The sequence below is a fragment of the Streptomyces sp. NPDC046203 genome (genome assembly GCF_040646255.1).
Lineage (GTDB): Bacteria > Actinomycetota > Actinomycetes > Streptomycetales > Streptomycetaceae > Streptomyces.
Window position 1 is genome coordinate 1 of the sequence record NZ_JBEYZX010000016.1, and the last position, 57,671, is coordinate 57,671.

The 57,671-nt window shown below is 72.6% G+C and carries 49 protein-coding genes and 2 tRNA genes (1 of these 51 running past the window's edge); 30 read left to right on the forward strand and 21 right to left on the reverse strand.

The window, feature by feature from the left end:
• Positions 1-63: 63 nt before the first annotated feature.
• Positions 64-276, reverse strand: coding sequence for a hypothetical protein (locus tag ABZ990_RS15005; protein ID WP_361230832.1), 213 nt, complete (start codon positions 274-276; stop codon positions 64-66).
• On the reverse strand, positions 273-530 hold the full coding sequence (locus tag ABZ990_RS15010; protein ID WP_361230834.1) for a hypothetical protein: 258 nt from the start codon (positions 528-530) through the stop codon (positions 273-275). Before ABZ990_RS15010 ends, ABZ990_RS15005 begins: the two co-directional genes overlap by 4 nt.
• Positions 531-624: 94 nt before the next feature.
• On the opposite strand from ABZ990_RS15010, the gene ABZ990_RS15015 reads away from it, so the two are divergent.
• From ABZ990_RS15015 to ABZ990_RS15035, 5 genes are all read left to right on the forward strand, one after another.
• Positions 625-1,464: a helix-turn-helix transcriptional regulator gene (locus ABZ990_RS15015; RefSeq protein ID WP_361230836.1), complete on the forward strand. Its 840-nt coding sequence runs from the start codon at positions 625-627 to the stop codon at positions 1,462-1,464.
• Positions 1,461-1,670: a DUF397 domain-containing protein gene (locus ABZ990_RS15020; RefSeq protein WP_361230838.1), complete on the forward strand. Its 210-nt coding sequence runs from the start codon at positions 1,461-1,463 to the stop codon at positions 1,668-1,670. The genes ABZ990_RS15015 and ABZ990_RS15020 overlap by 4 nt, the downstream gene beginning before the upstream one ends.
• 147 nt (positions 1,671-1,817) lie before the next feature.
• Positions 1,818-2,024 carry a DUF397 domain-containing protein gene (locus tag ABZ990_RS15025; protein WP_361230840.1) on the forward strand — a complete coding sequence of 69 codons (207 nt, stop codon included), beginning with the start codon at positions 1,818-1,820 and terminating at the stop codon, positions 2,022-2,024.
• Positions 2,025-2,048: 24 nt separating this feature from the next.
• A complete protein-coding gene (locus ABZ990_RS15030; RefSeq protein ID WP_361230842.1) occupies positions 2,049-2,255 on the forward strand; it encodes a DUF397 domain-containing protein in 207 nt (68 codons plus the stop codon).
• 24 nt (positions 2,256-2,279) lie between these two features.
• Positions 2,280-2,486 (forward strand): DUF397 domain-containing protein, encoded by a 207-nt coding sequence (locus ABZ990_RS15035; protein ID WP_361230844.1) that lies wholly within the window; start codon positions 2,280-2,282, stop codon positions 2,484-2,486.
• A gap of 15 nt (positions 2,487-2,501) precedes the next feature.
• Here the strand turns inward: ABZ990_RS15035 and ABZ990_RS15040 are convergent, their stop codons facing one another.
• The 5 genes from ABZ990_RS15040 to ABZ990_RS15060 all read right to left on the reverse strand — a co-directional run bounded on the left by ABZ990_RS15040 (position 2,502) and on the right by ABZ990_RS15060 (position 11,057).
• Positions 2,502-4,082 (reverse strand): alpha/beta hydrolase, encoded by a 1,581-nt coding sequence (locus tag ABZ990_RS15040; RefSeq protein WP_361230845.1) that lies wholly within the window; start codon positions 4,080-4,082, stop codon positions 2,502-2,504.
• A gap of 123 nt (positions 4,083-4,205) precedes the next feature.
• Entirely contained in the window at positions 4,206-4,931 is a 726-nt protein-coding gene (gene narI / locus ABZ990_RS15045; RefSeq protein WP_361230847.1) for a respiratory nitrate reductase subunit gamma, read from the reverse strand.
• Position 4,932: 1 nt separating this feature from the next.
• Positions 4,933-5,790, reverse strand: coding sequence for a nitrate reductase molybdenum cofactor assembly chaperone (narJ, locus tag ABZ990_RS15050; RefSeq protein ID WP_361230849.1), 858 nt, complete (start codon positions 5,788-5,790; stop codon positions 4,933-4,935).
• A complete protein-coding gene (gene narH, locus ABZ990_RS15055) occupies positions 5,787-7,331 on the reverse strand; it encodes a nitrate reductase subunit beta (protein WP_361230851.1) in 1,545 nt (514 codons plus the stop codon). Before narH ends, narJ begins: the two co-directional genes overlap by 4 nt.
• Positions 7,332-7,334: 3 nt before the next feature.
• Complete coding sequence (locus tag ABZ990_RS15060) at positions 7,335-11,057, reverse strand: nitrate reductase subunit alpha (protein ID WP_361230853.1); 3,723 nt, start codon at positions 11,055-11,057, stop codon at positions 7,335-7,337.
• 142 nt (positions 11,058-11,199) lie between these two features.
• On the opposite strand from ABZ990_RS15060, the gene ABZ990_RS15065 reads away from it, so the two are divergent.
• Positions 11,200-11,946: a YwiC-like family protein gene (locus ABZ990_RS15065; RefSeq protein WP_361230855.1), complete on the forward strand. Its 747-nt coding sequence runs from the start codon at positions 11,200-11,202 to the stop codon at positions 11,944-11,946.
• 94 nt (positions 11,947-12,040) lie between these two features.
• On the opposite strand, the gene ABZ990_RS15070 is transcribed toward ABZ990_RS15065, so the two are convergent.
• Positions 12,041-12,874 carry a hypothetical protein gene (locus ABZ990_RS15070; RefSeq protein ID WP_361230857.1) on the reverse strand — a complete coding sequence of 278 codons (834 nt, stop codon included), beginning with the start codon at positions 12,872-12,874 and terminating at the stop codon, positions 12,041-12,043.
• Between the two features lie 109 nt (positions 12,875-12,983).
• Positions 12,984-15,605 (reverse strand): lysylphosphatidylglycerol synthase transmembrane domain-containing protein, encoded by a 2,622-nt coding sequence (locus ABZ990_RS15075; protein ID WP_361231031.1) that lies wholly within the window; start codon positions 15,603-15,605, stop codon positions 12,984-12,986.
• Positions 15,606-15,802: 197 nt separating this feature from the next.
• Between ABZ990_RS15075 and ABZ990_RS15080 the strand changes: the two genes are divergently transcribed.
• The 6 genes from ABZ990_RS15080 (at position 15,803) to nudC (ending at position 28,104) form a co-directional block, all read left to right on the forward strand.
• Positions 15,803-16,165 (forward strand): MGMT family protein, encoded by a 363-nt coding sequence (locus ABZ990_RS15080; protein WP_361230859.1) that lies wholly within the window; start codon positions 15,803-15,805, stop codon positions 16,163-16,165.
• A gap of 468 nt (positions 16,166-16,633) precedes the next feature.
• On the forward strand, positions 16,634-20,188 hold the full coding sequence (locus ABZ990_RS15085; protein WP_361230861.1) for an ATP-dependent DNA helicase: 3,555 nt from the start codon (positions 16,634-16,636) through the stop codon (positions 20,186-20,188).
• Positions 20,189-20,698: 510 nt separating this feature from the next.
• Complete coding sequence (locus tag ABZ990_RS15090; protein ID WP_361230862.1) at positions 20,699-21,544, forward strand: hypothetical protein; 846 nt, start codon at positions 20,699-20,701, stop codon at positions 21,542-21,544.
• Between the two features lie 173 nt (positions 21,545-21,717).
• A complete protein-coding gene (locus ABZ990_RS15095; RefSeq protein ID WP_361230864.1) occupies positions 21,718-25,518 on the forward strand; it encodes a UvrD-helicase domain-containing protein in 3,801 nt (1,266 codons plus the stop codon).
• 10 nt (positions 25,519-25,528) lie between these two features.
• Complete coding sequence (locus ABZ990_RS15100) at positions 25,529-27,037, forward strand: dipeptidase (RefSeq protein ID WP_361230866.1); 1,509 nt, start codon at positions 25,529-25,531, stop codon at positions 27,035-27,037.
• Positions 27,038-27,153: 116 nt separating this feature from the next.
• Positions 27,154-28,104 (forward strand): NAD(+) diphosphatase, encoded by a 951-nt coding sequence (gene nudC, locus ABZ990_RS15105; protein ID WP_361230868.1) that lies wholly within the window; start codon positions 27,154-27,156, stop codon positions 28,102-28,104.
• A gap of 276 nt (positions 28,105-28,380) precedes the next feature.
• On the opposite strand, the gene ABZ990_RS15110 is transcribed toward nudC, so the two are convergent.
• Positions 28,381-28,638, reverse strand: a complete 258-nt coding sequence (locus tag ABZ990_RS15110; protein ID WP_361230870.1) for a mycoredoxin — start codon at positions 28,636-28,638, stop codon at positions 28,381-28,383.
• Between the two features lie 171 nt (positions 28,639-28,809).
• Here ABZ990_RS15110 and ABZ990_RS15115 point away from each other — a divergent pair, with 171 nt between their 5' ends.
• The 5 genes from ABZ990_RS15115 to ABZ990_RS15135 all read left to right on the forward strand — a co-directional run bounded on the left by ABZ990_RS15115 (position 28,810) and on the right by ABZ990_RS15135 (position 32,681).
• Positions 28,810-30,990 (forward strand): ATP-dependent DNA helicase UvrD2, encoded by a 2,181-nt coding sequence (locus tag ABZ990_RS15115; protein WP_361230872.1) that lies wholly within the window; start codon positions 28,810-28,812, stop codon positions 30,988-30,990.
• Positions 30,991-31,161: 171 nt separating this feature from the next.
• Positions 31,162-31,509, forward strand: coding sequence for a hypothetical protein (locus ABZ990_RS15120; protein WP_361230874.1), 348 nt, complete (start codon positions 31,162-31,164; stop codon positions 31,507-31,509).
• A gap of 172 nt (positions 31,510-31,681) precedes the next feature.
• On the forward strand, positions 31,682-32,050 hold the full coding sequence (locus ABZ990_RS15125) for a WhiB family transcriptional regulator (RefSeq protein WP_361230876.1): 369 nt from the start codon (positions 31,682-31,684) through the stop codon (positions 32,048-32,050).
• Complete coding sequence (locus ABZ990_RS15130; RefSeq protein WP_361230878.1) at positions 32,047-32,367, forward strand: hypothetical protein; 321 nt, start codon at positions 32,047-32,049, stop codon at positions 32,365-32,367. Before ABZ990_RS15125 ends, ABZ990_RS15130 begins: the two co-directional genes overlap by 4 nt.
• A 131-nt stretch (positions 32,368-32,498) precedes the next feature.
• Positions 32,499-32,681: a hypothetical protein gene (locus ABZ990_RS15135; RefSeq protein ID WP_361230880.1), complete on the forward strand. Its 183-nt coding sequence runs from the start codon at positions 32,499-32,501 to the stop codon at positions 32,679-32,681.
• 63 nt (positions 32,682-32,744) lie between these two features.
• On the opposite strand, the gene ABZ990_RS15140 is transcribed toward ABZ990_RS15135, so the two are convergent.
• The gene (locus ABZ990_RS15140) at positions 32,745-34,190 is read right to left on the reverse strand and encodes an AarF/ABC1/UbiB kinase family protein (protein ID WP_361230882.1); all 1,446 of its coding nucleotides are present in this window, start codon (positions 34,188-34,190) and stop codon (positions 32,745-32,747) included.
• 62 nt (positions 34,191-34,252) lie between these two features.
• The gene (locus ABZ990_RS15145) at positions 34,253-35,461 is read right to left on the reverse strand and encodes a ThiF family adenylyltransferase (protein WP_361230884.1); all 1,209 of its coding nucleotides are present in this window, start codon (positions 35,459-35,461) and stop codon (positions 34,253-34,255) included.
• Between the two features lie 171 nt (positions 35,462-35,632).
• On the opposite strand from ABZ990_RS15145, the gene ABZ990_RS15150 reads away from it, so the two are divergent.
• From ABZ990_RS15150 to ABZ990_RS15165, 4 genes are all read left to right on the forward strand, one after another.
• Positions 35,633-36,208, forward strand: coding sequence for a M48 family metallopeptidase (locus ABZ990_RS15150; RefSeq protein ID WP_361230886.1), 576 nt, complete (start codon positions 35,633-35,635; stop codon positions 36,206-36,208).
• A gap of 178 nt (positions 36,209-36,386) precedes the next feature.
• Positions 36,387-38,144, forward strand: a complete 1,758-nt coding sequence (locus tag ABZ990_RS15155; protein ID WP_361230888.1) for a TerD family protein — start codon at positions 36,387-36,389, stop codon at positions 38,142-38,144.
• Between the two features lie 15 nt (positions 38,145-38,159).
• A complete protein-coding gene (locus ABZ990_RS15160) occupies positions 38,160-38,840 on the forward strand; it encodes an AIM24 family protein (protein WP_361230890.1) in 681 nt (226 codons plus the stop codon).
• 19 nt (positions 38,841-38,859) lie between these two features.
• Positions 38,860-39,615 (forward strand): AIM24 family protein, encoded by a 756-nt coding sequence (locus ABZ990_RS15165; RefSeq protein ID WP_361230892.1) that lies wholly within the window; start codon positions 38,860-38,862, stop codon positions 39,613-39,615.
• A 110-nt stretch (positions 39,616-39,725) separates the two neighbouring features.
• Here ABZ990_RS15165 and ABZ990_RS15170 read toward each other — a convergent pair whose 3' ends face one another.
• Both ABZ990_RS15170 and ABZ990_RS15175 read right to left on the reverse strand, forming a co-directional pair.
• Entirely contained in the window at positions 39,726-40,250 is a 525-nt protein-coding gene (locus tag ABZ990_RS15170; protein WP_361230894.1) for an NUDIX hydrolase, read from the reverse strand.
• Positions 40,247-41,752, reverse strand: a complete 1,506-nt coding sequence (locus ABZ990_RS15175) for a zinc-dependent metalloprotease (protein WP_361230895.1) — start codon at positions 41,750-41,752, stop codon at positions 40,247-40,249. The genes ABZ990_RS15170 and ABZ990_RS15175 overlap by 4 nt, the downstream gene beginning before the upstream one ends.
• Positions 41,753-42,019: 267 nt before the next feature.
• On the opposite strand from ABZ990_RS15175, the gene ABZ990_RS15180 reads away from it, so the two are divergent.
• From ABZ990_RS15180 to ABZ990_RS15195, 4 genes are all read left to right on the forward strand, one after another.
• Positions 42,020-43,129 (forward strand): SDR family oxidoreductase, encoded by a 1,110-nt coding sequence (locus tag ABZ990_RS15180; RefSeq protein WP_361230897.1) that lies wholly within the window; start codon positions 42,020-42,022, stop codon positions 43,127-43,129.
• Positions 43,130-43,263: 134 nt separating this feature from the next.
• Positions 43,264-43,725, forward strand: coding sequence for a molybdenum cofactor biosynthesis protein MoaE (locus ABZ990_RS15185; protein WP_361230899.1), 462 nt, complete (start codon positions 43,264-43,266; stop codon positions 43,723-43,725).
• Positions 43,726-43,988: 263 nt separating this feature from the next.
• Positions 43,989-44,234, forward strand: coding sequence for a hypothetical protein (locus tag ABZ990_RS15190; protein ID WP_361231041.1), 246 nt, complete (start codon positions 43,989-43,991; stop codon positions 44,232-44,234).
• Between the two features lie 57 nt (positions 44,235-44,291).
• Complete coding sequence (locus ABZ990_RS15195) at positions 44,292-45,383, forward strand: PDZ domain-containing protein (RefSeq protein ID WP_361230900.1); 1,092 nt, start codon at positions 44,292-44,294, stop codon at positions 45,381-45,383.
• Between the two features lie 94 nt (positions 45,384-45,477).
• Here ABZ990_RS15195 and ABZ990_RS15200 read toward each other — a convergent pair whose 3' ends face one another.
• Positions 45,478-46,038, reverse strand: coding sequence for a PPA1309 family protein (locus ABZ990_RS15200; RefSeq protein WP_361230902.1), 561 nt, complete (start codon positions 46,036-46,038; stop codon positions 45,478-45,480).
• 157 nt (positions 46,039-46,195) lie between these two features.
• On the opposite strand from ABZ990_RS15200, the gene ABZ990_RS15205 reads away from it, so the two are divergent.
• The 4 genes from ABZ990_RS15205 (at position 46,196) to ABZ990_RS15220 (ending at position 51,843) form a co-directional block, all read left to right on the forward strand.
• Positions 46,196-49,282 carry a UPF0182 family protein gene (locus tag ABZ990_RS15205; protein ID WP_361230904.1) on the forward strand — a complete coding sequence of 1,029 codons (3,087 nt, stop codon included), beginning with the start codon at positions 46,196-46,198 and terminating at the stop codon, positions 49,280-49,282.
• Between the two features lie 47 nt (positions 49,283-49,329).
• A tRNA-Met gene (locus ABZ990_RS15210) sits at positions 49,330-49,403 on the forward strand.
• 204 nt (positions 49,404-49,607) lie between these two features.
• Positions 49,608-51,656 (forward strand): tetratricopeptide repeat protein, encoded by a 2,049-nt coding sequence (locus ABZ990_RS15215; RefSeq protein ID WP_361230906.1) that lies wholly within the window; start codon positions 49,608-49,610, stop codon positions 51,654-51,656.
• 113 nt (positions 51,657-51,769) lie between these two features.
• A tRNA-Met gene (locus tag ABZ990_RS15220) sits at positions 51,770-51,843 on the forward strand.
• Positions 51,844-51,997: 154 nt separating this feature from the next.
• Here the strand turns inward: ABZ990_RS15220 and ABZ990_RS15225 are convergent.
• The 3 genes from ABZ990_RS15225 to hisN all read right to left on the reverse strand — a co-directional run bounded on the left by ABZ990_RS15225 (position 51,998) and on the right by hisN (position 54,179).
• Positions 51,998-52,420 (reverse strand): Fur family transcriptional regulator, encoded by a 423-nt coding sequence (locus ABZ990_RS15225; RefSeq protein WP_361230908.1) that lies wholly within the window; start codon positions 52,418-52,420, stop codon positions 51,998-52,000.
• 259 nt (positions 52,421-52,679) lie between these two features.
• A complete protein-coding gene (locus tag ABZ990_RS15230) occupies positions 52,680-53,066 on the reverse strand; it encodes a CBS domain-containing protein (protein WP_361230910.1) in 387 nt (128 codons plus the stop codon).
• A gap of 291 nt (positions 53,067-53,357) precedes the next feature.
• The gene (gene hisN / locus ABZ990_RS15235) at positions 53,358-54,179 is read right to left on the reverse strand and encodes a histidinol-phosphatase (RefSeq protein WP_361230912.1); all 822 of its coding nucleotides are present in this window, start codon (positions 54,177-54,179) and stop codon (positions 53,358-53,360) included.
• A 131-nt stretch (positions 54,180-54,310) separates the two neighbouring features.
• Here hisN and ABZ990_RS15240 point away from each other — a divergent pair, with 131 nt between their 5' ends.
• Positions 54,311-55,060 carry a TetR/AcrR family transcriptional regulator gene (locus tag ABZ990_RS15240; protein ID WP_361230914.1) on the forward strand — a complete coding sequence of 250 codons (750 nt, stop codon included), beginning with the start codon at positions 54,311-54,313 and terminating at the stop codon, positions 55,058-55,060.
• Here ABZ990_RS15240 and ABZ990_RS15245 read toward each other — a convergent pair.
• The 3 genes from ABZ990_RS15245 to aroA form a co-directional block, all read right to left on the reverse strand.
• Positions 54,952-55,275: a multidrug efflux SMR transporter gene (locus ABZ990_RS15245; RefSeq protein WP_361230916.1), complete on the reverse strand. Its 324-nt coding sequence runs from the start codon at positions 55,273-55,275 to the stop codon at positions 54,952-54,954. The two genes, ABZ990_RS15240 and ABZ990_RS15245, sit on opposite strands and share 109 nt — an antisense overlap.
• Positions 55,276-55,533: 258 nt before the next feature.
• Positions 55,534-56,544 carry a ribosome small subunit-dependent GTPase A gene (rsgA, locus tag ABZ990_RS15250; RefSeq protein ID WP_361230918.1) on the reverse strand — a complete coding sequence of 337 codons (1,011 nt, stop codon included), beginning with the start codon at positions 56,542-56,544 and terminating at the stop codon, positions 55,534-55,536.
• Between the two features lie 3 nt (positions 56,545-56,547).
• Positions 56,548-57,671, reverse strand: the 3' portion of a protein-coding gene (gene aroA / locus ABZ990_RS15255; RefSeq protein ID WP_361230920.1) for a 3-phosphoshikimate 1-carboxyvinyltransferase. Its footprint extends 205 nt past the window's final position; 1,124 of the gene's 1,329 nt are visible here — the last part of the coding sequence; the start codon falls outside the window, past its right edge — the gene reads right to left on this strand; it ends in the stop codon at positions 56,548-56,550.

The window sequence follows — 57,671 nt, forward strand, 5'->3', positions numbered from 1 at the left end:
GTCGACCTGGTCGACGACGTACGGCTCTACCGGGCCGATCCGGTGACCGGGCAGCACCCCGACTCACACGGGCCTGATCATCATCTTCGGCGGGTCGTGCGGGTGGTTGCGGATCTCGACCACGCAGTCCACGGCCGCGGACTCGTCCCGCCGCGGGCCGGGCGCCATGCAGCGCTCGAACCGCTGCGCCAGCAGCTCGCACACCGTGCAGCCGGCGACCGGCTCGGGGCGCGGGCGCGAGGGAAAGCCCACGGCGCGCTCTATTCGGCTGGTCACGGTTTCACTACCGGGGGGACGGGGGTGGTGAGGACGCGGATGCGTTCGGCTTCGGTGTCGGTGGGCGGGCGGAGATCGGTGGTGGGGGCGGTCCATTCGGTTCCGCCGGTCACAGGGCGCAGGACGACGAGGCCGTTTTCGTAATCCATCACCCGGCCGGGGCGAGTTGTCGCCATGCGGGTATCGACCATGTACGAGCCGACGGGGGGCATCGGTGCAGGTGCCGGGCCCGGGCAGGCATTGTTTTCGAACACAGCAATTCCTCTCTGTTGCGTCTTCGCTACCGAGTGCAGTCAGCGTGGCCTACTCTGCAGAGGTCTTCAACGTGCGAGTCAGGAAGGGGGAGTTGTGGTCAACATCAAGGCGCTCAACCCGGAAGGCGGCCCCGAGGCCGCGTACGGCGCGCGTATCCGCGGGGTACGTGAGGAGCGGGGATGGCGGCAGGATGACCTGGCTACCCAGACGGGATATTCCAGCAAGCATATTTCTGCGGTCGAAACTGGCCGGAGGTCTTCAACTCTCGCTTTTTCGAAGTCTCTTGACGTGGCCTTCGGGCTGGCCGACACGGTTGAGTCGTTCGAGCGGGAATGGCGGAAGCTGAGGCACGGAAATCTGCTGGAAGGGTTCCCGGAGTTCCTGGGGTACGAGGGGCGGGCGTCGGAAATCCGTCTCTACGAGGTCGGGGTGATCCCTGGCCTGCTCCAGACGCCGGCGTACGCGGCGGCGCTCGCCGACAGCGCCGTACGACGTGGCGCGGCAACGCCCGAGCAGGCAAGTGAACGCGTGGCGCTTGTCGCCAAGCGGCAGGCCGCACTCGATCGGACTCCACCACCGGTCGTGATGGTGGTCTTGGACGAGGGCTGCATCCGACGGCCCCTCGGGGGCGCGGATGTCATGAGCGAACAGTTCGCACATCTGGCGGAGTTCGCCGAGCGGCCGAACACGGTGCTCCAGGTCGCTCCGTTCCGCATGGGCGGGCGGCGGCCGTTCAATCTCCCTATAACGGTGCTGACCCTGCCCGATCGGTCGGTGATGTGCTACGCGGAGTCGGCTCAGCGAGGTCATCTCGAACGGGAAAGCTCGGTAGTCCTCCCCCTGTTGGGGGATTACCATCAGCTCCAGGCCGAAGCGCCATCCCAGAAGGAATCCGTGGCCATGATCGAGCAGGTACGAAAGGGTACGTCGTGACGACCGAATCCCCCCGCTGGTTCAAGTCCTCCTACAGCGACAACGGCGGTCAGTGCGTCGAGATCGCCACGAACCTCGCCGCCTCGCGCGGTGTCGTTCCCGTCCGTGACTCGAAGGACACCACTGGACCCGCCCTTGGCGTCTCCGCGTCGGCGTTCGCGTCCTTCGTGGCGGGTGTCAAGACCGATGGGTTCGACATCGCCTGAGGTCCGCTGACACGCGAAGAGCCCCGCCCCATCCCTTGGCAGCTCGGGATCAAGGCGGGGCTTCGTCATGCGGTCTGGCTGAGGGCGCCGTCGCGGCGTACCGTGCGCGAAGGACCCCCTTCGATTTTTCGCACGAAAGGGCACCAGATGACGACCGAGTCTCCCTGCTGGTTCACGTCCTCGTACAGCAGTAACGGCGGCAGCTGCGTCGAGGTGGCCACGAATCTCGTCGCCTCCCGTGGCGCTGTCCCCGTCCGTGACTCCAAGGTCGTCGGCGGGCCGTCGCTCGATCTCTCCGCTTCCGCGTTCGCGTCGTTTCTTGACGGCGTGAAGCACGGCCGGTTCGGCGCCTGAATCCCTGCCGCGAAAGGGTGTGTCGTGATGACCGAATCTCCCTGCTGGTTCAAGTCCTCGTACAGCGGCAACGGCGGTCAGTGCGTCGAGGTGGCCACGAACCTCGCCGCCTCGCGCGGTGTCGTGCCCGTCCGTGACTCCAAGGCTGCCGACGGCCCGTCTCTCAGCCTCTCCGCCGCCGCGTTCGCGTCGTTTCTTGACGGCGTGAAGCGCGACCGGCTCAGCGCCTGAATCACCGCCACGAAAGGGCATGTCGTGACGACCGAATCCCCTCGCTGGTTCACGTCCTCCTACAGCAACAACGGCGGTCAGTGCGTCGAGGTGGCCACGAATCTCGCTGCCTCCCGTGGCACCGTCCCCGTCCGTGACTCCAAGGCCACCGACAGGCCGTCGCTCAGCCTCTCCGCCGCCGCGTTCGCGTCGTTCCTCGACGGCGTGAAGCACGACCGGTTCGGCGCCTGAGGCGACCGTCGACGCTCAGCGGCACACCGTGCCCGACTTCGGTACCCGGCCCTCCAGCAGGTAGCCGTCCGTCGTGGTCTTCACGCACGCGTTGCCGCTGTTGTAGGCGCCGTGGCCCTGGCCCTTGTAGGTGAGTTCGACGCCGACGCCCGGGCCGAGGGCGTTCACCATCGAGCGGGCGCCCTCGTAGGGGGTGGCGGGGTCGCCCGTGTTGCCGATGACGAGGATCGGGGCCGAGCCGGGGGCCGAGACGTTCGGGTGCTGCCACGTGCCGGGGACCGGCCAGTGGGCGCAGCTCGCGAGGCCCCAGCCCATGTAGGCGCCGAAGACCCGGGACGCCTTCTCGAACTCCGGGAGCTTCGCGCGGGCCTGTGCGAGGGTGTAACGCTCCTTGTAGTCCACGCAGTTGATGGCGGCGTTCGCGGACTGGAGATTGCTGTACCGGCCGTTCTGGTCGCGGCCGTTCATCGAGTCCGACAGGGCGAGCAGCAGCGCCCCGTTCCCGCCGTCGGCTTCGTCGAGGCCCTGTTCCAGATAGGGCCAGAACTCCTTCGAATACAGTGACTGGGCGATCCCGTTGGTGGCCTGCGTCTCCGTGAGATCCCGGCCGCCGATGCCCGGGATGGGTTTCTTGTCGAGCGCGGCGAGCAGATCGGTGATGAAGCGTTCGATCTCCGCCACGGAGGTGCCCGGCAGGACGCACTGGCCCTCCCGGTTCAGACAGTCCTGCGCGAAGTTGTCGAGCGCGAGCTGGAAGCCGCGCGCCTGGCCGAGACCGCCGCCCACCACGCCCGCCTTGGGGTCGACCACGGCGTCGAAGACGGCCCGGCCGACGCTCTGCGGGAAGAGGTGGGCGTACACGCCGCCGAGTTCCGTGCCGTACGAGATGCCGAAGTAGTGGAGCTGCCGATCGCCGAGGACCCGGCGCATCAGGTCCATGTCGCGAGCGGCGTTCTCGGTTCCGACGTACGGCAGTTGGGCGCCGGAGCGCTGCTGGCAGCCGGCGGCGTACTTCTTCTGCGCGTCCGACAGCTTCCGTTCCTCCGCCGCGTTGTCCGGGGTGAAGTCGAGCGCGTAGTAGGCGTCGAGTTCGGCGTCGGTCAGGCAGACGACCGGTTTGCTGCGGCCGACGCCCCGAGGATCGAAGGAGACCAGGTCGTAGCGGGACCGCAGGTCCTCGAAGTCGCTCGCGAAGCCGGGCAGCGCGGTGACCCCGGACCCGCCGGGGCCGCCGAAGTTGAAGATCAGAGAGCCGATCCGCTGCCCCTGCTCCCGGGCCTTGGCGCGGATCAGGGCGAGGTCGACCGTGCCGCCGTCCGGCTTGGCGTAGTCGAGCGGCGCGGAGAGATACGTGCACTCCCAGGACCCGCCACCCGGCAGCGGCGACGGGGCGGGACCGCCGCCCTCGTCCTGGTTCGGCGGCAGACAGGGCGCCCACTCCAGCTTCTGCGCCGCGAGCCGGTCGAGCCCGGTGGGCCCGTTGGTCGCGGGCGGCGCGGCCCGCTGCCCGCCGTCCGAGCACCCGGTGGTCTGGGAGGTCAGGAGCAGGGCGGACGCGGTGATCAGCGCGGCGCGCTGGGCGGCGGAGATCGGCATGACTTCATCCTCGGCCGCCCCTCGCACCCCCGCGCGGGGCGCTGAGCCAAGCGGGTGGCACCCCGCCCGGCCCCGCTCCGCACCTTGCGCGTCCGGCGTGCCCCGGCCTCGCGGGATCCCGCTCTACGGCACCCGCTGCCAGCCCGGCCTCGGGTCGCGCTCGCCCAGCCGGCCGGGCCGCCGGCGGCGGTAGACCACGAACGGCCGGAAGAGGTACCGCACCGGCGCCGCGAACATATGCACGAGCCGCGAGTACGGGATCAGCGCGAAGAGCGCGAGACCGAACAGCACGTGCAGCCGGAAGGCCAGCGGCGCCTCGGCCATCAGCGCGTACTCCGGATCGAGCGCGAACAGCGACCGCAGCCACACCGAGACGCCCTCGCGGTAGTTGTAACCATCCGTCGCACCCGTCGAGTTGAGCACCGTCGCGAGCAGCCCGAGGCTCATCGCGCCCAACAGAACGGCGTACATCACGCCGTCGCTGCGCAGGCTCGCCCGCCGCACCGCCGGCACCCGCAGCCGCCGGTAGACGAGGATCCCGATGCCGGTGGCCGCGGCCAGGCCCGCGACGGCGCCCGTCGAGATCGCCATCAGGTGGTACGCGTGGTCGCTCAGCCCGATCGCGTCCGTCCAGCTCATCGGGATCAGCAGCCCGACCGCGTGGCCGAGCACCACGAACACCATCCCGAAGTGGAACAGCGGCGAGCCGATCCGCAGCAGCCGCGACTCGTGCAGTTGGGAGGAGTGGGTGGTGATGCCGAAGCGGTCGTAGCGACCGCGCCAGATGCCGCCCGCGATCAGCAGGGCGAGACAGACGTAGGGCAGGACGCCCCATAGGACGAGATTCATGTCAGTTTGCCATCCCTTCCGTACGGCGAGGGGTCCCCGGGCGGGCGGCCCCGGAGTGGGCGGCCCGGGGGAGTGCGGAGTGGCCGGCGCCGGGGCGGGTGACCGGCCAGGGCAGTTCGACGCCCGGGCCCCGCGGTTCGAGCCCGCCCAGCCGGTCCCGTACGTCCGGCCCGCTCAGCCGGTCCCGTACGTCCGGCTTACCCAGCCCACCCGGCCCACCCAGCCCGTCCGGCCCGTCCGGCTCACCCAGCCCGTCCGGTACGACGAGCGTGGGCGGGCCGTCCCCCGCGCCCAGGCCCACCAGCTCACGCGGAGGCCCCGAGCGGGCCAGCGCCTTCGCCTCCTCCCGGGTCCGCGGTGACGGGCCGGGCAGGGTCGCGCACACGGCCTCGACGACCCGGGTGTACGGCGTGTCCGCCGACTCCAGGGCCAGGCGGAGCAGTTCGAGCCCGGCCCGGTGTTCCTGGAGCAGCTCCGTACCGGCCGCGACGCACTGCCCGGCGAACTCCAGCGCCGCCGGGAGGAAGTCGGGCAGCTCCTCGCCGCCGAACTCCAGCCCGTACTGCCGGTAGATCCGCTTGATCCGTACGAGCGAGAGGCCGCGCCGCCGGGTGTCGCCGTCCGTCCACCACGTCAGATACAGGCAGCGGCGGTTACGGGTGTCGAAGGTGTCGGAGTAGTGGGCGGCCAGCTCCAGCGGGTCCGTGTCCGCGAGGTGGTCGAGGAACTCGGCGAGGCCCTTCGCCTGTGGGATGTCCGCCACTGCCTCGCGCAGCAACGGCAGTTCGGCGTAGAGCGCTTCGTCCGGGTAGGCGAGACAGCGCGCGGCCACCAGCCGGATCACGGCGTCGTCGTTCACGCGTCGGCCCTCCGCGTCCGGCCGAGGTTGAGCAGGACGCGGCGGCCGTTGCCGCCGGCCTCGCCCGCCTCGCCGACCGGGCAGCCGTCCTCCAGGGGCAGCGGGTGCGCGGCGGCCAGGTCGTCGGCGTCCTGCCGTGCCGCCGTCGGAATCACGTACCGGTCCTCGTACTTGGCGATGGCGAGCAGCCGGAACATGTCCTCCATCTCCTCGCCCGTCAGCCCCACGGCCTTGGCGATCGTCTCGTCCCGCTCCTCGCCCAGGTTGACTGCCCGCATATAGGAGCGCATCGCCGCCATCCGCCGCAGCACCGCCTCCACCGGATAGGCGTCGCCGGCCGTCAGCAGCTCGGCGAGATACTCGACGGGGATCCGCAGCGCGTCGATCGCGCCGAAGAGATTGCCCGCGTCCTCGCCGTCGTGCCCGGACGCGGCGACCGCGTCGACGACCGGCGAGAGCGGCGGCACGTACCAGACCATCGGCATCGTCCGGTACTCCGGGTGCAGCGGCAGCGCCACCTGGTAGGTCGCGATCAGGTCGTACACGGGCGAGCGGCGGGCCGCGTCCAGCCACTCCTCGGTGATCCCGGACGCCCGCGCCGCCTCGGTCACCACCGGATCGCCCGGATCCAGAAAGCAGTCCAACTGGGCGGGATACAGGTCGTGTTCGTCCTCCACCGCCGCCGCCTCGGCGACCCGGTCGGCGTCGTACAGCATCACGCCGAGATAGCGCATCCGGCCCACGCATGTCTCCGAGCAGACCGTCGGCATCCCGACCTCCACCCGGGGGAAGCAGAAGGTGCACTTCTCCGCCTTGCCGGTGGCGTGGTTGAAGTAGACCTTCTTGTACGGGCAGCCGGTCACGCACATCCGCCAGCCCCGGCAGGCGTTCTGGTCGACCAGGACGATCCCGTCCTCCTCCCGCTTGTACATCGCGCCCGACGGACAGACCGACACACAGGCCGGGTTGAGGCAGTGCTCGCAGATCCGGGGCAGATAGAAGAGGAAGCTCTGCTCGAACTCGAACCGGATCTTCTCGCCGACCTCCTTGCGCACCTTCTCCACCAGCGGGTCGCGCGGGCCGTGTTCGGGGGCGCCGCCCAGGTTGTCGTCCCAGTTGGGGCCCCACTCCACCTTGTCGAGCGGTGCGCCGGTGAGCTGGGAGACGGGCCGGGCCACCGGCAGGTCGTCACCGGCCGGGGCGTCGGTGAGGTTGCGGTACTCGTACGTCCAGGGCTGGTAGTAGTCCTCGATCTCCGGCAGTTCGGGGTTGGCGAAGATCTGCCCGAGCCGCTTCAGCCGGCCGCCCGCGCGCAGCCGCAGCCGCCCCGAACGGGTCCGCTCCCAGCCGCCCTTCCACCGCTCCTGGTCCTCCCAGCGGCGCGGATAGCCCTGGCCGGGCAGGGTCTCGACGTTGTTGAACCACACGTACTCGGTGCCCTGCCGGTTGGTCCACGCCTGCTTGCAGGTGACCGAACACGTATGACAGCCGATGCACTTGTCGAGGTTCATGACCATCGCGATCTGAGCCATCACGCGCATGAGTCAGTACTCCACCTTCTGGTCGCGGCGGCGGATCACCGTCACCTCGTCGCGCTGGTTGCCGGTCGGCCCGAGGTAGTTGAAGGCCCACGTCAACTGGGCGTAGCCGCCGACGAGATGAGTCGGCTTGAGCATCACCCGGGTCAGCGAGTTGTGGATGCCGCCCCGGCGGCCCGTCGACTCGGTCTTCGGCACGCCGACCGTGCGCTCCTGCGCGTGGTTCATGTAGACCGTGCCGGCCGGCATCTTGTGGGAGACGATCGCCCGCGCCGTGACCACGCCGTTGCGGTTGACCGCCTCGATCCAGTCGTTGTCGGCGACCCCGATCGCCTCGGCGTCCTCGGGCGACATCCAGATCGTCTGCCCGCCCCGGCCGAGCGTCATCATGTAGAGGTTGTCCTGGTACTGGGAGTGGATCGCCCACTTGTTGTGCGGGGTCAGATAGCGGACGGCGACCTCCCGCCCGGCCGCGCCGTCCCGGGTCGTGCCGGGCGCGGGCTCCCCGTACAGCCGGTGCATGTCCAGCGGCGGCTTGTACACCGGCAGTGCCTCGCCGACCTCGTGGATCCAGTCGTGGTCGAGGAAGAAGTGCTGGCGGCCGGTGAGCGTGTGCCAGGGCTTGAGCTGCTCGGTGTTGACGGTGAAGGCGGTGTAGCGGCGCCCGCCGGACTCGCTGCCCGACCACTCCGGCGAGGTGATCACCGGCACCGGCCGCGCCTGGGTGTCCGCGAAGGTGATCCGCTTGCCCTCGGCCTCCGCCGCGAGATGTGCCATCGGCTGCCCGGTCCGGGCCTCCAGTTTCTTGAAACCCTGGGTCGCCAGACGGCCGTTGGAGGTGCCGGACAGGGAGAGGATCGCCTCGCAGGCCCGGCGCGCGGTGTCGAGCCGGGGCCGTCCGTCGGCGGTCCCGCCGCGCACCCGGCCGTTCTTCTCCGCCAGATACGCGACCTCCTCGGCGACGTCGAACGTGATCGCCTTCGTCGTCACCCCGAGCCGGTCCACCAGCGGGCCGAGTGCCGCGAACTTCTCGCCGACCGCCCCGTAGTCCCGCTCGACCACCGTCAGGTTGTACATGGTCCGCCCCGGCACCGGCGCGCACTCGCCCTTCGACCAGTCGAGCGCCACCCCGCCCGGCTGGGCCATCTCGCCGCCCGGGGTGTCGTGCTGGAGCGCGGTCGCGACCAAGTCCCGGCGTACGCCCAGGTGTTCCCCGGCCAGTTCGCCGAAGCGGCGGGCGAGCGCGAGAAAGGCGTCGTAGTCGGAGCGGGCCTGCCAGGGCGGGTCCACGGCCGGGGTGAAGGCGTGCAGGAAGGGATGCATGTCCGTGGAGGACAGATCGTGCTTCTCATACCAGGTGGCGGCCGGCAGCACGATGTCGGAGAGGAGCGAGGTGCTCGTCATCCGGAAGTCCAGCGACAGCAGCAGATCGAGCTTGCCCTCGACGTCTTCGTCGCGCCACCGCACCTCGCGCGGTGCGCAACGAGGGCCGTCGGCGGGCAGGTTGGAGTGGGTGCCGAGGAGATGCTTGAGGAAGTACTCATTGCCCTTGGAGGAGGAGCCGAACAGGTTCGCCCGCCACACCGTCATCACCCGGGGCCAGTTGGCGGGCGCGTCCGGGTCCTCGCCCGCGAAGCCGAGCGTGCCGTCCTCCAGGGCCCGCACGGTGTCGCCGACCGGATCCTCCTGGTCGCCGAGGTCCAGTGGATTGCGGTCGAAGGTCGGGTACGAGGGCATCCAGCCCATCCGGGCCGCCGCCGCGAGACAGTCCGCGCCGGTCAGCCCCTCGAAGCGGCCCTCGGCGAGCGGCGAGGCCAGCGACTCGGCGGGCAGCGAGTCGTACCGCCACTGGTCGGTGTGCAGATAGAACCAGCCCGCGCCGATCATGTGCCGGGGCGGCCTGGCCCAGTCGCCCGCGCTCGCGAGGGTGGCCCAGCCGGTGACCGGGCGGCACTTCTCCTGGCCGACGTAGTGGCCCCAGCCGCCGCCGTTGCGGCCCTGGCAGCCGGTGAGGGTGAGCAGGGCGAGGAAGGTCCGGTAGATCGTCTCGGAGTGGAACCAGTGGTTGGTGCCCGCGCCCATGAGGATCATGCAGCGGCCGTGCGAGCGTTCGGCAGTGTCCGCGAACTCCCGCGCGATACGGGTGACTTGGGCGGCCGGTACGGACGTCAGGGTCTCCTGCCAGGCGGGCGTGCCGACCGCGCCGGCGTCCTCGTACGAGGCGGGCCACTCGCCCGGCAGCCCCGGACGCCCCACCCCGTACTGCGCGAGCAGCAGGTCGTACACCGTGGTGACCAGCAGCCCTTCGCCGTCCTCGCGGCCGGTGCCGCCGAGCCGGCGGACCGGGACGCCCCGCCGCAGCACCGCGCCCTCCTCGTCGAAGCGCGGCAGCACGACCTCGGCGGACCCCGAGCCCGACCCCGAGCCCGACCCCGACCCCGAGCCCACGTCCCCGGTCTGCTCCTCGAAGAGGCTGAGCCGGGGTACGACATCCCCCAGGTCCAGATTCCAGTCGGCCTTCCCTTCCGTCCCCCACCGGTGCCCGAGCGTGCCGTTCGGGACCACCGGCTCGCCGGTCGCGTCGTCGAGAAGGACCGTCTTCCACTCGGCGTGCTCGACTTCCTGCCCGAGGTCGGCTGCGGTCACGAACTTCCCCGGAACCAGGCCCTGTTCGGTCTCCCGCAGCGTCACCAGGAACGGCAGATCGGTGTACCGGCGCACATAGTCCGCGAAGAACGGGGTCTCGCGGTCGACGAAGAACTCCTTGAGGATCACGTGCCCCATCGCCAGGGCCAGCGCCCCGTCCGTCCCCGGGTGCGGATGCATCCACTCGTCGGCGAACTTGGTGTTGTCGGCGTAGTCCGGCGAGACGGTGACGACCTTCTGGCCCCGGTAACGGGCCTCCGTCATCCAGTGCGCGTCCGGCGTCCGCGTCACCGGTACGTTCGAGCCCCACATCAGCAGATACGCGGCGTCCCACCAGTCGCCCGACTCCGGTACGTCGGTCTGGTCGCCGAACACCTGCGGCGAGGCCACCGGCAGATCCGCGTACCAGTCGTAGAACGACAGCATCGGCGCGCCGATCAGCGAGTGGAAACGGGCGCCCGCCGCGTGCGAGGCCATCGACATCGCCGGGATCGGCGAGAAGCCCGCCACCCGGTCCGGGCCGTGCTCCTTGATGGTGTGCACATGCGCGGCGGCGGCGATCTCCAGCGCCTCCTCCCAGGTCGTCCGCACCAGCCCGCCCTTGCCCCGGGCCCGCTGGTAGGCGCGCCGGCGCCCCGGGTCGCGCTGGATGTCCGCCCAGGCGAGCACCGGGTCCTTCAGCCGCTTTTTCGCCTCCCGGTACATGCCGAGGAGCGTGCCCCGGACGTACGGATAGCGGACCCGGGTGGGGGAGTAGCTGTACCAGGAGAAGGAGGCGCCGCGAGGGCAGCCGCGCGGCTCGTACTCGGGCCGGTCCGGGCCCACGGACGGATAGTCGGTGGCCTGCGTCTCCCAGGTGATGATGCCGTCCTTGACGTACACCTTCCACCGGCACGAACCGGTGCAGTTGACCCCGTGCGTCGAGTACACGACTTTGTCGTGGCTCCAGCGGTCCCGGTAGAACGACTCGCCCTCCCGGCCCCCGGTGCGATGCACCTCCCGCAGGTCGTCGGAGACCTCGGCGCGGGAGAAATACCTGCCCGCCCGCAGCAGGGTTTCGGCAGGGTTGGGCCTTGGCTGCACGTCCGGCTCCTTCACACGAATGACGCGTCCGGCACGGCGAGCCTAGGCAGCCGGGGCGGTGCGAAAGGGGGGCCGTCCGGCCCTGCCCGCTGTGACCAAATCCCGTAGTGACCCCGGCGGATGGCATGGGAATGTCGAGGTCGTGAGTGCTGTCGTACGACGCTGGCTGCCCAACCAGCACGGAGCCTGGGCGATGCTCGCCGTCCCGTTTCTCGCGGGCGTGCTGATCGGCGGTCCGGCCTGGATCGATCTCCCCCTGTTCGCGGCCTGGCTGGCGGCGTACATCGCCGCCTTCCACGCCCAGCAATGGCTACGGCTGCGCCGGCTGTCCCGTAACCCGCGCGCCGCCGGCCGGCATGTCCGGCCCGGGCTCGTCTTCGGCGCGGTCACCGCCGTCCTCGGCGTGCCGCTCGCCGTCGCCGAACCGTGGCTGCTGCTCGCGGCGGCGGCGATGGCACCGTTCCTCGCCGTCAACGCCTGGCACGCCCGGACGAACCGGGAGAGGGATCTGCTCAACGGCATCGCCGCCGTCGTCCCCGCCTGCGGCATGCTCCTGGTGACCCTGCGCCTCGGCGGCGGCACCCTCGCCGACGGCCTCGCCCCGGCCACCGCCTGCCTGCTCTACTTCGCCGGCACCGTCCCGTACGTGAAGACGATGATCCGCGAGCGCGACTCCCTCGCCCACCGGCGCGGCTCGGTCGCCTACCACGCCCTCGCGCTGATCGCGGCGACGCTGCTCAGCCCCTGGCTGGCCGTCCCCTTCGCCCTCTACCTGGCCCGCGCCGCCGTCCTGCCGGGCCACCGCCTCACGCCTCCGGTCGTCGGCGCGGTGGAACTGGGCTGTTCGCTGGTGCTGCTGGGGTTCCTGGTGGGGCTGTACGGGGGGTGAGGGCGGGGGCGTCAGAGGTACGGGGCGGCGGGGGCACGGGGCAGTGGAGGCGCGCGGGGGTACGAGGCGCGGCGCCCGGGCGCGGGGCCCGGTCTCAGTCGTGGTGGAGGGAGGGGAGGGCTTGCCAGTCCGGATGCTCCCAGCGGGCCGGTCCGGTGAGTCCGAGGAGCCGTATCCGCCGCGGCACACTCTCGGGCACCCCTTCCAGGGCTCGCAGCCGAGGTACGGCGTGCCGGAGCAGCCAGGCCGTCAGCTCGTCGCGGAGGGCTTCCGAATCGGGGTCGACTTCCGGGTCGGTGTTCCAGACCCGCCAAGGGAGCGTGTTCTCCCGCAGCAGGTCGTACTCCCAGCGGGCGGCGGCCTCGGCCAGATGCCGGCCGGCCACGGGGTGGTCCCGTGCCTCCCAGATGTCCAGCCACGGGCCGAGCGTGCCGGACGCCTCGAAGCACAGCACGAGGGCCGCGTGCGCGGGGACGGTGGGATCCGGGGTGTCGAGGAGGTCGGTCCACCAAGCCCGCAGGAACTCCCGCACCGCCGCGCGCTGCGGCGCGGGCCACCGCTGCCACCGGCCACGGCCGAACGAACGTCCCGCCTCGTCCATGAGGCAGTCGGGGACGAGGCCGTCGGCCAGCTGCCGGGCGAACTGCGGCAGGACGCGGCGCAGCACCGCGCCGTGGTCGTCCCAGTCGGAGGCCCGCCAGGTACGGAACAGCAGGTCCGGGGCGAGCGGGACGTCCGGGATCTTCAGCAGCGCCAGTTCGTCCGCGTCACCCCAGTGGCACACGCACTGGACCTCGTCGGCGCGGGCGGTCATCCCGCGAAAGACCAGGTCGATACGGTCCAGGGCGCGGTCGAGCCGGAGCCGGGAGGGAGTCCGGGGCCGGGCGGGAGCCGCGGGTGTGGCGTCAGGTGCGGCGTCAGGGTTCATGGGCGGGTGGCCTCACGGGGACTCCGGACGGCTTCCACCAGCCGAAGATCGCGACTTTACGTGGCCGGGGGCCGGGCCGCCAAGGTATCCGGCCCCCACGCCACCGGGCCTACAACGCCTCGCGCCTGGTCAGCCAGTTGAAGCAGATCCAGCCCGGCAGCACCGGCAGCCACAGCGTCAGCAGCCGGAACAGCAGCACCGCCGGAGTGGCCACCTCGATCGGCAGCCCGACCGCCAGCAGACCGGCGATCAGCGCGCCCTCGACCGCGCCGACACCGCCCGGCGTCGGCGCCGCCGAGCCGAGCGCGTTGCCCGCGAGGAAGACGACCGCCACGCTCGCGTAGCTGACCGAGACCGCCCCGTGCCCGAACGCCTGCACCGAGGCGTCCAGGCAGAACACGAACGACGCGGTGAGCAGCAGCATGCCGCCGATGCCGGTGACCAGCTTCATCGGCCGCTGGACCACGTCCAGCATGCGCGGCACCACCCCCGCGAACAGCGAGCGAAGCCGCGTCGAGACGAACTTGCGCATGAACGGGATCGCCGTGACGACGAGGACCAGGACCGCGACCGTCAACAGGCCCGCGATCACCGTCCTCGACGGGGTGAACGACTGCGTCTTCTCCGTACCGGTCAGATAGCCGAAGGTCAGCAGGAGCGCGATGTGCGCCCCGAGGCCGAAGAGCTGCGACGCGCCGACGCTCGCCACCGCGAGCCCCGGGCGTACGCCGGCGCGCTGGAGGAAGCGGGTGTTCAGGGCCACACCGCCGACCGCCGCCGGCGCGACGATCTTCACGAACGAGCCGGCGACCTGCGCCACCACCGTCCGCCGGAACCCGACCCGCTCCGGCACGAAGCCGAGCAGGCTCATCGCCGCCGCGACATAGCTGGCCGCCGCGAACAGCACGGCCGCCCCCACCCACCACCAGTCGGCCTGGGCGATCGTCGACAGCGGGGTCCGGGCGATCTGCCCGAGCAGGAAGTACGCGCCGATGGCGCCCGCGATCAGCGACACCAGGGTGCGCGGCTTGATCCGCTCCAGACGGACCGGCTCCACCGGGGCCTGCGGCCGCATCAGGAGCACCTGCTGCCGGATCTGGACCAGCAGATCCTCCTCGCGGGCCTCGTCCAGGGCCTCGTCCAGCGCCCGCTTCTCGGCCTTCTTGTCGGCCTGCTTCTCCGCCCGCGCTTCCTTGCGGTCGGTCGTCAGATTGGCCTTGGCCCGGGCCTCGGCCCGTGCCTCGCGGGCCGCCTCCGAGGCCGCGAGGACCATGTCGCGCTCCCGCTTGGAGCGCTCGCGGCCGAGCCGGCGCAGCTCGGCGCGGGTCGACCGGCTGAGCGCGATCGGCTGGAGCAGCGGCATGCAGCCGGCGATCGTGTCCGGCCCCATGACCTCCACGGCCATCGCCACCGCCCGCTCGGCTCCCACCCGCAGACCGAGCGTGGTGAGCAGCTGTGCGATGTCCATCCGCAGGACCAGGTCGCCGGCGGCGATCTCGCCGCCCCGCAGATCCGTGAGGATCACCTTGCCGGAACGATCCACCAGGATCGCGTCCCCGGCGAGCCGGCGGTGCGCGATCCGCCGCGACTGGAGCGCCTTGACCTGCCGCCAGGCGCCGCGGACCAGATCGTCGGTGATCTCGTCGTCGTCCAGCGAGTCCAGGGTCCGGCCGCCGAGGTGCTCGTAGACGAGCATCACCGCGTCGGGGCCCAGCTCGGAGGTGGCGATCAGCTTCGGCGCGTTCGCGCCCGCCGCGATCGCCGCGTACGCGAGCAGCGCCTCCTGTTCCAGGGCCTGGCGCAGGGAGAGGATCGAGCGGCCGGTGGTGATGGAGCGCAGGGTGAGGCGGCGCCAGGCGCGGTAGAAGAAGCCGTGCGCCTGCTGCTCGCGGTCGACGACCGTCACGTCCAGCGGCGGGCCGTCCTCCAGCGTGACGACGTAGTGGCGGCCCCGGTCGCCGGTGTCCGACGCGTCCGGCACGCCCTCGGCGCGCAGCGCGGTCACCGGCCGGAAGCCGACCCGGCGCAGTCCGGCGAGGAGGGTCTGCCCGGTCGGCCGGACGTTGGGCGAGCCGACCGCGTACAGCGTCCCGTACGCCACGGTCCAGCCGATCAGCACGGTGAGGATGATCGAGAAGGCGGTGGTGTAGCCGGCCACCAGCATCGTGAACGCGTCGAGCAGCAGCACCACCCAGAGCACCACCCGCCAGCGCGGGCGGCGGGCCATGCCGACGGCGGTCATGTACGCGATGACGGGGGCGAGGTAGTTGTGGACGGGATCGCTCAGTCCGCCGCCGGACTGCGGCTGGGTCAGGGCGTCCTGGATGCTGCCGGGTGCCACCTGCGCCACCCACAGATCGGTGGCGAGGGTCACGCCGTGGGCGAGGACGGCGGCGAGGACGCCGTCGGCGATCCGCAGCCCGTCGCGTTTGATGAGCCGCTCGATGGCGAAGGCGACCGGGACCAGCAGGACGGCGATCGAGGAGACGAGCCCGGCGAGCTTGACGAAGATGTCGGGGGCACCGCCGGCGCCCTTGTTGATGTCGTGTTCCAGGCCGGAGGTCGTGCCCTGGGCGAAGGCGGCGATGGCGAGGACGAGGGCGATGGCGAGGATGCCGACGAGCAGCCGCATCAGATCGGACGGCCGGTGCACACGCGCGGCGAGCAGGGGCTCGTCGCCCGATACGCGCTCGGATGCGCGTTCGGGCCGGCTGTCGTGCGCCATCACCATGTCCGTCTCTGCGTGCACCGCGTGCTCAACCGCGTGCTCATCGGCTGTCGTCGGGCGGACCGGGGCCGCCGCGTTCGTCTTCGTCGTTACGTTTTGTTGATCTCGTATCACCAGTCACCGCCCGCACGATGGTGGCACGAAGTGAGCCCGAACGGAGGCATCAGGGGGTTGTCGGTGCCGTACGGCAGGATGGGCCGATGCAGACGTACGAGCCGCCCGAGCTGCCGGAGTACGCGGAACGAGTCCTTCAGGCCGCCGAGGACATCCCGCCCGGCCGGGTGATGACCTACGGTGACGTCGCCGAATGGCTCGGCGAGGGCGGCCCGCGCCAGGTCGGCCGGGTCATGGCGCTGTACGGCGGCTCCGTGCCGTGGTGGCGCGTGGTGCGCGCGGACGGCACGATCCTGCCGGGACACGAACAGCGCGCCCTCGGCCACTACCGGGCCGAGAACACCCCACTGCGCGACCCGCGCGGAAGCGGCGTCCCGCGCCTGGACATGCGCCGGGCGCGCTGGGACGGCGAGGGGGCGGGCGCCGGGGAGCCCGGCACCGACGGCTGAGGCGGTTGGGACGGCAGAGACGGCTGAGGCCGCTGGGACAGCCGAGGCGGCTGGGGCAGTCGAGCCAGCCGCGCCAGCCGAGGCCGCTGAGCCCGCTGAGCCCAGGACAAAACCAGAGCCACAGCCACAGCCAGACACAGATGTACGAGACAGCCGGACCAGCCTGATCGCGACACGTCGCCTCAGCCAGACCCGGTCCAAAGTCGGCGGGATCCGCGACAGCGGGGCTCGGGAGGCCGTGGTCGGGGACGACAGGGCCCGCGAGTCCAGGGCGCGGCAGCGCGCGTCACCGACCACCCGGACCGTCGCGTGTGAGATACCCGCGCCCGGGGTCCGGACGCGTGAGTTCCGGGCGTCCGATCGCGTAACGTCGAAGGTCGCGCTCCGCGCCGAGGCACCCCGGGGCCCGGGAGCCCCGAGCGCCCCGCGCACCGTATCCACGACACCCCAGCAGGACCGGCGACCCACGTGACTTCCTCCTCCGCCCTTCGGCAAACGCGGGGCCCCGGCGCGTACCGGCTGGTCCGGGCGGTGCCGGCACCGGTGCGGCCCCCTCTGCTTGACGCGACGCAGCGGGCGGTGGTTGAGCACCGGGACGGACCGCTTCTCGTCCTCGCGGGCCCCGGCACCGGCAAGACGACCACGCTGGTCGAGTCCGTCGCCGCCCGGATGGAACAGGGCACCGACCCCGAGCGGATCCTCGTCCTCACCTTCAGCCGCAAGGCCGCCGTGGAACTCCGCGACCGGATGGCGACCCGGCTCGGCGGCCGGCGCCCCCCGCAGGCCACCACCTTCCACTCGTACTGTTACGCCCTGATCCGCGCCCACCAGGACGCCGACCTCTTCGCCGAACCCCTGCGCCTGCTCTCCGGACCCGAGCAGGACCTCGCGGTGCGCGAACTGCTCGCCGGACAGATCGACCTGGAGAAGGCCGGCCTCGGCAAGGTCGGCTGGCCCGACGAACTGCGCGCCTGCCTCACCACCCGAGGCTTCGCCGACGAGGTCCGCGCGGTCATCGCCCGCTCCCGCGAGCTGGGCCTCGGCCCGGACGCCCTCGATGCCTTCGCCCGGCGCGTCGGCCGGCCCGACTGGCGGGCGGCGGCCGGCTTCCTCGCCGAATATCTCGACGTCCTCGACCTCCAGGGCGTCGTCGACTACACCGAGCTGGTGCACCGGGCCGTCCTGCTCACCGAGTCGGCCGCGCCCGGCGTCCTGCCCGCGTACGACGCGGTCTTCGTCGACGAGTACCAGGACACCGACCCGGCCCAGGTCCGGCTGCTGCGCGGGCTCACGGCCGGCACCACCGGTGCGGTCGTCGCCTTCGGCGACCCCGACCAGTCGATCTACGCCTTCCGCGGCGCCGACGTGAACGGCATCCTCGACTTCCCCGCCGTCTTCGGCGGACCGGTACGGGTCCTCGGCACCTCGCGCCGCTCCGGCGCCGCCCTGCTCGCCGCGACGCGGCTGCTCGCCCAGCGCATGCCGCTGCCCCGGCTCCCCGCCGCCCAGGCCCGCGCCCACCGCGCCCTGGAGCCGGTACGGGGTGGTGGCCGGGCCGAGGTCTACACGTACCCCACGCCCTCGACGGAGACCGAGAACATCGCGGACCTGCTGCGCCGCGCCCACCTGGAGGACGGCGTCCCCTGGCAGGACATGGCCGTCCTCACCCGCGCCTCGGCCCACCTCCCGTCCCTCCGGCGCGCCCTGACCTCGGCCGGTGTCCCGGTCGAGACCGACGCGGCCGACATCCCGCTGCGCCACGAGCCGGCCGTGGCCCCGCTGCTCCTCGCGCTGCGCGCGGCGGCGAACGGGGCGGGGACGGTCGTGGGTGAGGACGAGGCCACCGGGGCGTACGAGGAGGGGGAGCCGGAACCGGAGCAGTCGCCCGACGTCCACGAGGGCACCGACGCCGACGCCGTACCGCCGGAGCCCGCGCCCTCCGAGGCCGCCGGCCCCGACGTACCCGGGGAACCGGACGTACCCGGGCAACCCGACGTACCCGGAGAAGCAGCCCCCGCCACGCCCACGCCCACCCCCACCCCCGCCCGCGCCGGGTGGCTCGACGTCGAGACCGCCGTCGCGCTGCTCGCCTCGCCGCTCGCCGCGATGGACCCGGCCGATCTGCGGCGCCTCGGCCGGGCGCTCCGGGACGAGGAGCGGGCCGGCGGGAACAAGGTGCCCGCCCCGTCGGACGTCCTGCTCGCGCGGGCGCTCGCCGAGCCGGAGCGGCTGGTGGCGCACGACCGGACGTACACCCGGGGCGCCCGTATCCTCGGCGGGCTGCTGCGCGACGCCCGCGACACGCTCGCGGCCGGCGGCACCGCCGAAGAGGCGCTGTGGCTGCTGTGGAACGGCACCGGCTGGCCCGGCCGGCTGGAGCGCGCCTCGCTGCGCGGCGGCCCGGCCGGCCGCAACGCCGACCGCGACCTCGACGCCGTCTGCGCGCTGTTCGAGTCCGCCGCCCGTGCCGAGGACCGGGTCGGCGGCCGAGGCGCGCTCAACTTCCTGGAGGAACTCGACGCCCAGGACATCGCCGCCGACACCCTCACCCGCCGACACACCCGCCCCGACGCCGTCCGCCTGATGACCGCGCACCGCGCCAAGGGCCTCGAATGGAGCCTGGTCGTCGTGGCCGGGCTCCAGGAGGGCCGCTGGCCCGATCTGCGCCGCCGCGGCTCACTCCTGGAGGCCGACCGGATCGGCCGGGACGGTCTCGCCGAGCCGCTCACCCCCGGTGCCCTGCTCGCCGAGGAACGGCGGCTGTTCTACGTCGCCGCGACCCGGGCCCGCGACCGGCTCGTCGTCACCGCCGTCAAGGCGCCGGCCGAGGACGGCGACCAGCCGTCCCGTTTCCTGACCGAGCTCGGCGTCGAACCGAAGGAGATCACCGGCCGGCCCCGCCGCCCGCTCGCGGTCGCCGCGCTGGTCGCGGAGCTGCGCGCCACCACCGTCGACCCCGAGGCATCGCCCCGGCTGCGGGCCGCCGCCGCCGAACGCCTCGCCCACCTCGCCGCCCTCGCCGACGAGGACGGCAACCCGCTGGTCCCCGCCGCCCACCCGGACCGCTGGTGGGGCCTGGCCGAGCCGACCCGCAGCGCCGTGCCGCTGCGCGACCGCGACCTGCCGCTCGCCCTGTCCGGCTCCGCCCTCGACCAGCTCGCGAACACCTGCGCGCTCCAGTGGTTCCTGGGCCGCGAGGTCAGGGCCGACGCCCCCGCCACCGCCGCCCAGGGCTTCGGCAACGTCGTCCACGTCCTCGCCGACGAGGTCGCCTCCGGCCGTACGCCCGCCGACCTCGACGTGCTCATGGCCCGTCTGGAATCCGTCTGGGACGCCCTCGCCTTCGACGCGCCGTGGAAGTCCGGGCAGGAGAAGGCGAACGCCCGGGCCGCCCTGGAACGCTTCCTGCACTGGCACGTCCTGGACCGGGCCGGCCGTACCCCCGCCGCCACCGAGCACGACTTCGACGTGACGCTCGCCGCCGGTGCGTACCAGGTGCGCATCCGGGGCTCCATGGACCGGGTCGAGACCGACGAGCAGGGCCGTGCGTACGTCGTCGACTTCAAGACCGGCAAGTCCGCCCCGACCAAGGACGAGGTCGCCCGCCACCCGCAGCTCGCCGTCTACCAGCTCGCCGTCCGCGCGGGCGCCGTCGACGAGGTCTTCGGCGGCCGTACGCCCGAGCCCGGCGGCGCCGAACTGGTCCACCTCCGGCAGCCGGCGCCCAAGAAGGAGGGCGGGGACGCGCTGCCGAAGGTGCAGAAGCAGGACCCTCTCGAAGGCGGCGGCGGCGACGGTGCCGGGGGTACGGAGGGCGCCGGGGGTACGGAGGGCACGGACGGCGCGGGCGGTACGGCGGGGACGCCGGGGACGGCGGGTACCTGGATCGGCGACCTCCTCGCCACCGCCGCCGGCCGCGTGCTGGACGAGAGGTTCACTCCAACGGCCGGTCAGCAGTGCACCACCTGCTCCTTCCGGGCCTCGTGCAGCGCGCGACCGGAGGGCCGCCACATCGTCCCGTGACGGGGCTGCTGCCGCACGACTCCGTACGACTCCGCACGACTCCGGGACGGCGCCCGGCCCTGCCCCGGCCCTGCCCCGGCCCTGCCCCGGGTCAGGCCCGGCTTCGGCAGGGCTCCAGGACCGGCTCCGGGAGGCTCCGTGCCGCGGCCCGAGCCCGCTCGCGGTGCGGGCCGGGCTCGGCTCCGGCAGTCTGGGAGTCCGGTGCCCGCACGCGCGGGCACCGGACTGAAGAGCCCGACACCGAGAGACCCGGGGCCAAAGAACCCGGGAGACCGGGGACCGGGAGCCCCCGGAAAACCCGAGTAGCCGAGTAGCCCGAGAGACCCGAGAACCCCGGAGACCGGGAGGAGGCGGCCAGGGGCCCGGGAGCCACCAGGGCCCGGAGCCATCGGGACCCGCGCATCGGGACCCGGACCGGCCGGCCATCAGTCGAAGACCCTCACCCGAGGGCGTCCCAGGGGGGAATCCCACGAGGGAGACCCGGAAGGGGAATCCCGCGAGGAGGCTCGCATGGCGTCCCACACCCCGCTCCGCACCATCACGCTCCGCGCCGCGACGGTCGTCTGTGCCGTCCTGGTCAGCGGCGCCGTGCCCGCCACCCTGGCGCACGCCCAGGCCGCGGCGGTGGCGGAGGTACCGTCCCCGACCCCGAGGCCGTACTCGAACCTCACCCCGGCCCAGATAGCCGACAAGGGCATAGCCGCCACCAAGACGGCGACCTCGTTCCGGATGTCGGGCCATGTCATGGCCAACGGGCGCGCCGCCGACGTGGACATCTCGCTCAACCAGAGCGACTGCGCCGGTACGGTCAAGCTCCGCGGCGGTTCCGGCGAGGTGCGACAGGTCGGCGGCACCACGTACATCATGGGCGACGACGGGTTCTGGCGCGCCTCCATGGCCGGACAGAAGATGAGCCAGACCCAGATCAACGAGGCCGTCACCAAGCTCCACGGCCACTGGCTGCGCATCCCCGCCGGGATGAAGGACAGCCGGGGGATGAAGATGGAGCAGTGCAACGTGAAGTCCATCGCTGCCGGAATCGGCAAGTTCAGCACCATGCACGGCCAGATCGTGCGCGGTCCCGACGCCACGGTGAACAACACCCCCGTCGCCACCGTGATCAAGCGGAACAACGTCTCGGCCCACGGCCGCACCCACGAGGAGACCAGCACGCTGTCCGTCGCGGCGCACGGTACGCCGTACGTGCTCAAGGCGGTCCGGACCGGCGGAGGCAACAGCGGGACGCTCACCTTCTCCGACTTCAACAAGACGGTGAAGGTCACGGCACCGCCCGCCAACCAGACCGTCGACGTGTCCTCGATGAAGATGATGTCGCCGTCCCCGTCGCCGTCCTGAGCGGTGACCCGGCTCCTGTGACCGGCCCCCTGTGACCGGCCCCCTGTGACCGGCCCCCTGTGACCGGTCTCTCCCGCCGGGCCGGTGTCCCCGGTCCCGGCGGGAGTCCGCGCCGGGACCGCCGGCCCGACCAGGCACCGCCGGAAGATCGTCGAGAGGCGTGACGGCGGAGGATGTCGGCGGACCCCGTTAGCCTCTTTGGAGTGACCTCACGCCTGACCGATCCCGAGCAGCTGAAGGAGCTGCTCGGGATCCCCTTCACCCCGGAGCAGACGGCCTGCATCATCGCGCCGCCCGCCCCGCAGGTCATCGTGGCCGGAGCCGGTTCCGGCAAGACGACCGTGATGGCCGCGCGGGTGGTCTGGCTGGTCGGCACCGGGCAGGTCGCCCCCGAACAGGTCCTCGGCCTGACCTTCACCAACAAGGCCGCCGGCGAACTCGCCGAGCGCGTGCGCACCGCCCTCGTCCGGGCGGGCGTCACCGACCCCGACCCGGTGCCCCTGACGGCCCCGGCCAGGATCCAGGCCCCGGGTCCGCGCCCCGGTCAGGCCCCCGCCCCCGGCCCCGGCCAGAACCCTGCCCCCGACCAAGCCCCCGACCAAGCCCCCGCCCCCGGCCAGGACCCCGAGGACCCGCCCGGCGAGCCGCGCATCTCCACGTACCACGCCTTCGCCGGCCAGCTCCTCACCGACCACGGTCTGCGCATCGGCCTGGAGCCCACCTCCCGCCTCCTCGCCGACGCCACCCGCTACCAGCTCGCCGCCCGCGTCCTGCGCGAGGCCCCCGGCCCGTACCCCGGGCTCACCCGCTCCTTCCCCACCCTCGTCGGCGATCTGCTCGCCCTCGACGCCGAGCTGTCCGAGCACCTGGTCGAGCCCGAGCGGCTCATCGCGTACGACACCGGGCTGCTCGCCGACCTCGCCGGCGCCAAGCTCACCAACGCTGACCTGCGCAAACTCCCCGAGGCCGCCGTCGCGCGCCGCGAGCTGCTCGATCTGGTCATCCGCTACCGCGCCGCCAAGCGTTCCCGCGATCTGCTCGACTTCGGCGACCAGATCGCCCTGTCCGCGCGGATCGCCACCACCCGGCCCGAGGTCGGGGCACTGCTGCGCGACGAGTTCCGGGTGGTGCTCCTGGACGAGTACCAGGACACCTCGGTCGCCCAGCGGCTGCTGCTGTCCGGCCTCTTCGGGCAGGGCACCGGGCACGCCGTCACCGCCGTCGGCGACCCCTGCCAGGCCATCTACGGCTGGCGCGGCGCCTCCGTCGCCAACCTGGACGACTTCCCCGTCCACTTCCCGTACGAGGACGGCCGGCCCGCCGCCCGGCACGCCCTGTCCGAGAACCGGCGCAGCGGCGGCCGTCTCCTCGACCTCGCCAACGGCCTCGCCGCCCCGCTGCGCGCGATGCACGCGGGCGTGGAGGCGCTGCGGCCCGCGCCCGGCGCGGAGCGCGACGGCGGCGTACGGATCGCGCTGCTGCCCACCCACACCGAGGAGATCGACTGGCTCGCCGACTCCCTCGCCCATTTGGTCCGCACCGGCACCCCGCCCGGCGAGATCGCCGTCCTGTGCCGCACGGCGACCGACTTCCCCGCGATCCAGGCGGCGCTCGTCGCCCGTGACGTGCCCGTCGAGGTCGTCGGCCTGTCCGGGCTGCTCCACCTGCCCGAGATCGCCGACCTCGTCGCCGTCTGCGAGGTCCTCCAGGACCCCGGCGCCAACGCCGCCCTGGTCCGGCTCCTCACCGGCCCCCGCTGGCGCATCGGCCCCCGCGACCTCGCCCTCCTCGGCCGGCTTGCCCGGCTGCTCGTCCACCGCCCCGGCGCGGAGAGCGAGGACGCCGACCAGCGGCTCGCCGCCGCCGTCGAGGGCGTCGACCCGGCCGAGGTGATCTCGCTGGCCGACGCGCTCGACACCTTCCTCGATCCGGCGGGCGCCGAGGACGACAAGCTGCCCTTCTCCGCCGAGGCCAGGGTCCGTTTCGCCCGCCTCGCCACCGAGCTGCGCGCCCTGCGCACCTCCCTGGCCGACCCGCTGATGGACGTCCTGCACCGGGTCCTCGCCGCCACCGGTCTGGAGGTCGAGCTGTCGGCCTCCCCGCACGCCCTGGCCGCCCGCCGCCGCGAGACCCTCGGCAACTTCCTCGACATCGCCGCCGGCTTCGCCTCCCTCGACGGCGAGGCCACCCTCCTCGCCTTCCTCGGCTTCCTGCGCACGGCCGCGCAGTACGAGAAGGGCCTGGACAACGCGCTCCCGGGCGGCGAGAACACCGTCAAGGTGATGACCGCGCACAAGTCCAAGGGACTGGAGTGGGACGTCGTCGCCGTGCCGGGACTCGTCACCGGGCAGTTCCCGTCCACCCGCGCGCGCGAGTCCTGGGCCGCGCAGCCGCAGGTCCTGCCGCACGCGCTGCGCGGCGACGCGGCGACCCTGCCCGCCCTGGAGGAGTGGACGGCGGCCGCCATGAAGTCCTTCAAGGACGAGATGCGCGCCCACCAGCACACCGAGGAACTGCGCCTCGGCTATGTGACCTTCACCCGGCCCCGTTCCCTGCTGCTCGGCTCCGCCCACTGGTGGGGGCCCGCGCAGAAGAAACCCCGGGGTCCGTCCGACTTCATGAGCGCGCTGTACGACCACTGCGCGGCGGGGTACGGCGAGATCGAGGCCTGGGCGGACGCTCCGGCGGAGGGCGAGGAGAACCCGCTGCTCGCCGCCGACCTGGCCGACCAGGCCTGGCCGCTGCCGCTCGACAAGGATTCGTTCGAGCGGCGGCGCGAGGCGGCACGGGCGGTGCTGGAGCGGCTGTGGGCGTACGGGCCCGAGGGCGCCGGATCGCACGGGTCGTACGGGGCGTACGGGTCGCACGAGGCGCAGGGGTCGTACGGCCAGGGCGGGCGTACAGCCCCGGCTTCCGCGACGGCCGAGGCTCCCGAGGACCCCTGGTTCCCGGACGAGCCGGACTGGGACGACGAGCCCGTCTGGGACGAGGAGCCGCCCCACAGCGCGGAGGCCCCGCAGGCTCCGGAGGCCCCCCAGGTCCCCGCCCCCCGCGCGCCGGAACCGGCTCCGGCCCCCGAACCGGCCGACCGGGACCGGGCCGCGTCCCCGGAGGATCTGCGCACCATCGAGTCCTGGGACCGCGACCTCACCGCCCTCACCGCCGAGCTGCACCGCTCCCGGGCCACCACCCGGGACGTCCTGCTGCCCGCGTATCTCTCCGCCTCCCAGGTGATCCGGCTCGCCGCCGACCCCGACGGCTTCGCCAAGGAGCTGGCCCGGCCGATGCCGAAGCCGCCGCAGCCGGCCGCCCGGCGCGGCACCCGCTTCCACGCCTGGGTCGAGTCCCGCTTCGAGGAACTGCCGCTGCCCCTGCTCGGCCCGGAGGAACTGCCCGGCGGCGAGGAGTTCGCGGGGGAGCCGGAGATCCGCGACGAGCGGGACCTGGAGGAGCTGAAGGAGGCGTTCGACCGCACTCCGTACGCCCGCCGCGTCCCGTACCGCGTCGAGGTCCCCGTCCATCTCTCCCTCGCGGGCCGGGTGGTGCGCGGCCGGATCGACGCCGTCTACCGGGACCCGGAGACCGGCGCGTACGAGATCGTCGACTGGAAGACCAGCCGGCTGCGCACCGCCGATCCGCTCCAGCTCGCCCTCTACCGGCTCGCCTGGGCCGAGCAGCACGGTCTCGACCCGGAGGAGGTGGCCGCCGCCTTCGTGTACATACGGACCGGGGAGATCGCCCGGCCCCGCCGGCTGCCCGGCCGGGCCGAACTGGAAGCCCTGCTGCGCGGCGAGGACCGCGCCGCCGCCGGAACCGCCGGGGACGGCGACCGGCCGGACAGTGACCATCCGAGCGGCGACCACCCGGACCACCGTCACCCGGACCACCGTCACCCGGACCACCGTCACCCGGACCACCGTCACCCGGACGGCGGTCACCCGGGCGTGGACGGAGTGCGCCCGGGCGCCGGATAGGCTCGGGTCCATGAGCCAGACCCCGGACAGCGCCGTCCACCCCGTACGTACCGACGCCGTGCGCGCCCACATCGCGGAGCACCGGTCCGCCTTCCTCGACGACCTCGCCGAGTGGCTGCGGATCCCGTCGGTCTCGGCCCAGCCCGAGCGGGCCGGCGACGTGCGGCGCAGCGCCGACTGGCTCGCCGCGAAGCTGACCTCGACCGGGTTCACCACGGTCGAGGTGTGGGAGACGGACGGCGCCCCGGCGGTCTTCGCCGAGTGGCCGTCCGGCGCGCCGGACGCGCCGACCGTCCTCGTCTACGGCCACCACGACGTACAGCCCGCCGCCCGCGAGGACGGCTGGCACACCGAGCCGTTCGAGCCGGTCGTGGCCGACGGCCGGATGTACGGGCGGGGCGCGGCCGACGACAAGGGCCAGGTCCTCTTCCACACCCTCGGGGTGCGGGCGCACCTCGCCGCGACCGGCCTCAGCGCGCCCGCCGTGAACCTGAAGCTGCTGGTGGAGGGCGAGGAGGAGTCGGGCTCGCCGCACTTCCGCGCCCTGGTGGAGCAGCGGGCCGGCCGGCTCGCCGCCGATCTGGTGATCGTCTCCGACACCGGGATGTGGTCCGAGACCACCCCGACCGTGTGCACCGGCATGCGCGGGGTCGCGGACTGCGAGATCGACCTCCACGGCCCGGACCAGGACATCCACTCCGGCTCCTTCGGCGGCGCCGTGCCCAACCCGGCCACCGTCGCCGGCCGGATCGTGGCCGCCCTGCACGACGACACCGAGCGGGTGGCGATCCCCGGTTTCTACGACGGGGTCACCGAACTGACCGAGGCCGAGCGGGCGCTCATCGCCGAGCTGCCCTTCGACGAGGCCGCCTGGCTGGCCACCGCGAAGTCGCACGGCACGCTCGGCGAGGCCGGCCACTCCACCCTGGAGCGGGTCTGGGCCCGTCCGACCGCCGAGGTCAACGGCATCGGCGGCGGCTACCAGGGCCCCGGCGGCAAGACGATCGTCCCCGCCTCCGCCCATCTGAAGCTCTCCTTCCGGCTGGTCGCGGGCCAGGACCCGGCGCACATCGAGCAGGCCGTGCGGGAGTGGCTGGCCGGTCTGGTCCCGGCGGGCATCCGCTACGACATCGTGTTCGGCGCCCCGACCCGGCCGTGCCTCACCCCGCTCGGCCACCCCGCCCTGGGCGCGGTCGCGGGGGCCATGAGCCGGGCCTTCGACGGCGCGAAGGTCCGCTACACGCGCGAGGGCGGCTCGGGACCGGCCGCCGACCTCCAGGACGTCCTGGGTGCGCCGGTGCTGTTCCTGGGTATCTCCGTCCCGTCCGACGGCTGGCACGCGCCGAACGAGAAGATCGAGCTGGATCTCCTCATGAAGGGCGTCGAGACGACCGCGTACCTGTGGAGCGACCTGCCCGCCGCTCTGCGCGCGGACGCCCCCGGCGCCCAGGCGACCGTCCCGTCCGCCCCGGACGCCCAAGCCGCCGTCCCGTCCGCCCCGGACACCCCCGGCGCCTGAGCCGGAGCGCGCCCCGGCGCCCGGCGTGCGAGCGCCCGGACGCCGGGCCCGCGGGCGCCCGTACGCCGGGCGCCGCCGTACCCACCATCATCGAACCGGGGGAGTTGGAAGCACCTGTGAGCAGCACCTTGAAGAACGCGTTCGCGGACCGTCCGATCTCGCTGACCGCCCCGAGCGGGATCGACCGTGCCGCACACCACCGCCTCGACGAGGCGTGGCTCGCCGCCGCCTGGAGCCACCCCACGACCCGGGTCTTCGTGGTCTCGGGCGGTCAGGTGCTGATCGACGACACGCCGGACGGCCGGACCGAGCTGGTCACGACCCCGGCGTTCGAGGCCCCGCCGACCGAGACCCACCGCTACTTCCTCGGCACCGACGAGGACGGCGTCTCCTACTTCGCGCTCCAGAAGGACAGCCTGCCCGGCCGCATGGACCAGTCCGCGCGCCCGGCCGGACTGCGCGAGGCGGGGCTGCTGCTCTCGCCGCGCGACGCCGGACTGATGGTGCACGCGGTCGCCCTGGAGAACTGGCAGCGGCTGCACCGCTTCTGCTCGCGCTGCGGCGAGCGGACGAAGATCGCGGCGGCCGGACACGTCCGCCGCTGCCCGGCCTGTGGCGCCGAGCACTACCCGCGGACCGACCCGGCGGTGATCATGCTGGTGACCGACGACCAGGACCGGGCGCTGCTGGGCCGCCAGATGCACTGGCCCGAGGGCCGCTTCTCGACGCTCGCGGGCTTCGTCGAGCCCGGCGAGTCCATCGAGCAGTCGGTGGTGCGCGAGGTCTTCGAGGAGGCCGGGGTCACGATCGCCGAGGTCGAGTACGTGGCGAGCCAGCCGTGGCCGTTCCCGTCCAGCCTGATGCTCGGCTTCATGGCCCGCGCGTCCTCGCCGGAGATCACCGTGGACGGCGAGGAGATACACGAGGCCCGCTGGTTCTCGCGCGAGGAGCTGGCCGCCGCGTTCGAGACAGGCGAGGTGCTGCCGCCGTACGGGATCTCGATCGCCTCCCGGCTGATCGAGCTCTGGTACGGCAAGCCGCTGCCGAAGCCGGGCGACGTGGTCTGAGCCCGCATCCGGTCCGGACCCGGTCCGGGTACGGTGCCGGGCCCGGTCCGGCCGCATCCGCCCCAGCCGCATTCGAACTGACCCAAGCGGAAGCGGAACAGCCCCCTCCCAGGCGACAGGGAGGGGGCTGTTCTCGGCCATGCCAGGGCCCGGAAGGGCCCTGGGCGACCCCGGGGACCGGCGGGGTCCCCGTGGGGCCCAGCGGACCCCGAAGGCCCGCGCCCGGGGGCCTCAAGGACCTCAGGGCCCTCGGGGGCCTCAGGAGCCTCAGCGGCCTCAGACCGCGAGGGCCTGCTTGACCTGGGCCAGGCTCGGGTTGGTCATGACGACCTCGCCGGCACCGGACGTCGGGGCGACCCGCACGGTCGGAACGGTCTGGTTGCCGCCGTTGGCCTCCTCGACGAACTTCGCCGAGGCCGGGTCCTGCTCGATGTTGATCTCGGTGTACGCGATGCCCTCACGGTCCAGCTGGCTCTTCAGCCGGCGGCAGTAGCCGCACCACGTGGTGCTGTACATCGTCACAGTGCCCTGCATGGCCTGGCGCTCCTCGCATGTCGGGGTCTATCGGAGCGGCACGGCCGTATCGGTCGTGCCGAGAGGAAGAACGTACGCTCTCGTCCGGCCATTCCCGGAATTCGTATGACCGGCGTCGCACACCTGTGGACAACCTCCGCGCGACCTCGCCGGACCTGGCAGCATGGCTGTGTGACAGCAGCAACGCACTCCACTCTTTTCCCGCAGGTCCCGGAGACGGCCGACGCGGTGCTCGCCGGGCTCGACCCGGAGCAGCGCGAGGTCGCCCTGGCCCTGCACGGCCCGGTGTGCGTCCTCGCGGGCGCCGGCACCGGCAAGACGCGGGCCATCACCCACCGCATCGCCTACGGGGTGCGGGCGGGCATACTCCCGCCCGCCAGTGTGCTGGCCGTCACCTTCACCAACCGCGCCGCCGGCGAGATGCGCGGCCGGCTGCGCCAGCTCGGCGCGGGCGGCGTCCAGGCGCGGACGTTCCACTCCGCCGCGCTGCGCCAGCTCCAGTACTTCTGGCCGAAAGCCGTCGGCGGCGACCTGCCGAGGCTCCTGGAGCGGAAGGTCCAGCTGGTCGCCGAGGCCGCCGCGCGCTGCCGCGTCCGCCTCGACCGCAACGAGCTGCGGGACGTCACCGGCGAGATCGAGTGGGCCAAGGTCACCCAGACGGTTCCCGGCGACTACCCGGCCGCCGTCGCCAAGTCCCAGCGCGACGCCCCGCGCGACACCGCGGAGATCGGGCAGATCTACGCGATGTACGAGCAGCTCAAGCGGGACCGGGGCGTGATCGACTTCGAGGACGTGCTGCTGCTCACCGTCGGCATCCTCCAGGACCGGCACGACATCGCGGACCAGATCCGCCGTCAGTACCAGCACTTCGTCGTCGACGAGTACCAGGACGTCTCCCCGCTCCAGCAGCGGCTGCTCGATCTGTGGATGGGCGACCGCGACAACCTGTGCGTGGTCGGCGACGCCAGCCAGACCATCTACTCCTTCACCGGCGCCACCCCCGACCACCTGCTGAACTTCCGCGTCCGCCACCCGAACGCGACCGTGGTGAAGCTGGTCCGCGACTACCGCTCCACCCCCCAGGTCGTCCACCTGGCCAACGGGCTGCTCTCGCAGGCCCGCGGCCGGGCCGCCGAACACCGCCTGGAGCTGATCTCCCAGCGCGACCCCGGCCCCGAACCCGCCTACACCGAGTACGCGGATGAGCCCGCCGAGGCCGAGGGCACCGCCCGCCGGATCCGCGACCTGATCGCCTCGGGCGTCCCGGCCGGCGAGATCGCCGTGCTCTACCGGATCAACGCCCAGTCGGAGGTCTACGAGCAGGCCCTCGCCGACGCCGGCGTGCCCTACCAGCTGCGCGGCGCCGAGCGCTTCTTCGAGCGCGAGGAGGTCCGCAAGGCGGGCGTGGCGCTGCGCGGCGCCGCCCGCGCCGGGGGCAACGACGCCCTGCTCGACGACACCGAGGACCTGCCCTCCCAGGTCCGCGCGGTCCTCTCCAGCAACGGCTGGACCGCCGAACCCCCGGCCGGCTCCGGCGCCGCCCGCGACCGCTGGGAGTCGCTGGCCGCCCTGGTCCGGCTCTCCGAGGACTTCGCCCGCGCCAAGCCCGGCGCGACCCTCTCCGACCTGGTCGGCGAACTCGACGAGCGGGCCGCCGCCCAGCACGCGCCCACCGTCCAGGGCGTCACCCTCGCCTCGCTGCACGCCGCCAAGGGCCTGGAGTGGGACGCGGTGTTCCTGGTCGGGCTCACCGAGGGCATGATGCCGATCACCTACGCCAAGACCGACGAACAGGTCGAGGAGGAGCGCCGGCTGCTGTACGTGGGCGTCACCCGCGCCCGCGAGCACCTCTCGCTGTCCTGGGCGCTCTCCCGCTCCCCGGGCGGCCGCGCCTCCCGGCGCCCCACCCGCTTCCTCAAGGGCCTGCGGCCCGGCTCCGGCAAGCTCGGCGCGGCCGGTGGCGCGGGCGCCGCCGCGGGCATCGAGCGCGGCAGCGGCTCCGGACGGCGCAAGCGGCGCGGACCGGTGCTGTGCCGGGTCTGCGGCGCCACGCTCACCGAGGCGGGCGAGATGAAGCTGATGCGCTGCGAGGACTGCCCCTCGGACATGGACGAGGCGCTGTACGAGCGGCTGCGCGAATGGCGCGCCGAGCAGGCGCGCGGGCTCGGCCAGCCGGCCTATTGCGTCTTCACCGACAAGACGCTCATGGCGATCGCCGAGCAGGTTCCCGGCTCCGACGGGGAGCTCGCCGCGATCTCCGGTGTCGGTGCCCGCAAGCTGGACCGCTTCGGGGCCGATGTTCTCGCCATCTGTGCAGGTGAGGAGCCCGCAGAGGGCGAAGAGACGCCCTGAAAAAAAATCGTCGGGAAAATAGTTTGCGCCCGCCCCGTCAAGCCCCATAGGTTCGTAACCACGAAAACGGCGGCTTCTTCGAAGCCCTGTCTTCGTGCTGTACTTGTCCAAATGAACATGAGGGTCCGGCTCACCCCGAACCCTCCGAGACGCCGAGAGGAGGCGATTCCAGTGATCAGCATCAACACCATCAACACCCGCAGCGCCAAAGTGAACGATCAGTCGGTCGTCTCCACCTGCTCGCTCGGCTTCTCCGCCGTCGTCGCTTACCCCTCCGTTCCTGGCACCGGTCTGTCCGGCGCCGGTCTGCCGCTCGGCATGCCGGCACGGCTCCTGGACCGTCTGGAGCGCAGTGGGCGACCGACCAAGGCACTGGAAGCAGGAGTAGCAGGCAAGGCCAAGGCCAAGGCCTTTGGTTTTGCGGCCGCCGCGACCGGTGCCGGTATTCAGCAGCAGACGACGCAGCACCACACGATGTGGGCCTTCCGTGGGCTCGAACCCTGGAGCGATCCAGTCTGATCGACGATCAGACCGGCACCTTCAGGGCCGCGGAACCCCACCAGGGATCCGCGGCCCTTCTGTTTGTCCCCGAACGGGGCGGACGGAGTGAAGGGGCCTCGGGACCAGTAGTGACCGGTACCAGCCAGAACCCCGGCCAACAGGCCGGAACAACAGACGAGGACCGACAACCGTGCAACTCGAAGCGCACGCCCCGTCCGTACCGCCTTCCGAAACGATCCCGCCGCCCGGTTCCACGGAGGAATTCGCCTTGACTCCCCTCACCACTCTCACCGCTCTCGACGACGCCATCGAGAACCTCGGTGTAGCCGTTCCCTGCCGCTCGTACGACCCCGAGGTCTTCTTCGCCGAGTCCCCGGCCGACGTCGAGTACGCGAAGTCCCTCTGCCGCACCTGCCCGCTCGTGGAAGCCTGCCTGGCGGGCGCCAAGGAGCGGCGGGAGCCGTGGGGCGTCTGGGGTGGCGAGCTCTTCGTCCAGGGCGTGGTCGTGGCCCGCAAGCGGCCCCGCGGCCGCCCGCGCAAGAACCCGGTCGCGGCATGAACGTCACCGGAACCATCGACCGTCCCCTCACGCACGATCCCCAGAAGCAGGCCCCGATGACCACCCCCCACGAGCCGGCCGGCTCCGCTACCCCCGATGTCTCCCTCAACGGCGCGATGCGCTCGCGTCAGAACAGGACCCGCGAAATGCAACTCATCCCCGAAGCCCTGGCGCGCGCCCATATGCGCGACCGCTTGCGGGAAGCCGAGGCGGAACGACAGGCCGTCCGCCTGGTCGCCGCCCGGCGGATGCAGCGCCGCGCCGAGCGCGTGTCGCTACGCGCCCGCCGCGCGCTGGCCATGGCCGTCATGCACTGACACTGGCGCTCACCTCCCCCGCTCCCTCCTGGAGCGGGCGGTGACCCGGTAGGCGGGGGCCGGTCCGAACGGACCGGCCCCCGCGGTGCGTTGCACCGGCGGCTAGCCCCCGGAGGGCTATCGTCACCCTCGTGAACGACGAGCCCGCCCCCGCACCCCGCGTCGTGTGCGCCCGCTGCGGCAGGACCGCCCCCGAGCCGCCCGTCACCTGGACCTGCTCGGTCGAGAACGGCACCCGGCACTACCTCTGCGAGGACTGCGCCCGCACCCACCTCAGGTCCATCGAGGGCCGCCTCGACTCGTCCTGGTGGTGACCCCGGGCGGTCTGGGGGCTCACCGGCCCGTCCGGCCCTGATCCGCCGGACCGCCCGCGCCGCTCACTCCTCCGGCACGTCCGGCGCCGCGAACCCGGGCAGCCACTCCTCCAGCTCGTCCCGCAGCCGCACCCGCGCGCCCAGCTGGCACAGCACCCCGATCGTGCTCAGCGTCACCCGGTGTATCAGCAGATACGACGGCGGCAGGTTCAGCTGCTTGCCCAGCTGGTGGGCGGGGGAGCGGGGGTCGGCGAGCCGGGCCGCCTGGGTGCGCATCCAGCCCCGGCTGAAGGTGAACACATCCGTCCGCGCCGGTTCGATGATCGGCAGCAGATACGCGAGCACCTCCTCCGGATCGAGCGCGACGGACTTCTTCACGAAGTTCTCCGCGCACAACAGGTCGTAGACCGTCTCCGCCTCGCCCGCCAGGGTGGTCCGCAGACAGACGCCGATCGTCTCCGGCAGTCCGCCCGGCAGCCGGTCCACCGTGCCGAAGTCGAGTACGCCGAGCCGCCACGACGCGGCGTCCCCGGCACCGTCCCCCTCCCCGGCGTCCCCTGTTCCCTGCCCGGCCCCGACCCCGACCCCGGCCCCGACCCCGACCCCGGCCCCGGCCCCGGGCGCGGCGCCGGGCGCCGGCAGCAGCCGGAAGTTGCCCGGGTGCGGATCGGCGTGCAGCAGCCCCGTGCGCCCGGGCCCCGAGAACAGGAACCGCGCGAGGAGCTGCCCGGCCCGGTCGCGCTGCTCCGGTGTGCCGTCCGCGATCACCTCCGACAGCGGCACCCCGTCCATCCACTCCGTCACCAGGATCTGCTCCGACTGGTGCACCACGGCCGGCACCACCACGTCCGGATCGTCCGCGAACTCCTCCGCGTGCCGCCGCTGGGCCTCCGCCTCCAACCCGTAGTCCAGCTCCTCGGCGACCCGGTCGCGCAACTCCGTGATCAGCGGCTTGACGTCCATCCCGGGAAGCAGCGGGCCGAGCAGCCGGGCGAACCGGCTGAGCTGGGTGAGGTCCGAGAGCAGCGCCTCGCCCGCTCCCGGGTACTGAACCTTCACCGCGACCTCACGGCCGTCGTGCCACACCGCCCGGTGCACCTGTCCGATCGACGCGGCCGCCGCCGGCTTGTCCTCGAACTCCAGGAACGACTCCCGCCACTTCGGGCCCAGCCTTTCCGCGAGCACCCCGTGCACGGTCGCCGCCGGCATCGGCGGCGCCGCCTCCTGGAGCTTGGTGAGCGCCGCCCGGTAGGGCCCGGCCACCTCCTCGGGCAGTGCCGACTCGAAGACCGAGAGGGCCTGCCCCAGCTTCATGGCCCCGCCCTTCAACTGCCCGAGGGTCTTGAACAGTTGCTCGGCCGTCCGCTGCTGGAGTTCGCGCGCCACCAGCTCCGCGGACTTCCCGCCGATCCGCTTGCCCAGGCCCCAGGTGGCCCGACCCGCGAAGCCGAGGGGCAACGCGGCCAACTTCGCGGTCCGGGTGACCGCTTTCCGGGGAAGATCAGACATACGCCCTCCAAGTCCCAGACTGCCGTACCGCACGGGGCCGTCCACGTGCTCATTGTGTCGTGTCAGCCGCCGGCCGCCGAGGCATGTTCCCGCTGCGCGCCGGACCTCGCCCCGCACGGACACGCCGGGTGCGCCCGGACCGGCGCCGAGCGCCACTCCAGCAGCGGCAGCGACACCTCCCACCGCGCCCCGGTGCTCGACGGCAGGTCCCCGTCCAGGAACGCCAGCGCGTGCGCCGCCGCCAGCCCCGCGACCGCCGACGCCAGCGCCACGTCGCACGCGGGCAGCGCGTGCGGCCGGCCCGACCGCCACTGCGCCGGCAACCGAGGCCACAGCGGCTCCCGATCGGCCCGCTCCTGCTGGACGCAGCCCGCGCAGGCCGTACCGCCCGGCAGCACCAACGGGCCCACCACCCCGGTGGCTTCGAGCACCCCCGCGTACAGATGCGGTGTCCCGGTGGCCAGCCAGTGCTCGGCGGGCAGCGGATCGGGCACGTACGCGCCGAGGCCGTCCCGGGGCGCCACCACGACGAGCGACCACCCCGGCTCGCCGCCGTCCCCCGTCCCCCGCGCCGCCTCGCGCGGGACCCGGCCGCCCGGCGCCGAGCGCCCCACCAGCCGCCGGGCCGCCACCGCCCGCCGCTCGCCGACGTCCCCGGCCGGCAGCCCGCCCGGCGAGACCTCCCACGGGGCGACCGTGCCGGAGTCCAGCACCTCCACCCGGCCGACCCCCGCCGCCGACAACAGCGCCGCCACCGCCGCGCCCACCCGGCCCGCGCCCCGTACCTGCACCCGCTGCGACCGCCGGGCGGCCAGCGTCCGCGCCGCACCGTCGGGCGCCCGGTGCACCACCGACAGCGAGGCCAGATCCGCCCGCACCGGATCCCGCTCCGGATCCGCCCGGCCCGGCGCTCCCTCTGTCCTGTCAGCCACGCCCGTCCCGTCGTCTTCCTGCGGTGCTTCCGGTGCTTCCGGCGCTTCCGGTGCGGCCCTTGGCGGTCCGCCCGGCGGCCGGACCGACGCGTCCGCGAGCAGCCCCGCCGACGCGAGCCGCCCGAGCAGCGCCTCCAGATGTCCCCGGGGCAGCCCCAGGGCCCCGGCCGCCGCGCGCAGCGGTTCCATCCCGCGTGTCCCGTCGAGCAGCCCGATCAGACTGCCGGTCGCCGGGTCCACCGGCCCCAGCACCACCGCGTGCGCGGGCGTCACCCCGAACTGCACGTACCGCAGATTGCGCCAGGCGCGCCGCAGCGCCGGTTTCACCATCGGATGCACGATCCACCCCCGTGTCGAAGCCTTGTGTGCCCGCGTCCCGTTCCACCGTGGACGCCTGGGATCAGAGTGCCCCCGCGGCGCGAGCGGCGCGGAAAGTTGTCCACAGGCTCGGGGGATTAATCATTCGAATGGTGCGGGACTCCCCGCCGCCCAGCCGGTAACGTCGGGGCCGTGCCCGTCGAACCGCAGTCCAGCCTGACCAGCACAACGCCCCGCGGCCCGGGGACGAGCGCGGTGGAGGTCCGCCGCAGCTCCCGCCGGAGACGGACCGTCTCCGCCTACCGCGAGGGCGACCGCACGATCGTCCTCATCCCGGCCCGGATGTCGGAGGCGGAGGAGCGCCGCTGGGTCACCGTCATGCTGGACAAACTGGCGGCCCGGGAGAGCAAGAGTGTGCTCGGCGACCGGGAACTGGCCGAGCGCGCCGGGCGGTTGTCGGACCAGTACTTCGGCGGCCGGGCCCGGCCCGCTTCCGTCCGCTGGGTCACCAACCAGAACACCCGCTGGGGCTCCTGCACCCCTTCCGAGGGCAGCATCCGGCTCTCCCACCGGCTCCAGGGCATGCCCGAGTACGTCGTCGACTACGTGCTCTGCCACGAGCTGGCGCACCTTCTCGTACCGGGCCACGGCCCCGACTTCTGGCGGCTCCTGGACTCCTATCCGCGCACCGAGCGGGCCCGCGGCTATCTGGAGGGGGTGGCCGAGGCCGCCCGGCTTCCCCGGCTGCCGGGAGCCCGAGCCGAGTAAGGGAGCAAGGGAGCAGGCAGGCAAGGAGACAGGGGAGCAGAGGAGTAGGGGAGCGGGGGAGTAGGGGAGTAGTGCGGCGATTTCGTACCAGACCAGTGCCGCCCGGCCTCCCTGTCCTGGGCAGCGGTTAGCCTGGCGCGACGCATTCGCTCTTCTGGATGGGGGACGGTCGTCACATATGGCCAGGGAATTCCAACGCGGCCACAAGGCCAAGATCAGTGATCTGACGGCGGGCACGGATCTGTACGTGGGTGTGCGGATCGCGGCTCCCGGACTGACCTTCGACATCAGCTGCTTCGGGCTCGACGCCGACGAGCGGCTCTCCGACGACCGTTACTTCGTCTTCTTCAACCAGCCCAAGTCGCCGGAGGAGTCGATCCAGCTCCTGGGTGAACAGGCCGGCGACACCGAGTCCTTCCGGGTCACCCTGGACCGGATTCCCGAGCGGATCCGGAAGCTGTCCTTCACCGCCACCATCGACGGCGACGGGCAGATGTCGCAGGTCGGCCCCGGCTGGATCCGGATCGTCGCGGGCGGCGAGGAGGTCGCCCGGTACGCCTTCACCGGCGCGGAGTTCTCCACCGAACGCGCGGTCATGCTCGGGGACTTCTATCTGAAGGACGTCTGGCGCTTCGCCGCCGTCGGGCAGGGCTTCGACGGAGGTCTCGCGGCGCTGCTGGAGAACTTCGGCGGCGAGGTCGCCGAGGAGGAGCCCGCCGCGCCGCAGGCCGCCCCGGCCGAGGCCCCCGGCTTCGCCCCTCCCGCGACGCCCGCCACCCCGCCCGCCTTCGGAGCCCCCACGGCACCGGCACCGGCACCGGCCCCGGCCCCGGCCCCGGTTCCCGCGCCCGCCCCGGCGCCCGCCCCCGCCTTCGGCGCGCCGCCCGCCCCCGCCCCCGCCTTCGGCGCGCCGCCCGCTCCCGCCCCGCCCGCGCCGCCGGCCCCGATGCACGGCGCGCCGACGGTGGTCGCGCCCCTGGCACCTCCGGCCCCGGCACCCGCCCCGCCGCCTCCGTCTCCCGCACCGTCCCCCTACGGGCAGCCCGCGCAGGCCCCCTACGGCCAGCCCACCCCCGCTCCGTACGGTCAGCCCGCACCGGCCCCCTACGGACAGCCCACCCCCGCTCCGTACGGTCAGCCCGCGCCCGCCCCCGCCCCGTACGGTCAGCCCGCGCCCGCCCCGTACGGTCAGCAGCAGTTCGGTCAGCCTCAGTTCGGCCAGGTCCCGCAGCAGCCCCCGCACGGTGGTGCGCCGCAGGGCCTGCCCGCCGCCGGCGCCGGGCTCGCCGCCGCGCTCGCGCCGTTCAAGGAAGCCGCCGACGGCGCCCGCTGGACCTCGCAGAACCACCAGCTCATGCGGGTCGACCTGGACAAGGGCGGCACCCCGGTGCTGGCCCGGCAGGGTTCCATGGTCATGTACCAGGGCAAGGTCGACTTCTCCTACAAGGGCGCCGGGTTCGCCGGCCGGATCGTCGGCCACGCCACCGGCCAGGAGATGCAGCTGATGCGCTGCACCGGCCGCGGCCAGGTCTTCCTCGCCGAGGACAGCACCCATCTGCACCCGATCGAGCTCCAGGGCGACGGCATCTGCGTCTCCGCCGAGAACGTGCTCGCCTTCGACGAGAGCCTCCAGTACGAGGTGCGCCGGATCGAGGGCCACGGCATCCCCGGCGGCGCCCTGTTCACGATGCTGTTCCAGGGCACCGGCACCGTCGTCGTGAAGACGCACGGCGTCCCCGTCGTCCTGCCGGTCACCCCGACCACCTTCGCCGACTGCAACGCCGTCGTCGCCTGGTCGGCCGCGTCCCAGGTCATCCTCTCCAGCCAGGTCAGGCTGCGCCGCAACGCCTACCCGGGCCACAGCGGGGAGACCGTGAACCTCCAGTTCCGGGGCGCCCCCGGCAACTTCATCGTCGTCCAGCCCTACGAGGTCTAAGGGGAGCCCGGAATCATGAACGAGAAACTCGCGGGCTTCGCCCCGACCCCGCCCGCCGCCCGCATGGAGAACCACGGCAGCGCCATGCTGAAGGTCGCCATGACCACCGGTCAGGACCTGTACGCGCGCACCGGATCGATGGTCGCCTACGAGGGCTTCGTGTCCTACGAGCCCAACCCGCCGGCCCTGCGCCACCAGGCCAAGGAGTGGTTCACCGGCGAGGGCGCACCGGTCATGAGGTGCTCCGGCGACGGGCTGCTCTACCTCGCCGACTACGGCGCCGACGTCGTCGTCGTCAATCTGAACGGCGACGCCCTGTCGGTCAACGGCAGCAACCTGCTCGCCTTCGACGCGCACCTCGACTGGGGTGTCGAGCGGGTCAAGGGCCTGGCCAAGTTCGCCGGCCAGGGCATGTTCAACGTCCGGATCTCCGGCACCGGCTGGGTCGCCCTCACCTCGCGCGGCACCCCGGTCGTCGTCGACTGCGGCCGGGGCGACGACGAGACGTACGTCGACCCCGACGCGCTCGTCGCCTGGTCGCCCACGCTCAAGGTGAAGGGCAAGCGCAGCTTCAAGGCCGGCTCCCTCATCGGGCGCGGCAGCGGAGAGGCGTACCAGATGGCCTTCTCGGGCCAGGGCATCGTCGTCGTACAGCCGAGTGAGGACAGTTCCGACCGCCTGCGGGTGCGGGGCTGAGGGGGAGCGAGAACACATCATGCAGAGCCCGCTTTTCAACTACGCCGAGCAGCAGAGCCAGGAACGCTACGTCGTGCAGAACCCGCAGCTGCTGCGGGTCGCGCTGACCGGCCAGGACGACGTGCTCGCCCGCAAGGGCGCGATGGTCGCGTACCAGGGGCTCGTCGACTTCGACGGCGAGTACACGTCCACGACCCAGCGCGTGACCCAGGCCCGCACGGGCGAGGGCCTGGACCTGATGCGCTGCTCCGGGCAGGGCACGGTCTACTTCGCGAACCTCGCGCAGTACATCCACGTCGTGGACGTCGACCGGGACGGTCTGACCGTCGACAGCGCCTACGTCCTCGCGCTCGACTCGACGCTGCACAGCGAGGTCGTCGCCGTGGACAGCCAGTACGGCGTCTCCGGCACCGGCAAGTACCAGCTGAACATCACCGGCCACGGCAAGATCGCCCTGATGACCTCCGGGCAGCCGCTGATGATGCAGGTCACCCCCGACAAGTACGTGAGCGCGGACGCCGACGCGGTCGTCGCCTGGTCCGGCGGTCTGCGGGTGCAGATGCAGGCCCAGACGCACAGCACCTCCGTGCGCCGCCGGCGCGGCGACACGGGCGAGGGCTGGGAGCTGAGCTTCCTCGGTACGGGCTTCGCCCTCGTGCAGCCCAGTGAGGTCATGCCGCCGCAGAACGCCGTCATCGGGCAGGGCATCGCCGCCCAGTACGGCGTTGGCGGGAACGGCGCGTACGGCCAGAACCAGGCCAACGTCTGGAGCTGACCCGCGCCCATGCATGGGTGACGCGTAAGGGGCGGTCTCCATGGGAGACCGCCCCTTACCGATGTCCGTGCCGGCGGTCCGCTCACGCGGTCCGCCACGGGCCCCGAAGGTCAGCCGAGCCGGGCGCGGGTGCGCTCCACCAGGTGGACCACCGAGGCGTCCGCCACATCCGCCACCTCGTCGTAGCCGAACCAGCGCAGGTCCAGCGACTCGTCGCTGATCGCCGCGGCGGCCCCGGCCGGGGCGAGCGCCGCGTACTGCACGTCCAGGTGCCACTGGCAGGTCCCCGGGATGGGGTGCCGGTCCAGGCGCACCGGACCGCCGGGCAGCAGCGTCAGATCCGGGATGCCGGACTCCTCGGCCGCCTCGCGCATCGCGGCCTGCGCGACCGTGCGGTCGTCCGGCTCGCAGTGGCCGCCCATCTGGAGCCACATGTTCAGCTTGCGGTGCAGCGTCAGCAGCACCTGCCCCCGCGAGGGGTCGATCACCAGCGCGCTGGCCGTGACGTGCCCGGCCGTGCACGGCTTGTACATGCCGTCCGGGTGCTCGGCCAGGTGCGCCAGATAGGCATCACGGAGTTCCGGCTGGTCCTCGTACTCCTTGAGCACGAGGACCGCGTCGTCGTACAGGCTCACTTCTCGGTGTCGTCCTTGTCGTCCTTGTCGTCGCCCCGGGCCGGGCCGTCGCCCTCGCCCTTGTCGGCAGCCTCGGTCCCGGTCTCGCCCTGGGCGCCGCCCTTCGCGGCCTCGCCGAGCATCTTGTCCAGCTCGGAGAAGTCCGGCTGCTCGTGGTGCACGAAGCCGTCCGGGTCGTCCAGGTCGGTCGCCGTCGGCAGCATGTCCGGGTGCTCCCAGAGGGCGTCCCGGCCGTCCATGCCGCGCGCGTCGGTGAGCGAGGCCCACAGGCGCGAGGCGTCGCGCAGCCGGCGCGGACGCAGCTGGAGACCGATCAGGGTGGCGAAGGTCTGCTCGGCGGGGCCACCGGTCGCCCGGCGCCGGCGCAGCGTCTCGCGCAGCGCGTCCGCCGAGGTCAGACGGGCCTTGGCGGCCTCGTGTACGACCGCGTCGACCCAGCCCTCGACCAGCGCGAGCGCCGTCTCCAGACGGGCCAGGGCCGCCTTCTGCTCGGCGGTCTCCTCCGGCTGGAACATGCCCTGCTGAAGGGCTTCCTGCAGCTGCTCGGGGTGCGACGGGTCGAGCTGGCCCACCGCCTCCTCCAGCTTGGAGGTGTCGACCTTGATGCCCCGGGCGTAGCCCTCGACGGCGCCGAACAGGTGCGAGCGCAGCCACGGCACATGCGCGAAGAGACGCTGGTGGGCGGCCTCGCGCAGGGCCAGGTACAGCCGGACCTCGTCCGAGGGGACGCCCAGGTCCTTGCCGAAGGCCGCGACGTTCAGCGGCAGGAGCGCCGCGCGCCCGGCCGGGCCGAGCGGCAGACCGACGTCCGTCGAACCGACGACCTCGCCCGCGAGCACGCCCACGGCCTGGCCGATCTGCTGGCCGAACATGGCGCCGCCCATCGAGCGCATCATGCCGATCAGCGGGCCCGCCATGGCCTGCATCTCCTGCGGCAGCACCTCGCCCATCGCCGTGCCGACCCGCTCGGCGACCGGGTCGACCAGCTGCTTCCAGGCCGGCAGGGTCGCCTCGACCCACTCCGCGCGGCTCCACGCCACGGCCGTGTTCGCGCCGGACGGCAGCGAGGTCACCTGGTCCAGCCACAGGTCGGCGAGGCGCACCGCCTCCTCGACCGCCGCCTTCTCGGCGGGGCCGACGCTCTCGTCCTTGGTGCCGTCGGACGTGCCCTGGGCGACGACCTGGCGCGCGATCTGCTTGGCCATGTCCCAGTTGACCGGACCGCCCTCGTAGCTGAGCATCTGGCCCAGCTGCTGGAAGGCGGCGCCCAGGTCCTGCGGGTTCATCGACCCGAACATCGCGGCGAACGGGTTGTCCGCGCCGCCCTGGCCGCCCCCCATGCCCGGCAGACCGCCGAAGCCGAACGGGTTCGCCCCGAACGGATTGCCGCCGCCCTGGCCACCGGACCCCTGGCCACCTCCGGCGGGGTCCTTCTTCTTGCCCTCGTCGCCGTTCTCCGGCTCCTCCGGCGGAAGGCCGAATCCGAATGGGGTGTCACTCACAGGTTTCCTCGGCTCGTAAGGCCACCGGCTTCCTGCCGGCGGCGGGCTCTCGGCTTGGCTCGCCTCCCCGACTCCACACCACCAGCGTAGGCGGTGACGCGCGGACCGGGCCGGGCCCGCCGGTCCGCGAGGCGGCGGGCCACCGCGACATCCGCACCGGATCAGGGCTCGGTGCTCCGCCGGGCCGGGGCCTGGGGCAGGATGGACGCCACCTGGTACGCGCACGTCACGCGGGTGCGTACTGAAGACAACCGCTGGAGACGCCCGGTGAGTTCCCCAGAATCTCAGGTTCGCGCAGCGCGAAACCCGTCCACCCGGTCCGCCGCGCGCGGCCCCGTCGTCGCGGTCACCGGTGCCGCGTCCGGGGTCGGTGACCTGCTGACCCGCAGCCTTGCCGCATCGGACGAGATCAAGCAGGTCGTCGCGATCGACGAACGCCGGGGGGAGGTCCCCGAGGCGCAGTGGCACATCCTCGACGTACGCGATCCGGCCATCGCCGAGAAGCTGCGCGGCGCCGATGTCGTCGTGCACCTCGCGGTCGACCTCGACCTGGAGACCGACCCGGCCGCGCGCACCGCGTACAACGTGCGCGGCACCCAGACCGTGCTCACGGCCGCCGCGGCGGCCGGGGTGCGCCGGGTGGTGCTGTGCACCTCCGCCATGGTCTACGGGGCGCTGCCCGACAACGACATCCCGCTCTCCGAGGACGCCGAGCTGCGCGCCACGGCCGAGGCCACCGGCGTCGGCGACCTCCTGGAGATCGAACGCCTCGCCCGTCGCGCCCCGCGCGCGTACCCCGGCCTCCACGTCACCGTGGTCCGGCCCGCCGTCCTGGTCGGCGGTACGGACACGGCGCTGACCCGCTACTTCGAGTCGCCCCGGCTGCTCGTCGTCGCCGGATCCCGGCCCACCTGGCAGTTCTGCCATGTGGAGGACCTGGTGAGCGCGCTGGAGTACGCGGCCCTGGGGAAGGTGGAGGGGGAGTTCGCCGTCGGCTGCGACGGCTGGCTGGAGCAGGAACAGATCGAGGAGCTGTCGGGGATCCGGCGCATGGAGCTGCCCTCGGCGGTCGCGATGGGCGCGGCGGCCCGGCTGCACCGGATCGGCCTCACCCCCTCGCCGGCCGGCGACCTCGCGTACACCATGCACCCCTGGGTGGTGAGCGTCGGACGGCTGCACGACGCGGGCTGGCGGCCGAAGTGGACCAACGAGGAGGTGCTGGCCGCGCTCCTGGAGGAGGCCGAGGGCCGGCACACGGTCGCGGGACGCCGGCTCGGCCGCAAGGACGCGACGGCGGCGGGCGCGGCGGGTGCCACGGTGGCGCTGCTCGGTACGGCGGCCCTGGTCCGGCAGATGCGCAAGCGGCGCGGTCTGTAGGACCCCGGGATCTGCTCCGGGACCCGCCCCGGACGCGCCCGGACGCGCCCGGGGCCCCTCCGCGGAACGGTCCCGGGCGGCCGTTCCGGGGAAACGTGGTTCGGCCTGTCGGCGCCGTACGGCACGATGGGCCCATGGCTGACAGGTATGACCACCCCGGCGAGCGGGCCTCGGACGACCCGATCAAGCTCCTCGCGATCCGTGACACGCCGCTCTCGGTGGACGAGGTCTTCCGCGCGGTCGGCGACGACGCCGCAGGCGGCGTCGTCCTGTTCGCGGGCACGGTACGCAACCACGACGGCGGCGCCGACGTCGACGCCCTCGGCTACTCCTGCCATCCGACGGCCGAGGCGGAGCTGCGCCGGGTCGCCGAGAAGGTCGCCGCGAACCATCCGGTCCGTGCCCTGGCCGCCGTCCACCGGGTGGGCGATCTGCGGGTGGGCGACCTCGCGGTGATCGTCGCGGTCTCCTGTCCGCACCGGGGGGATGCCTTCGAGGCGTGCCGGCAGCTGATCGACGACCTCAAGCACGAGGTCCCGATCTGGAAGCACCAGAGCTTCTCGGACGGGACAGAAGAGTGGGTTGGAGCCTGTTAGAGACGTTCACCCTGAGTCTGGGGGTCCCCCCGGCCGAAGGCTGGGGGAGGGTGGGGGCCTGCTAGAGACGTTCCCCTTGAGTCTGGGGGTCCCCCCGGCCGGAGGCTGGGGGAGGTCACCCCTCGATCACGCAAGGCGCCACGCCGACGAGTCGTAGCCGACCGCCCGATTTGCGTAACCGCCCCCCAGGCAGCAGCGTTGATGCTGCGGATGAATAGTCTGCTGATCCACTCATTGGGGACCACTGGGGATGGGAGGTCGGGATGGCAGCGCTGGCCTGGTTGCTGATTCCGGTTTTCACAGTCGTCGGCACGGCGATATGGGGAAGCTGGGCTTCCCGTAACAAGACCATCGGGGATGTCGCCGAGCTCGCGGGCTACGCGCGATTCCGGGACGCCATGGAGCGGTCCCGCCCCTCCGATCCCGCCCCCTCGCCCGATCCCGCCTCCGCTTCCGCGCTGCCGGAGTGCGAGGCCAGGGCCGCCGCCGCGACCACCGGTACCGGCTGATCCTCGTACGGACCGCCCCGGGAGTGCGCGCACAGGCAGGTCCCGTACTGTCGTTCCATGCCACGCCGCACCGCGACGATGCTCGCCTCCACCTTGATCCTGATCACGCTGCTCTGCGTCGGCGTCCTCATTCCGGTGCCGTACTCCGAGATGAGCCCGGGACCCACGGTGAACACCCTCGGCGAGGCGCGTGGCGAGCCGGTGCTGCAGATCTCGGGAAAGAAGACGTACCCGACCTCCGGCAACCTCAACATGACCACGGTCCGGGTCACCAGCGCGGACTACAAGATGAACGCGATCGAGGCCGTCTACAAGTGGCTGGCCCACGACAGCGTGGTCGTTCCGCACGAGACGCTCTACCCGGACGGCAAGACCGAGGAGCAGTCCAGCCAGGAGAACGCCGAGGAGTTCAGCCAGTCCCAGGAGAGCGCCAAGGTGGCCGCGCTCAAGGAGCTGGACATCCCGGTGACCACCCGGGTCGTCGTCGCCTCCGTCGTCAAGGGCACCCCCGCCGAGGGGAAGCTGCACGCGGGCGACGTGATCCGCGCCGTGGACGGTACGCCGGTGAAGGAGCCCGGTGACGTGGCCAAGCTCGTCACCCGGCACAAGCCCGGTCAGAAGGTGACCTTCACCATCAGCCCGGCCAAGGAGGCCGCCGCCGCGGCCAAGACCCACCAGGACACGTCCGTGACCGAGCAGGTGGTCCTCACCACCGCGAAGTCCAAGGAGGACGGCGACCGGGCCGTCGTCGGCATCCAGGCCGGCACCGACCACGTCTTCCCGTTCACCGTCGACATCAAGCTCGCCGACGTCGGCGGCCCGAGCGCCGGTCTGATGTTCGCGCTCGGCATCGTCGACAAGCTCACCCCGGGCGCGCTCACCGGCGGCAAGTTCATCGCCGGCACCGGCACCATCGACGACGCGGGCAAGGTCGGCCCGATCGGCGGCATCGAGATGAAGCTGGTCGGCGCGCGCGACGCGGGCGCCCGCTACTTCCTCACCCCGGCCGACAACTGCGCCGCGGCCGCCGCGGACACGCCCTCCGGGCTGACGCTCATCAAGGTGACGAACATCGACGACGCCAGGAACTCCCTGGAAAAGCTCCGCACGGGTGACACGGCGGGTCTGCCCGGCTGCTCGAAGAGCTGAACCACGCCGGTGTACGCGCCGGTGCACGGGCCGGTGTACGGGTACGGAGCGCGCCCCGTACCCGTACACCAGCCCGAAAACGCCAGGCTCAGGATCAGGACTCGAAGGTCGCCGCGAGCGCGTCCGCGAGACCCGGCACCAGGTCGGGGCCGGTCAGCACCTCGCTCGCCGAGTCCTTCTCGCGCAGCCGGATCGCCGCCTCGCGCGCGCCGTTCCGCAGCACCGCGACGGTCATCCGGACCTCCTGGCGGTCCGGGTGCCCGGCGACCCACTTGGCGAGCTTGGCGTCGCTCAGGCCCTTCGGCACGGAGGCCTCGGCCGACGGCGGCAGCATCAGCCGCTCCACCGTCAGCGCGCAGCCGGCCACCGCGTCGGGCCAGGCGATGGTGCCCAGGAACTCGTCGAGAGCGGTTCCGGCGGGCAGCTGGTCCTGCTCGATGGGGGTGTAGCCGGCGGCGCCGGCCTCGTTGCCGGCACCGCCGAGCTGACGGGCGACCGACGGCGCCGAGGCACGCAGCCGGGCGGTGTCGACCAGGGCGAAGAGCCGGGCCGGACGGTCCCAGCCGAGGCCCGAGGCGTACTCGTCGATTTCGAGTACCGCGCGGGTGAGGGGGCTCGCGGCCATCGGAGGGCCGGAGGGGGAAACATTGGACATGAGCAATATCCTGCCTCCTCTTTCCCGAAAGTCGGGAACTAGGTAAAGCCTCAGTAAGTTGCAACAGTGGGCTCCCACGATCGCGGAGCCTGTTCTTGCACGCGGAGATCGACGCATCTCACGCATCAACTTCAAGGGGCGTACGTTGGCTTTCCAGATGCCGGACCGCGGAGGCGGCAGAGGCGGCAGGGGTCCGTCGGGGCCGTCCGGACCGAGGATGCGGGTCGGCCGGCCGTCCCGTCGCGCCCGTACGCTCCTGATGACCCTGGGCGTCCTGGCCGTGCTCTTCATGGTCTTCGTGATGTTCGCCGGTTTCTGGACGGACTGGCTCTGGTTCCGTTCGGTCCACTACTCGTCGGTGTTCACCACCACTCTGTGGACCAAGATCGGCCTTTTCGCGGTCTTCGGTCTGATCATGGCCGTGGCCGTCGGCCTGAATATCTGGCTGGCGTACCGGCTGCGGCCGCCGCTGAGCGCGATGTCACAGGAACAGCAGAGTCTCGACCGTTACCGGATGGGAATCGCGCCGTTCCGCAAGTGGCTGCTGCTCGCGGTCACCGCGCTGGTCGGCCTGATCGCCGGAGCCTCCGCCTCCGGGCAGTGGCGCACCTGGCTGATGTGGGTGAACGGGGTCCCGTTCGGCGAGACGGACCCGCAGTTCAAGCTGGACGTGTCGTTCTACGCGTTCGACCTGCCCTGGTACCGCTTCCTGCTGGCCTTCGGCTTCGGCGCCACCGTCCTGTCGCTGATCGCCGCCGCGGCCACGCACTACCTCTACGGCGGGCTGCGCGTCACCAGCCCGGGCGCCCGCGCGACCGGCGCCGCGACCGGACACCTGTCGGTGCTGCTCGGCGTCTTCGTCACGCTGAAGGCCGTCGCGTACTGGCTCGACCGGTACGGCCTCGCGGTGAAGTCCAGCGACTTCAAGGCGGCCGGCAACTGGACCGGACTGCGGTACGTGGACGCCAACGCCTATCTGCCGGCGAAGACGATCCTCTTCTGCATCGCGGTGATCTGCGCGCTGCTGTTCTTCGCGACGCTGTGGCGGCGCACCTGGCAGCTGCCGGTGATCGGCTTCGGTCTGATGGTGCTCTCGGCGGTCCTGATCGGCGGCCTCTACCCGGCCATCGTGCAGAAGTTCCAGGTCCAGCCGAACGAGCAGGCCAAGGAAGCGCCGTACATCAAGAAGAACATCGACGCGACGCGCAAGGCGTACGACATCGCCTCCACCAAGCCGGAGGAGTACTCCGGCAAGTCCACGGTGAAGGCGAAGGACCAGCTGCGCGCGGACGCCGACTCGGCGGCCGCCTACCGGCTGATCGACCCGAACATCGTGTCGCCGACGTTCCAGCAGCAGGAGCAGAAGCGGAAGTACTACCAGTTCCCGCTCACCCTCGACGTCGACCGGTACGACGGCCAGGACACCGTCGTCGGTCTGCGTGAGCTCAACATCAAGGGCATCCCGAAGCGGAACTGGATCAACGACCACTTCACCTACACCCACGGGTACGGCGCCATCATGGCGACCGGCACCCAGACCGACGCCAACGGTTCCCCGGTCTTCACCGAGCAGGGGCTGCCGACGAGCGGGATGCTCCCGACGTACGAGCAGCGCGTCTACTACGGCGAGAAGACCGACCAGTACTCCATCGTCGGCGGGCCCCAGAAGGAGCTCGACTACGACGGCAAGGGCGAGCGCACCACCAGCTACAAGGGCAACAGCGGCGTCAGCCTCTCGTCGACCTTCAACCGGGCGGCGTACGCGGTCGCGTTCAGCGAGCCGCAGATCCTCTACTCCGGCGCCATCGGCGACGGCTCGCGGATCCTGTACAACCGCACCCCCAAGGAGCGGGTCGAGGCCGTCGCCCCCTGGCTGACCATCGACGGCGACGCCTACCCGGCGGTCATCGACGGCCGGATCCAGTGGATCGTCGACGCGTACACGACCAGCAACGGCTACCCGTACGCCTCCCGTACGACGCTCGGCGAGACCACCGCCGACGCGCTGACGGTCGGCAACCAGCAGCGCGCGGTCGTCGCCCAGCAGAACCAGGTCAACTACATCCGCAACTCGGTGAAGGCCACCGTCGACGCGTACGACGGCACGGTGAACCTCTACCAGTGGGACACGAAGGACCCGGTCCTCAAGACCTGGATGAAGGCGTTCCCCGACACGGTGAAGTCGCGTGACGCGATCAAGCCGGAGCTCATGGAGCACCTGCGCTACCCGCAGGACATGTTCAAGGTCCAGCGCGAGCTGCTCACCCGCTACCACGTCGAGGACGCCGAGCGCTTCTACAGCGGCTCGGACGCCTGGCAGGTGCAGGACGACCCGACCGACAAGGACGGCACCGCCGTCCCGCCGTACTACCTGAGCATGAAGATGCCCGGGGAGACGGACCAGCGGTTCTCGCTGACGACGACGTTCACGCCGAACGGACGGCCCAACCTGGGCGCGTTCATGGCCGTCGACGCCGACGCCACCAGCAAGGACTACGGCCGGATCAGACTGCTGACCGTCACGGAGGACGTGCCCGGCCCGCAGCAGGTGCAGAACAAGCTCAACAGCCTGCCGGCGGTGGCCAACTTCGTCCGTGACATGAAGGGCGCCGACTCCGACATCCAGTACGGCAACCTGCTCACGGTCCCGCTCAACGGCGGCTTCCTCTATGTGGAGCCGGTGTACGCGCAGGGCCGCAACGCGCACTACCCGCTGATGAAGAAGGTCGCGGTGTCGTACGTGGACGCGGACCAGCCCAAGGGCGGCACCACGAAGGACGTCACGGTCTTCGAGGACAACCTCGCGGCGGCGCTCGACGCGGTGTTCGGCAGCGAGGGGGCCACCCCGCCGCCGGCGCAGCAGCCGGGCACCACCCAGCCGACGAAGCCGACGAAGCCGACGACCAACGACGCCGAGCTGAAGCAGGCGATCGCGGACGCGCAGAAGGCGTACGAGGACGCCGAGGCGGCGCTGCGGAAGCCCGACTGGGACGCCTACGGCAAGGCCCAGGCCGCGCTGCAGGACGCGCTCCAGCGCGCGGCGGACGCGGGGGCGAAGCTCAAGAGCGACGCCGGCGCCGGCGGCCAGAAGGCCACGGACGGCCAGAAGGCCGGGGACAAGGCGGCCGCGGACAAGACGGCCGGTGACCAGAAGGCCGGCGAGAGCGGGAAGACGGACGGGGACGGGAAGGCGAAGTCCTCCGCCGACCCGTCGGCCGACCCCTCCCCGAAGGCGGACGGCTGATCGTCGTCCAGGCTCCATCCCACGTCGTGATACGGTTGGTTCACCGACGCGGGGTGGAGCAGCTCGGTAGCTCGCTGGGCTCATAACCCAGAGGTCGCAGGTTCAAATCCTGTCCCCGCTACTGCAGTCGAGGGCCCGAATCCAATTGGATTCGGGCCCTTGGTGCGTCTCGGGACACACCGTGTCCCCCGAAGGGCGGTACGAGAGAGGCGAGTTGGTGCCAAACGTGTTTCACTTGTCTCTCTGTGGGCATGTCGACAAAACGCTGAAGTGACCTCACGGGCTGCGGTATACCAGGTGTACGCGGGTTGCGGGTGGTGCGACGATGGGTTTTATGGGGGACAGGGCAACTCTGTTGGAGACAGGGCGGTTTGTGCAGCGGCGTGCCGATAACGCCGCAGACGAGATCATCGAGGCCGCGGGGGCCGTCGATGCCACCGTCGGCAGCACCACCGCCGACCACGAGACCGACCACGAGACCGAAGCCGAGACCGAGGCCCGCCACCGCCTCGCCGCCGAGAAGGGCGACGCCGCGGCCATGAGCGTCCTCGGCGCGATGCTGCTGCGCCGCGGGGACCTGGACGGCGCCGAGCCGTTCCTGCGGGCCGCGACCACCCAGGGCGACCGGGCGGCGGCCAACAACCTGGGCGTGCTGCTGCACCAGCGCGGCTACCCGGACGAGGCCGCGGCCTGGTGGCGGGTCGCCGCCGTCGCGGGCTCCGCGCCCGCCGCGCACGCACTCGGCCGGCACCACCGCGAGCGCGGCGACGAGCCGGCCGCCGAGTACTGGCTGCGCCAGTCCGCCGAGCAGGGCCACGCCCTCGGCGCCTTCGCGCTCGCCGATCTGCTCCAGCACCGCAGCGACGTCGGCGCCGAACGCTGGCTGCGCGCCGCGGCCGAGCAGGGCCACCGCGAGGCCGCCTTCCGGCTCGCCCTCGCCCTGGAGCACCGGGCGACGGAACCGGCCCGAGGGCCACACGCGTACGGCCCCGGCGGCGGCCCCGGCACCGGGACCCGGCTGCGCGCGGCCTTCCCGCCGGTCGCCCCCGTCCCGTCCGTCGTGTCCGCCGCGCCCGTCACTCCCGGCGGTGACATCGGTGTCATGCCGCTTCCCCGTACGGGCGAAGCCGCGGCGGACAGCGCCACCGGCAGCAGGCCCGCGGGCGGGCTCGCCGAGGCCGAGCAGTGGTTCCGGCAGGCCGCCGCGCGCGGCCACCGCAAGGCCGCCCTGCACCTCGGCGCGATCCTGGAACAGCGCGGCCAGCTGAAGGAGGCCGGCCGCTGGTACCTGATGTCCGCCAAGGACGGCGAGGCCAAGGCCGCGTGCGCGCTCGGCTTCCTGCTGCGCGACGCGGGCGACGAGGAGAGCGCCGCCGTGTGGTGGCTGCGGGCCGCCCAGGAGGGCGACGGCAACGCCGCCAACGCGCTCGGCGCGCTGCACGCCGCCCGGGGCGAACAGCAGACCGCCGAGCGCTGGTACCGCGCCGCCATGGACGCGGGCGACGTGAACGGCGCGTACAACCTCGGTCTGCTCTGTGCCGCCCAGGAACGCGTCGCCCAGGCCGAGCAGTGGTACCGCCGCGCCGCCTACGCCGGCCACCGCGAGGCGGCCAACGCGCTCGCCGTCCTGCTGCTCCAGGCCGGCGACGCGAACGGCGCCGAACCGTGGTTCTCCAAGGCCGCCGAGGCCGGCAGCGTCGACGCCGCCTTCAACCTCGGCATCCTCTACGCCGGCCGCGACGACGACCGCTCCGCCCTGATCTGGTACGAGCGCGCCGCGGCCGCCGGCCACACCGAGGCCGCGCTCCAGGTCGGCATCGCCTGTCTGCGCGACGGCGACGAGCAGGGCGCCGAACGGCATCTGCGGTGCGCGGCGGGCGGCGGCAGCGCCGAGGCGGCCTACCGGCTCGCCACGGTCCTCGACGCGCGCCGGCCGGCCCCCGGCCCGGTGGTGCTGGGCGCCCCGCGCGCCGAGAAGAGCGAGTGCGAGGAGTGGTACGAGCGGGCCGCGGGCCAGGGCCACCGCCGCGCCCAGGTACGGGTCGGCATGCTCGCCGCCGACCGGGGCGACGTGGCGGAGGCGGCCCGCTGGTACCGGGAGGCGGCCGAGGCGGGCTCCCGCAACGGCGCCTTCAACCTGGGGCTGCTGCTCGCCCGCGAGGGCGGCGAGCGCGAGGCCGCCCTGTGGTGGACCCGCGCCGCCCACGCCGGACACGGCCGGGCCGCGCTCCGGCTCGCCCTGCTCGCCGCCCGGCGCGGGGAGCTGACCGAGGGCCGCCGCTGGTGCGACCGGGCCGTGGAACTGGGCCCGTCCGAGGTCGCCGAGCGGGCGGCCCGGCTGAGCGAGGCCCTGCACCAGGAGCTGACCGCGTGACGCCGGTGCGTGATGCTTGGGACGCGTGTGGCGCGTGTGACGGGCGTGACGTGAGGGTGCCGGGTTACGGATTTGCTCTGGTCGGAGCCGTCCCGTAAGGTTGTGTTCACCGACGCGGGGTGGAGCAGCTCGGTAGCTCGCTGGGCTCATAACCCAGAGGTCGCAGGTTCAAATCCTGTCCCCGCTACTCAGTAGCCGAAGGCCCGGATCGTTTCACACGATCCGGGCCTTCGCCGTTGTCCGGCCCTGTGTGTACGCGTACGCGGCGGGGCGCGGGCGCGTACGAGAAAGGCCCCCGCCGTCGGGCAGGGGCCTTGTTTCCGTTCGGGGAGCGCGTCGCGTCAGACGCCGGCCGCCATGCAGCCGGGGCAGATGCCGCGATAGGTGACCTCGACATCGGAGATCGCGAAGCCGAAGCGCTCGGAGTCGGGGAGGGAGGCCAGCGGGTCGCCCGCCGGGTGCACATCGCGGATCGCGCCACAGCGGGCGCAGACCAGATGCTGGTGCGGGCGGTGGGCGTTGGGGTCGTACCGCTTGGCGCGGCCGTCGGTGGCGACCTCGATCACCTCACCGAGCGTTACCATTTCGCCCAGCGTGTTGTAGACGGTCGCCCGGGAGATCTCCGGGAGCCGTTCCACCGCGCGCGAGTGGACCTCGTCCGCGGTCAGGTGCACATGCTCCCCGTCCAGCACCTCGGCCACGACACGACGCTGCGAGGTCATCCGCCATCCGCGGCCGCGCAGTCGTTCCAACAGGTCACTCATGGGCGTCAGCCTAACAGCCGAGCGGGCTGTTCTTGAATGAGTGTGATTTTGGATACGGGTTCGAGTTGGACTCTGTCCAGAATCTGGGACGCGATGGTGGACGGTGCCGGCGGGCGGTGTCCCGCGTTCGGGTGGCCGGTCCGGCCGTGCGCGGTTGACGGGCTGTACGGGTCGGGGTCCTGGTGGGAGTTCCGGTGGCCGCCGCCGGGCAGCCCCGCGTACCTCCCGGCTCGGGGGTCCAGGAGGTGCGCGGGTGCCGTCAGGCGGCCAGTCGGGCCGGGACCCAGCAGCGGACGATGTCGCGTACGGAGACGATGCCGACCGGCCCGAGGTCGTCGAGCACCACCAGGTGGCGGAAGCCGCCGCGGGTCATCGCCTCCGCGGCCTCCTCCAGGGTCCAGGTCGGCGCCGCGTAGACGACGTCCCGGGTGGTGTGCGCGTCGGCGGTCTCCAGGTCGGGATTGCGGTCCATGCCGATCGCGTCGAGGATGTCGCGCTCGGTGAGGATGCCAAAGCCTCCCGCGTCGCCGTCCTGGACGACGGCGGAGCCGACGCGGCGCGCCGACATCAGACGGGCCGCTTGGCGGAGGGTGTGGGCCGGGCCGATGGTGAGGATCGTGGTAGTCATGGCGTCGCGGACGAACATGGAGGGAACCACCCCCGAATCGTGGCCTTCGAGAACCCGTTCACAAGTTCACAAGTGAAGGGAGTCTCAGATTCGCACCGGGGGGAGAAGGGCGGCAAGGGGGCGCGTGGAGCACCGCGGGAGCGCTGAGGGGCGGCCGGACGGAGCACCGGGCGGATGGGTGGAACACGGACGGTGGAACACGGACGGGCCGCCCCCGGCAGGGGACGGCCCGATCAAAGGTGAACAGTCGCGATCAGGGGCGACCGGAAGTCGGCGGGGCGAACAGGGCGACCGGGGCCGACCTGGTGGTCAGACGAGGTCGGCGTCGTCGGCCGGCCGCTGGTTGAGATAGCTGAGCAGCTCGCCGTGGAGCAGCCCGTTGGACGCCGCCGCGTTCCCGCTGTGCGGGCCGTGTCGTCCGTCGAGCCCGGTGAAGGTGCCGCCGGCCTCCTGGACCACGATCGCCGTCGCCGCCATGTCCCACAGGGACAGTTCCGGCTCCGCGCACAGGTCCACGGCGCCCTCGGCGACCATCATGTACGGCCAGAAGTCGCCGTACGCGCGGGTCCGCCACACCGCGCGCGTGAGGTCGAGGAAACCGTCGAGCCGGCCCCGCTCCTCCCAGCCGCTCAGGCTGGAGTACGCGAACGAGGCGTCCTCCAGGCGCTCCACCTTCGACACCCCGATCCGGGACGCCGAGGCCAGGCTGCGGCCGGTGTACGCTCCGAGCCCCTTCGCCGCCCACCAGCGGCGGCCGAGCGCGGGCGCCGACACCACGCCGACCACCGGCTGGAAACCGGTCTCCCCGGCCTCCATCAGCGCGATCAGGGTCGCCCAAACGGGTACCCCGCGCACATAGTTCTTGGTGCCGTCGATCGGGTCGATCACCCAGCGGCGCGGGCCCGAGCCCTCGACCCCGTACTCCTCGCCGAGGATCGCGTCCCTCGGCCGGGCGCGCTGCAGCTGCCCCCGGATCAGCTCCTCGGCGGCCTTGTCGGCCTCGCTCACCGGAGTCATGTCGGGCTTCGTCTCGACCTTCAGGTCGAGAGCCTGGAACCGGTCCATCGTGGCCGCGTCCGCGGCATCCGCGAGGACATGGGCCAGACGCAGGTCGTCGTGGTAATCGGCCATGCCGGAACTCTATCCCCCGAAGAGCCGCCCCCTGGCCGGGGACCTTGACAGCGGGTGGCCGGCTGCCGACGCTGGGCACGGGTCCGTACGCGCGGATCCGTACGGTCCGGGAGACATTCCGGGAGGCGCTCATGCCGACTGCCCGCGAGGCCCTGCTCGACGCCGCGCTCGACGCGCTCGTGCACCGGCCCTGGTCCGCCGTGCGGATGGCCGACGTGGCCAGGGACGCCCGGGTGTCCCGGCAGACCCTCTACAACGAGTTCGGCAGCAAGGAGGGGCTGGCCCGGGCGCTGGCCCGACGGGAGGCCGACGCCTACCTCCAAGGGGTACGCAGGCTGCTCGCCGCCCCGGCCCCGCCCGCGCGCAATCTGGCCGCCGTCGCCGAGTGGACCGTGGTGCGCGCCGCCGAACGACCGCTGCTGCGCGCCCTGCTCACCGATGCCTGGAGCGACCGGCTGCCCCGGCCCCGCCCGGTCCGGGCCGGGGCCAGGGCCGCGCCCCTGCCCGCCCAGCGGCGGGCCGACGAGGGGCCGCCCGCGCCCGGCGAACTGGTCGCCGAGGCCGCGGCCTCGGCGGGGGAGCGGTGGGCGGCGGGCTGTGAGCTGGCCGTACGGCTGGCGCTCAGTCATGTGGTGGCGCCGGCCGTCCCCTGGAGCGCGCAAGGGGTGCCGGGCTCACCGGGCTCACCGGGCTCACCGGGTACGCGAGGCCCACAGGGCGCGCTGGGCACTTCGCGGTCCCAGGGCGCGTTGGGCGCGGCGGGCCGGGACGGTCAGTGCGCGGAGCCGGAGAGCTGGAGCCCGACCACGCCCACGATGACCAGCGTGATCGAGACGATCTTGAGCGTGGACACTACGTCGCCCAGGAAGATCATTCCGTAGATCGCCGTTCCGGCCGCCCCGATCCCGGTCCACACCGCGTACGCCGGACCCACGTCCAGCCGTCGCAGCGCCAGGGTCAGCAGGCCGAAGCTGCCGAGCGCGAAGGACGCGAACGCGATCGTCGGCCACAGCCGGGTGAAGCCGTGCGAGAGCTTCAGGCAGACCGCGAAGCCCGTCTCCAGGAATCCGGCGATCACCACCAGCAGCCACGCCATCGTCAGTGCCTCCCACGCCTCGGTGGCCGCTCCGCCACTCGAATCCCGTGGCTCACTCGGCTCACTTGGTGCGATTATGCACTTACCAGCCGTGGCGGCCCGCAAACGTGCGCGATTCCGCCGCGACTTCGGTGACGGGGGTCCGATGCCCCGTCAGCCCGGTCGGCGGACACCCCGGCAAGGCGGACACCCCGGCACCCCGGCACCCCGACAAGCGGACAGCCCGTCAGCCAGACCCGCCGCCGGCCCCACGAGGGATCAGTCGCCCTCGCGCCGCTCCCGGGTGGCGAGCAGCCGCCGCAGCGACACCAGCCGCGCCGGATCGGCGTGCCCCGCCTCGACCCAGGCGTCCAGCGCGCAGTCCGGCTCGTCGTGGCTGCACGCGCGCGGGCACTCCTCCGTACCTGCCTCCAGGTCGGGGAAGGCGTGGATGACCCGGGACGGGTCGATGTGCGCGAGCCCGAAGGACCGGACACCCGGGGTGTCGACCACCCAGCCCTCGGCCTTGTCCAGCGGCAGCGCGAGCGCCGAGGTCGTGGTGTGCCGGCCACGGCCGGTCACCGCGTTCACATGACCGGTGATCCGCCGCCGCTCCTCCGGGACCAGCGCGTTCACCAGCGTCGTCTTGCCCACACCCGAATGGCCCACGAACGCGGTGACCCGGCCGTCCAGATAGGTGCGCACCCGATCCGCCGCCCCGCCGTCGTACAGCTCGTCGCGGTTGACGACCACGTACGGGATGTCCAGATCGCCGTACAGCTCAAGGAGCTCCGACGGCGGCGCGAGGTCCGACTTGGTCAGCACCAGGAAGGGTTCGAGCCCGCCGTCGTACGCCGCCACCAGACAGCGGTCGATCAGCCTCGGCCGGGGCTCGGGGTCGGCCAGGGCCGTGACGATCGCCAGCTGGTCGGCGTTGGCGACGACCACCCGCTCGTACGGATCGTCGTCGTCGGCCGTCCGGCGCAGCACCGAGCTGCGCTCGCCGATCCGCACGATCCGCGCCAGGGTGTCCTTCTCCCCGGACAGATCGCCCACCAGGGAGACCCGGTCGCCCACCACCGCGGCCTTGCGGCCCAGCTCGCGGGCCTTCATCGCGAAGATGATCCGGTCGTCGACCAGACAGGTCAGCCGGCCCCGGTCGACGGTGAGGACCATGCCCTCGACGGCGTCCTCGTGCTTCGGGCGGATGTTCGTACGGGGGCGGCTTCCCTTGCGGTTGGGCCGCTGGCGGATGTCGTCCGCGTCGGTGTGCTTGCCGTAACGCCGCATGACTCAGACCCCGAGCATTTCGGTCCACATCGTCGGGAAGTCGGGCAAGGTCTTCTCGGTCGTCTTCACGTTCTCGATCTCCACGTCCTTCACGGCCAGACCGAGGATCGCGCCCGCGGTCGCCATCCGGTGGTCGTGGTACGTGTGGAACACGCCGCCGCGCAGCGGGCGCGGGCGGATGTGCAGTCCGTCCTCGGTCTCGGTGACATCGCCGCCGAGCCCGTTGATCTCCCGGGTGAGGGCCGCGAGCCGGTCCGTCTCGTGCAGCCGCAGATGGGCCACCCCGCGCAGGGTCGAGGGGGAGTCGGCGAGCGCGGCGACGGCGGCGATGCCGGGGGTCAGCTCGCCGACCTCGCCGAGGTCGACGTCGATGCCGTGGATCCGGCCGGTGCCCGTGAAGGTCAGCCCCGCCTCGGTCAGCTCGCAGGAGCCGCCCATCGAGGTGAAGATCTCCCGCAGCGCGTCACCGGGCTGGGTGGTGTGGGCCGGCCAGTCCGGCACGGTGACCCGGCCGCCGGTGACCAGCGCCGCCGCCAGGAAGGGCTGGGCGTTCGACAGGTCCGGCTCCACGACCAGGTCGCGGCCGCGCAGCGCGGACGGGGCGACCCGCCACACGTCGGGCTCGCCGCCGTGCTCCGGCTCGTCGACCCGCGCGCCGGCCGCCCGCAGCATGTCCACCGTCATCCGGATGTGCGGCATCGACGGCAGCCGGCCGCCGACGTGCCGGACCTCGACGCCCTGGTTGAACCGCGCGCCCGACAGCAGCAGCGCGCTGACGAACTGCGAGGACGAGGAGGCGTCGATCTCGACGACCCCGCCCTCCAGCGCGCCGGTGCCGTGCACGGTCATCGGCAGCGCGCCGCGCCCGTCGTCGTCGATCCGGGCGCCGAGCGCGCGCAGCGCGTCGATGACCCCGTGCAGCGGACGCTCGTGCGAGCGCGGGTCGCCGTCGAAGCGGACCGGGCCGTCGGCGAGCGCCGCGACCGGCGGCAGGAAGCGCATGACCGTACCGGCGTTGCCGACGTCCACCGTCGCCGGGCCGCGCAGCCCGGCCGGAACGATCCGCCAGGCCTCGCCGCTGCCGTCCGGGCCGACGCCCTCCTCGATCCGTACGCCGAGGGTGCGCA

Bases quoted from the DNA above. Each gene is read 5' to 3' on its own strand.
- ABZ990_RS15245 (WP_361230916.1), bottom strand. From the start codon at position 55,275: ATGGCGTGGCTGCTGGTGGTGATCGCCGGATTCCTGGAGACGGGCTTC.
- ABZ990_RS15225 (WP_361230908.1), bottom strand. From the start codon at position 52,420: ATGAGTGACCTGTTGGAACGACTGCGCGGCCGCGGATGGCGGATGACC.
- ABZ990_RS15090 (WP_361230862.1), top strand. From the start codon at position 20,699: ATGGCGTCCCACACCCCGCTCCGCACCATCACGCTCCGCGCCGCGACG.
- ABZ990_RS15080 (WP_361230859.1), top strand. From the start codon at position 15,803: ATGCAGACGTACGAGCCGCCCGAGCTGCCGGAGTACGCGGAACGAGTC.
- ABZ990_RS15190 (WP_361231041.1), top strand. From the start codon at position 43,989: ATGGCAGCGCTGGCCTGGTTGCTGATTCCGGTTTTCACAGTCGTCGGC.
- ABZ990_RS15205 (WP_361230904.1), top strand. From the start codon at position 46,196: ATGCCGGACCGCGGAGGCGGCAGAGGCGGCAGGGGTCCGTCGGGGCCG.
- ABZ990_RS15100 (WP_361230866.1), top strand. From the start codon at position 25,529: ATGAGCCAGACCCCGGACAGCGCCGTCCACCCCGTACGTACCGACGCC.
- narH (WP_361230851.1), bottom strand. From the start codon at position 7,331: ATGCGCGTGATGGCTCAGATCGCGATGGTCATGAACCTCGACAAGTGC.
- ABZ990_RS15075 (WP_361231031.1), bottom strand. From the start codon at position 15,605: ATGGTGATGGCGCACGACAGCCGGCCCGAACGCGCATCCGAGCGCGTA.
- ABZ990_RS15160 (WP_361230890.1), top strand. From the start codon at position 38,160: ATGAACGAGAAACTCGCGGGCTTCGCCCCGACCCCGCCCGCCGCCCGC.
- ABZ990_RS15130 (WP_361230878.1), top strand. From the start codon at position 32,047: ATGAACGTCACCGGAACCATCGACCGTCCCCTCACGCACGATCCCCAG.
- ABZ990_RS15070 (WP_361230857.1), bottom strand. From the start codon at position 12,874: ATGAACCCTGACGCCGCACCTGACGCCACACCCGCGGCTCCCGCCCGG.
- hisN (WP_361230912.1), bottom strand. From the start codon at position 54,179: ATGGCCGATTACCACGACGACCTGCGTCTGGCCCATGTCCTCGCGGAT.
- ABZ990_RS15230 (WP_361230910.1), bottom strand. From the start codon at position 53,066: ATGTTCGTCCGCGACGCCATGACTACCACGATCCTCACCATCGGCCCG.
- ABZ990_RS15155 (WP_361230888.1), top strand. From the start codon at position 36,387: ATGGCCAGGGAATTCCAACGCGGCCACAAGGCCAAGATCAGTGATCTG.
- ABZ990_RS15185 (WP_361230899.1), top strand. From the start codon at position 43,264: ATGGCTGACAGGTATGACCACCCCGGCGAGCGGGCCTCGGACGACCCG.
- narI (WP_361230847.1), bottom strand. From the start codon at position 4,931: ATGAATCTCGTCCTATGGGGCGTCCTGCCCTACGTCTGTCTCGCCCTG.
- rsgA (WP_361230918.1), bottom strand. From the start codon at position 56,544: ATGCGGCGTTACGGCAAGCACACCGACGCGGACGACATCCGCCAGCGG.
- ABZ990_RS15200 (WP_361230902.1), bottom strand. From the start codon at position 46,038: ATGTCCAATGTTTCCCCCTCCGGCCCTCCGATGGCCGCGAGCCCCCTC.
- ABZ990_RS15195 (WP_361230900.1), top strand. From the start codon at position 44,292: ATGCCACGCCGCACCGCGACGATGCTCGCCTCCACCTTGATCCTGATC.
- ABZ990_RS15040 (WP_361230845.1), bottom strand. From the start codon at position 4,082: ATGCCGATCTCCGCCGCCCAGCGCGCCGCGCTGATCACCGCGTCCGCC.
- ABZ990_RS15095 (WP_361230864.1), top strand. From the start codon at position 21,718: ATGTCGGCGGACCCCGTTAGCCTCTTTGGAGTGACCTCACGCCTGACC.
- ABZ990_RS15240 (WP_361230914.1), top strand. From the start codon at position 54,311: ATGCCGACTGCCCGCGAGGCCCTGCTCGACGCCGCGCTCGACGCGCTC.
- ABZ990_RS15025 (WP_361230840.1), top strand. From the start codon at position 1,818: ATGACGACCGAGTCTCCCTGCTGGTTCACGTCCTCGTACAGCAGTAAC.
- ABZ990_RS15165 (WP_361230892.1), top strand. From the start codon at position 38,860: ATGCAGAGCCCGCTTTTCAACTACGCCGAGCAGCAGAGCCAGGAACGC.
- ABZ990_RS15110 (WP_361230870.1), bottom strand. From the start codon at position 28,638: ATGCAGGGCACTGTGACGATGTACAGCACCACGTGGTGCGGCTACTGC.
- ABZ990_RS15215 (WP_361230906.1), top strand. From the start codon at position 49,608: ATGGGTTTTATGGGGGACAGGGCAACTCTGTTGGAGACAGGGCGGTTT.
- ABZ990_RS15140 (WP_361230882.1), bottom strand. From the start codon at position 34,190: ATGTCTGATCTTCCCCGGAAAGCGGTCACCCGGACCGCGAAGTTGGCC.